The sequence below is a fragment of the Pseudomonas sp. RIT-PI-r genome, from assembly GCF_001297015.1.
GTDB lineage: Bacteria > Pseudomonadota > Gammaproteobacteria > Pseudomonadales > Pseudomonadaceae > Aquipseudomonas.
In genome coordinates this window covers 1-48,842 of sequence record NZ_LIGE01000014.1, presented here as the reverse complement: position 1 = coordinate 48,842, position 48,842 = coordinate 1, and the positions used below count along the sequence as shown (strand labels likewise).

Annotated in this window: 34 protein-coding genes and 2 pseudogenes; 15 read left to right on the top strand and 21 right to left on the bottom strand. The window is 61.6% G+C overall.

Annotation, left to right across the window (positions count from 1 at the left end; all coding sequences use genetic code 11):
* Positions 1–65: 65 nt before the first annotated feature.
* Positions 66–821, bottom strand: a complete 756-nt coding sequence (locus AK821_RS31300; protein WP_371920172.1) for a methyl-accepting chemotaxis protein — start codon at positions 819–821, stop codon at positions 66–68.
* 102 nt (positions 822–923) lie between these two features.
* Positions 924–1,070, bottom strand: a pseudogene (locus AK821_RS31295) (HAMP domain-containing protein); the annotation flags it as partial.
* A gap of 1,472 nt (positions 1,071–2,542) precedes the next feature.
* Here AK821_RS31295 and AK821_RS04065 point away from each other — a divergent pair.
* The 3 genes and pseudogenes from AK821_RS04065 (at position 2,543) to AK821_RS31285 (ending at position 5,738) form a co-directional block, all read left to right on the top strand.
* Positions 2,543–3,859: a Na+/H+ antiporter family protein gene (locus AK821_RS04065; RefSeq protein ID WP_064388296.1), complete on the top strand. Its 1,317-nt coding sequence runs from the start codon at positions 2,543–2,545 to the stop codon at positions 3,857–3,859.
* Positions 3,860–4,055: 196 nt separating this feature from the next.
* Positions 4,056–4,880, top strand: a pseudogene (locus tag AK821_RS31290) (cache domain-containing protein); the annotation flags it as partial.
* Positions 4,881–4,916: 36 nt separating this feature from the next.
* A complete protein-coding gene (locus AK821_RS31285) occupies positions 4,917–5,738 on the top strand; it encodes a methyl-accepting chemotaxis protein (protein WP_371924620.1) in 822 nt (273 codons plus the stop codon).
* Between the two features lie 207 nt (positions 5,739–5,945).
* Here the strand turns inward: AK821_RS31285 and AK821_RS04055 are convergent, their stop codons facing one another.
* Positions 5,946–6,881, bottom strand: coding sequence for a LysR family transcriptional regulator (locus tag AK821_RS04055; RefSeq protein ID WP_064388292.1), 936 nt, complete (start codon positions 6,879–6,881; stop codon positions 5,946–5,948).
* A 110-nt stretch (positions 6,882–6,991) separates the two neighbouring features.
* Between AK821_RS04055 and AK821_RS04050 the strand changes: the two genes are divergently transcribed.
* The 3 genes from AK821_RS04050 (at position 6,992) to AK821_RS29295 (ending at position 9,220) form a co-directional block, all read left to right on the top strand.
* Positions 6,992–7,477, top strand: a complete 486-nt coding sequence (locus AK821_RS04050; protein WP_064388290.1) for a DMT family transporter — start codon at positions 6,992–6,994, stop codon at positions 7,475–7,477.
* Positions 7,478–7,479: 2 nt separating this feature from the next.
* Positions 7,480–7,935, top strand: a complete 456-nt coding sequence (locus AK821_RS04045; RefSeq protein WP_064388299.1) for a DMT family transporter — start codon at positions 7,480–7,482, stop codon at positions 7,933–7,935.
* A gap of 1,117 nt (positions 7,936–9,052) precedes the next feature.
* Positions 9,053–9,220 carry a metallothionein gene (locus AK821_RS29295; RefSeq protein WP_082355407.1) on the top strand — a complete coding sequence of 56 codons (168 nt, stop codon included), beginning with the start codon at positions 9,053–9,055 and terminating at the stop codon, positions 9,218–9,220.
* A gap of 23 nt (positions 9,221–9,243) precedes the next feature.
* On the opposite strand, the gene AK821_RS04035 is transcribed toward AK821_RS29295, so the two are convergent.
* Both AK821_RS04035 and AK821_RS04030 read right to left on the bottom strand, forming a co-directional pair.
* A complete protein-coding gene (locus AK821_RS04035; RefSeq protein ID WP_064388286.1) occupies positions 9,244–9,516 on the bottom strand; it encodes a hypothetical protein in 273 nt (90 codons plus the stop codon).
* A gap of 38 nt (positions 9,517–9,554) precedes the next feature.
* Entirely contained in the window at positions 9,555–9,782 is a 228-nt protein-coding gene (locus AK821_RS04030; protein ID WP_064388284.1) for a DUF6555 family protein, read from the bottom strand.
* A 136-nt stretch (positions 9,783–9,918) separates the two neighbouring features.
* Between AK821_RS04030 and AK821_RS04025 the strand changes: the two genes are divergently transcribed.
* The 3 genes from AK821_RS04025 (at position 9,919) to AK821_RS04020 (ending at position 12,082) form a co-directional block, all read left to right on the top strand.
* Positions 9,919–10,701, top strand: a complete 783-nt coding sequence (locus tag AK821_RS04025) for an AraC family transcriptional regulator (RefSeq protein ID WP_064388283.1) — start codon at positions 9,919–9,921, stop codon at positions 10,699–10,701.
* 220 nt (positions 10,702–10,921) lie between these two features.
* Positions 10,922–11,095, top strand: coding sequence for a DUF1427 family protein (locus AK821_RS29290; protein ID WP_007969534.1), 174 nt, complete (start codon positions 10,922–10,924; stop codon positions 11,093–11,095).
* 30 nt (positions 11,096–11,125) lie between these two features.
* A complete protein-coding gene (locus tag AK821_RS04020; protein WP_064388281.1) occupies positions 11,126–12,082 on the top strand; it encodes a quinone oxidoreductase family protein in 957 nt (318 codons plus the stop codon).
* A gap of 122 nt (positions 12,083–12,204) precedes the next feature.
* Here AK821_RS04020 and AK821_RS04015 read toward each other — a convergent pair whose 3' ends face one another.
* Both AK821_RS04015 and AK821_RS04010 read right to left on the bottom strand, forming a co-directional pair.
* Positions 12,205–13,227, bottom strand: coding sequence for a purine-nucleoside phosphorylase (locus tag AK821_RS04015; protein ID WP_064388279.1), 1,023 nt, complete (start codon positions 13,225–13,227; stop codon positions 12,205–12,207).
* Between the two features lie 15 nt (positions 13,228–13,242).
* Positions 13,243–14,202 (bottom strand): nucleoside-specific channel-forming protein Tsx, encoded by a 960-nt coding sequence (locus tag AK821_RS04010; RefSeq protein ID WP_064388277.1) that lies wholly within the window; start codon positions 14,200–14,202, stop codon positions 13,243–13,245.
* Between the two features lie 511 nt (positions 14,203–14,713).
* Here AK821_RS04010 and AK821_RS04005 point away from each other — a divergent pair.
* The 3 genes from AK821_RS04005 (at position 14,714) to mnmH (ending at position 27,609) form a co-directional block, all read left to right on the top strand.
* On the top strand, positions 14,714–25,237 hold the full coding sequence (locus AK821_RS04005; protein ID WP_064388276.1) for an autotransporter-associated beta strand repeat-containing protein: 10,524 nt from the start codon (positions 14,714–14,716) through the stop codon (positions 25,235–25,237).
* A 231-nt stretch (positions 25,238–25,468) separates the two neighbouring features.
* A complete protein-coding gene (selD, locus tag AK821_RS04000; protein WP_064388273.1) occupies positions 25,469–26,503 on the top strand; it encodes a selenide, water dikinase SelD in 1,035 nt (344 codons plus the stop codon).
* Positions 26,503–27,609: a tRNA 2-selenouridine(34) synthase MnmH gene (gene mnmH / locus AK821_RS03995; protein WP_064388271.1), complete on the top strand. Its 1,107-nt coding sequence runs from the start codon at positions 26,503–26,505 to the stop codon at positions 27,607–27,609. The genes selD and mnmH overlap by 1 nt, the downstream gene beginning before the upstream one ends.
* A 60-nt stretch (positions 27,610–27,669) precedes the next feature.
* Here mnmH and AK821_RS03990 read toward each other — a convergent pair whose 3' ends face one another.
* Complete coding sequence (locus tag AK821_RS03990; RefSeq protein ID WP_064388270.1) at positions 27,670–28,344, bottom strand: hypothetical protein; 675 nt, start codon at positions 28,342–28,344, stop codon at positions 27,670–27,672.
* A 344-nt stretch (positions 28,345–28,688) separates the two neighbouring features.
* On the opposite strand from AK821_RS03990, the gene AK821_RS03985 reads away from it, so the two are divergent.
* Both AK821_RS03985 and hemB read left to right on the top strand, forming a co-directional pair.
* The gene (locus tag AK821_RS03985) at positions 28,689–29,387 is read left to right on the top strand and encodes a glutathione binding-like protein (protein ID WP_064388268.1); all 699 of its coding nucleotides are present in this window, start codon (positions 28,689–28,691) and stop codon (positions 29,385–29,387) included.
* 253 nt (positions 29,388–29,640) lie between these two features.
* Positions 29,641–30,615: a porphobilinogen synthase gene (gene hemB, locus AK821_RS03980; RefSeq protein WP_064388265.1), complete on the top strand. Its 975-nt coding sequence runs from the start codon at positions 29,641–29,643 to the stop codon at positions 30,613–30,615.
* Between the two features lie 128 nt (positions 30,616–30,743).
* Here hemB and AK821_RS03975 read toward each other — a convergent pair whose 3' ends face one another.
* Both AK821_RS03975 and AK821_RS03970 read right to left on the bottom strand, forming a co-directional pair.
* Positions 30,744–32,279, bottom strand: coding sequence for an FAD-dependent monooxygenase (locus AK821_RS03975; protein ID WP_064388261.1), 1,536 nt, complete (start codon positions 32,277–32,279; stop codon positions 30,744–30,746).
* Between the two features lie 549 nt (positions 32,280–32,828).
* Positions 32,829–35,033 (bottom strand): TonB-dependent receptor, encoded by a 2,205-nt coding sequence (locus AK821_RS03970; RefSeq protein ID WP_064388259.1) that lies wholly within the window; start codon positions 35,031–35,033, stop codon positions 32,829–32,831.
* 273 nt (positions 35,034–35,306) lie between these two features.
* Between AK821_RS03970 and AK821_RS03965 the strand changes: the two genes are divergently transcribed.
* Positions 35,307–36,398 (top strand): DUF1615 domain-containing protein, encoded by a 1,092-nt coding sequence (locus AK821_RS03965; protein ID WP_064388257.1) that lies wholly within the window; start codon positions 35,307–35,309, stop codon positions 36,396–36,398.
* A 7-nt stretch (positions 36,399–36,405) separates the two neighbouring features.
* Here the strand turns inward: AK821_RS03965 and AK821_RS03960 are convergent, their stop codons facing one another.
* The 11 genes from AK821_RS03960 to AK821_RS03910 all read right to left on the bottom strand — a co-directional run.
* On the bottom strand, positions 36,406–37,098 hold the full coding sequence (locus AK821_RS03960; RefSeq protein WP_064388255.1) for an anti-sigma factor: 693 nt from the start codon (positions 37,096–37,098) through the stop codon (positions 36,406–36,408).
* A complete protein-coding gene (locus AK821_RS03955; protein ID WP_064388253.1) occupies positions 37,095–37,628 on the bottom strand; it encodes a sigma-70 family RNA polymerase sigma factor in 534 nt (177 codons plus the stop codon). The genes AK821_RS03960 and AK821_RS03955 overlap by 4 nt, the downstream gene beginning before the upstream one ends.
* Before the next feature lie 166 nt (positions 37,629–37,794).
* Positions 37,795–38,316 (bottom strand): DUF3455 domain-containing protein, encoded by a 522-nt coding sequence (locus AK821_RS03950; RefSeq protein ID WP_064388252.1) that lies wholly within the window; start codon positions 38,314–38,316, stop codon positions 37,795–37,797.
* A gap of 170 nt (positions 38,317–38,486) precedes the next feature.
* Positions 38,487–40,121, bottom strand: coding sequence for an ABC transporter ATP-binding protein (locus AK821_RS03945; RefSeq protein WP_064388250.1), 1,635 nt, complete (start codon positions 40,119–40,121; stop codon positions 38,487–38,489).
* A 14-nt stretch (positions 40,122–40,135) separates the two neighbouring features.
* Positions 40,136–41,158 carry an ABC transporter permease gene (locus AK821_RS03940; protein WP_064388247.1) on the bottom strand — a complete coding sequence of 341 codons (1,023 nt, stop codon included), beginning with the start codon at positions 41,156–41,158 and terminating at the stop codon, positions 40,136–40,138.
* Complete coding sequence (locus AK821_RS03935) at positions 41,158–42,222, bottom strand: microcin C ABC transporter permease YejB (RefSeq protein ID WP_064388245.1); 1,065 nt, start codon at positions 42,220–42,222, stop codon at positions 41,158–41,160. The genes AK821_RS03940 and AK821_RS03935 overlap by 1 nt, the downstream gene beginning before the upstream one ends.
* 1 nt (position 42,223) lies before the next feature.
* Positions 42,224–44,089: an extracellular solute-binding protein gene (locus tag AK821_RS03930; protein WP_064388243.1), complete on the bottom strand. Its 1,866-nt coding sequence runs from the start codon at positions 44,087–44,089 to the stop codon at positions 42,224–42,226.
* 150 nt (positions 44,090–44,239) lie between these two features.
* Positions 44,240–46,951: a TonB-dependent receptor gene (locus tag AK821_RS03925; RefSeq protein ID WP_064388240.1), complete on the bottom strand. Its 2,712-nt coding sequence runs from the start codon at positions 46,949–46,951 to the stop codon at positions 44,240–44,242.
* A 208-nt stretch (positions 46,952–47,159) separates the two neighbouring features.
* On the bottom strand, positions 47,160–47,561 hold the full coding sequence (locus tag AK821_RS03920; RefSeq protein ID WP_007918272.1) for an ExbD/TolR family protein: 402 nt from the start codon (positions 47,559–47,561) through the stop codon (positions 47,160–47,162).
* Positions 47,561–48,247, bottom strand: coding sequence for a MotA/TolQ/ExbB proton channel family protein (locus tag AK821_RS03915; RefSeq protein ID WP_401164783.1), 687 nt, complete (start codon positions 48,245–48,247; stop codon positions 47,561–47,563). Before AK821_RS03915 ends, AK821_RS03920 begins: the two co-directional genes overlap by 1 nt.
* 66 nt (positions 48,248–48,313) lie before the next feature.
* The coding region (locus tag AK821_RS03910) for an energy transducer TonB (protein ID WP_152974140.1) at positions 48,314–48,842 on the bottom strand (529 nt) is incomplete at its 5' end.

Here is a 48,842-nt window from a genome sequence, read left to right as displayed (position 1 = left end):
ATCCCCCTTGGGGGGAGAGGGCTGGGGTGAGGGGGGAATCCAGCTGACACCCCGCAACCTTTGAATCAAACGCGAAACTGATCCATCAAACGCTGCTGCTGATTCGCCAGACTATTGAGCGACTGGCTCACCCGCGCCGATTCGTTCGCCTGGCCGGACAGCGACTCGGTCACGTCGCGAATCGTCGCCACGTTGTTATTGATCTCCTCGGCCACCGCACTCTGCTCTTCAGCGGCACTGGCAATCTGCAGGTTCATGTCGCTGATCACCGTCACCGCATCACCGATCTGGCGCAGCGCGGTCACCGCTTGGCCCACCTGTTCGACGCTGCCCTGGGCCTGACGATGGCTGTTGCCCATCGAACCGACCACATCCTGCGTGCCGCTCTGCAATTGTTCGATGACCTGGCGGGTTTCTTCCACCGATTCCTGGGTGCGGCGGGCGAGGTTGCGCACTTCGTCGGCGACCACGGCAAAACCACGTCCGGCTTCACCGGCACGGGCCGCTTCGATCGCCGCGTTGAGCGCCAGCAGGTTGGTCTGTTCGGCAATGGCACGGATGGTTTCCAGCACCGCGCCGATCTTCTCGCTGTTGGCGGCCAGACCTTCGACCTGCACCATCGCCGCGCTCATGTCGGCGGCGAGGGTGTCGATGCTCGCGGTGGTGCGGTCGATCACGGTCAGGCCCTGACGGGTGGCGCGATCGGCATCCTTGGCGGCTTCGGCGGCCTGTGCGGCACTGCGCGCGACGTCTTGCGCGGTGGCGCTCATTTCGTGGGACGCGGTGGCCACCTGATCGACCTGACGGTATTGCTGCTCCATGCCGGCGCTGGTCTGGGTGGCGATGGCCGAAGACTGGTCGGCGGTGTTGCGCGCATCCTGCACCGAACGTTTCACTTCGGCGATGATCGGCTGCAACTTGTCGAGGAAGCGGTTGAACCAACCGGCCAATTGCCCGAGTTCGTCCTGCTTGTCGTAGGCCAGCCGGCGGGTCAGATCGCCTTCGCCGCTGGCGATGTCTTCGAGCATGTGCGCCACGCCGAGAATCGGTTTGGTCACGCTGCGCGCCATCAGCCACACCAGCAACAGGCCGATCAACGCAGCCAGAACACCCAGGCTCAATTCGATCAACGTGCCGGAATTATTGCTCGCGTCCAGTTGTTGCTTGAGCGCTTCGGCGCGGCTGACCAGGACTTTCTCAGGCACATCCAGCAACACGCCCCACGCCGGGCCGCCCGGTATCGGCTGGAACGGCGAGAGCACTTTCAACTGGCCGTTGCTGTGCAGGCTGCTGACGCTGCTGCTGGAGGCGAGCTTGCTCAGCAACTCGGCACCGCTGACTTTGTCGACGGCATCCAGACGCTGGCTCAATTTGCTCGCGTCCGGGCTGTAACCGGCGAGCAGACCGGCGGGGCTGATGATGCTCACGGCGGTCTGGCCGTCATAGAGCTTTTTGCTCGCGCTCTGGCTGATCGCTTGCAGGCTGTTGAGGTTGATATCCACCGACAGCGAGGCGATGACTTTGCCGTTGACCATCAGCGGGAAAACGATGCTGGTCATCAGCACGTTGTGGCCGTCGATGACATAGAAGTACGGTTCGATCACACATGGCTTGAGCGTGGCGCGCGGGCAGGTGAACCAGGCATTGGCCGCCTGCCCGCTGGGGCCGGTGCTGGTGTCGGCCATGTCGCTTTCCGGCAACGCCATCGAGGTGACTTTGCCCGGGGTCGGCTGCGACCAGTACAGCGCGAAGCGGCCTTTGTCGTTGCTGCCCAGTTCCGCCTGGCCGGCAAACAGTTCGTCCTTGCCGTCCAGCGCGTTGGCTTCGAACACCAGCGACAGGCCGAGCAAGTCCGGGTTGGCTTGCAGCGCCGATTTGACCTGACGGGTCATGTCTTCGCGCAGGTCGAAGGCATCGAGGAAACGCTTCTCGGCCTGTTCGCGCAGGAACAGCACCTGCCGCGAGAAACCGTGGCCGTACTGATAGGCGTCCATGAACTGCTGGCGAATGCCGGCGGCTTGCACTTCACCCTGGGATTCGATGCGCGCCTGGGCGGATTCGGTGAGCATTTCCATGCTCGAAGCTTTTACCAGTTCGGAACTGTGCTCCATGCGATACAGCGATAGACCGACCAACAGGGTCACGATACCGGCCAGGCAGAGCCCGGCGAGCAAGGTGATTTTCCATTGGATGGAAAGTTGTCTGAGCGACATGGAGACGTCCTTATTCGATAAATATCTGAGACTTTGCACTGTAACGGCCGCAAATCGGCTTTCTTTATCCTTGAAACACAATTGCCACAGGTTGACCCTGTAGGAGCTGCCGAAGGCTGCGATCTTTTGATCTTGCCTTTAAAAACAACATCAAAAGATCGCAGCCTTCGGCAGCTCCTACAGGGGCGTGGCTTTGACAAGGGGAGTTCGCTGCGGCACAGTGCGCGCCCTTCTAATAAGACCCTCTTTGCAAATCCGCCGATTAAGATTGGCGGACTCATTCTGTCTGGCGGTCGGTTTTCCACCGCAGTGTTTTTCGAGGAAATGAAATGAATGCAGTCATAGCGGCAGTCGGCGTCATGCTGATTCTCAGCCTGTCCCGCGTGCACGTCGTGATCGCTTTGATCGTTGGCGCGCTGGTCGGCGGCCTGACCGGTGGTCTGGGTATCGACGCCACGCTCAAGGCCTTCAACAGCGGCTTGGGCGGCGGCGCCACCGTGGCGTTGTCCTACGCGTTGCTCGGCGCTTTCGCCGTGGCGATTGCCAAGTCTGGCCTGGCCCATGCGCTGGCCGACAAGGCGTTGGCCATGGTTGATCGCCAGCATGCGACCGGCGGCGGCAGTGTCAAATGGCTGCTGATCGGCCTGTTGTGGGTGGTGGCGATCGCTTCGCAGAACATCCTGCCGATCCACATTGCGTTCATTCCGCTGCTGGTGCCGCCGCTTTTATATGTACTGACCAAGCTGCAACTTGACCGCCGCTTGATCGCCTGTGTGATGACGTTCGGCCTGATCACGCCGTACATGTTTCTCCCGGTAGGCTTCGGTAACATCTTTCTCAACGAAATTCTGTTGGCGAATGTTGCGCGCAGCGGCGTCGACATCAGTGGTATCAATGTCACCCACGCCATGGGCATTCCGGCGTTCGGCATGTTGGTCGGGCTGGGCATTGCCTTTATCAGCTATCGCAAGAAGCGCGTGTATGACCTGGCGAAAATCGAGCAGGTCGAACAGGTCGCAGTGCAGTACAACCCGTTGAGCCTGGGGATTGCCGGGGTGGCGATTGCCGCCGCGTTCATTGTGCAGTTGCTGCTGGACTCGATGATTATCGGGGCGCTGGTCGGCTTTTTGATCTTTTCGGCCTCCGGTATCGTCAAGTGGCGCGAGACCGATGATCTGTTTACCGAAGGCATGAAGATGATGGCGATGATTGGTTTCATCATGATCGCCTCTTCCGGTTTCGGTGAAGTGATCAAAGCCACCGGGGAAGTGCAGACGCTGGTGCAAGCTTCGGCAGCGTGGATCAATCACAGCAAGGGCATCGGCGCGTTGATGATGTTGCTGGTGGGTTTGCTGGTGACCATGGGCATCGGCTCGTCCTTCTCGACAGTGCCGATTCTGGCGGTGATTTTCGTGCCGTTGTGCGTGCAGCTGGGCTTCAGCCCGATTGCGATCGTGTGCATCGTCGGTACTGCCGGTGCATTGGGTGACGCCGGTTCGCCGGCTTCGGACTCGACCCTCGGCCCGACCTCCGGCCTGAACATCGACGGCCAGCATCACCATATCTGGGACACCGTGGTGCCGACGTTCCTGCACTACAACCTGCCGCTGCTGGCATTCGGCTGGGTGGCCGCGATGGTTCTCTGAACCCCATGTATTCCTTGTAGGAGTGAGCCTGCTCGCGATAGCGGTGTATCTGTCAGTACATCTGCCAATTGATACACCGCTATCGCGAGCAGGCTCACTCCTACAGGGAGTGGGGTGACCACGGACTCAACTTTTGATCTGGCGTGCCGTTAAAGCCTTTAACCACGCCAATAAAATCAAAAGAGTGAGCCCCAAAATGCGCCTGAGCCTCAAGGCTAAAGTCCTGTCCCTCGCCGTTCTACCGGTGTTGCTCTTTGCGCTGGTCATCAGCCTGACCACGCTGTTCATCCTTCAGGAACAAGCGCACAAAGAGGTCGAACAGACCCGCGAGCGCCTGCTCGGCGATGCCAAAGCCACTCTGCAAAGTTACGTCGCCGTGGCCATGACCACGATCAAACCGCTGTACGACGCGGCCGCGCCGGGTGACAACGAGGCGCGGGCGCAGGCGATCAAGTTGCTTTCGGGTATTCGCTACGGCAAGGACGGCTACTTCTTCGGCTACGACTCCGAGACCGTGCGCCTGTTCAAGGCCAATGACCCCGAAGGCGTGGGCAAAAGCTTCAAGGACAACCGCGATCCGAACGGCGTTTACGTCAATCTCGGGCTGGTGAAAGTGGCGAAAGACGGCACGCACTATCTGCAGTACAGCTCGCCACTGCCTGGCAATGCCAAGGTACTGGTGCCGAAACTCGGTTACACCGAATACCTGGCGAAGTGGGACATGGCAGTCGGCACCTCGGTCAACCTCGACGGTATTGAAGCGCAAGTCGCACAGGTCGAAGCACAAGTGCAGGAACGCATGCAAGGCGTGGTGCTGAGCATCGTCGGCGTGGCGGTGGTGGTGCTGTTGGTGATCGCGGCGGCGGGGATGCTGCTGGCCAATACCATTTTGCGTCCGTTGACCCTGATGAAAGCCAACCTCGACGACATCGCCGCAGGCGAGGGCGATCTGACCCGCCGCTTGAACATCACCAGCCAAGATGAACTCGGCGAACTGGCCGGTTCGTTCAATCGCTTCGTCGACAAGATCCACGGCCTGGTGCGGCAGATCACCGAAATGACCACGCAACTCACCGGGCTGGTGACGCAGGTATCGGATCAGGCGCAGCGCTCGGATCAGGCGATGGAGCGTCAACGCCACGAAACCGATCAGGTCGCCACGGCGATCAATGAAATGTCCGCCGCCGCGCAGGAAGTCGCCAAGAGCGCACAGAACGCCGCCGTCGCCGCCCAGCAGACCGACGAAGAAGGCCAGAGCGCCAAACGCGTGGTGGCTGGCAGCATCAAGCAGATTCATGCCTTGGTCGATGACATTCGCAGCAGCGGTGTCTCGCTCGACAGCCTGCAGCAGGACGTGACGTCGATTGTCGGTGTGCTCGGGGTGATTCGTTCGATTGCCGAGCAAACCAACCTGCTGGCGCTGAACGCCGCGATTGAAGCAGCGCGCGCTGGTGAGGCCGGACGCGGCTTTGCCGTGGTCGCGGACGAGGTGCGGGCGTTGGCCAGTCGCACGCAGATCAGCACGCAGGAAATTCAGGGCATGATCGATCGCTTGCAGGCTGGCACCCAGCAAGCGGTCGAGGCGATGCGCCGTTCCAGCGAGGCCGGTGACGGCACTTCGCAACAAGCCAATCAGGCCGGCGCTTCGCTGGATGCGATGGCATCGTTGATTGCGACGATCAACTCGATGAACGCGCAGATTGCCAGTGCGGCTGAGGAGCAGACGGCGGTGGCCGAAGAGATCAACCGCAGCGTGCATCAGATTGCGGTGGCGGTGGATAACGTCGCCGATGAAACGCAGTTGGGTGCGCAGACTTCGCGGAGTTTGGCGGAGCTTGGTCAGCGCCTTGGCAAACTCGTGGGTCAGTTCCGTATTTGACCGCTTGAAAAGCCCCTCACCCTAACCCTCTCCCCGAGGGAGAGGGGACTGACCGGGGTGTCTTGCGTCATCCATCGACCTGAGGAATCGAGTCGATTATGGATTCACAGCAGGGCTCTCAGGTCGGGGCATGCCTGCAATATCCCCCAATCAGTTCCCTCTCCCTCCGGGAGAGGGCTAGGGTGAGGGGCTTTTGATTTTCAGCTTTTAGGGAAGATCCCAGTAGGGCACTTCACCAAAGCATTCGACAAAGAAATCAATCACCGTGCGCACCTTCACCGACAACCTCCGGCTCCCCGGCCACAGCACTGCAATCTGCTGCGGCTCCAGGCTGTTCGACACCTGATACTCCCCCAGCACCGGCACCAGCGTGCCTTCACGCACCGCTTCACCAATCAACCACGACGGAAACATCACCAGCCCCAAACCTTGCTCGGCGGCTTGGGTCAGGGTGTCGGCGTGGTTACCGGTGATCGGGCCTTTGACCGAGTAGGGCGTCCAGTCCTCGCCCTCGCGGCGGAAAAACCAGCGCTGCAGACCGGCCGCGCCTTTGTAGGCCAGGCACTGGTGCTGCGCCAGGTCGTCGGGGTGTTGCGGTGTGCCGTGGTGCTTGAGATAGGCCGGGCTGGCGGCGACCTGAAAACGGTGCGGCGCCAGAATCCGCGCCTGCATGCTCGAGTCGTGCAGCGCGCCGATGCGAAATAGCAAGTCCGCGCCTTCCTGCAACGGGTCGACATAATGGTCGGTCTGTTGGATATCCAGTTGCAGCTTTGGGTAGCGCGTGCACAACTGGCCGAGCCACGGGGTGAGGTGGCGCTGGCCGAACACCACCGGGGCGTTGATGCGCACCAGGCCTGTGGGTTCGCTTTGCTGTTCCTGCAAGGCCTGTTCGGCTTCCTCCAATTGCACCAGCACCAGCCGCGCATGATGGCCGAGCATGCGCCCGGCCTCGGTCGGTGTGACGGCGCGAGTGTGACGGTAGAGCAATTGCTGATTGAGCGCCTGCTCCATCAACTGGATCTGCCGCGAGATCGACGAGGGCGCCACGCCTTCGCGGCGTGCGACTTCGGAAAAGCTGCCGTGGTCGAGCACCGCGACAAACAGTCGTAGTGCCTTGAATCCGAGTTCGTTGAGCCCGTGCATGGTTTGCCCTGCTGTGCGTGTTACGCAAAGGTGTTGTCCGGATGCTCCCATTTATCGCACAGCGACACCAGCCGATAATCCGCGCCATCGTTAATCTGTGGAAGTTGGTTATGCAAACATTGGATGAAGTGGCTGTTGAAGCGCCGGTGGCGAGGTCGTGGTTGCGCTTGTTGCTGCTGCCGCTGGTGATCCTGGCGGGCATGGGCTTGTCGGTGGAGGCGGGATTGCTCGGGCCGTTGGGTGTGCAGGTCGGGCACCTGTGGGCGACGTTGAGCATCTTTGGTGTGGGCTCGGCGATTCTGTTTTTGCTGCTTCTATTCGCCGGCCCGCAGAAAGGCCCGGCGCTGAACACGTTGCCGCGCTGGCAGTTGATCGGCGGCTTTCTCGGGCCGATCTACGTGGTGGTCCTGACGCTGGCCACGCCGCACATCGGTATCGCCATGACGATGATCGCGATCCTCTCCGGGCAGGTCGGCAAGAGTGTGTTGATCGACCATTTCGGCTGGTTCGGCGCGGTGCGCAAGAAGGTCAATGCTGAGCGCTGGCTGGCGTTGGGGTTGATTGTGGCGGCACTTGTTCTGATTGCTCGGGGTTGATGATGAGTCTGATTATTTTGTTGGCCGTGGTAGTCGCGGCAGGCGCGGTGTTGAGTGTTCAAGCGGCAATCAATGGTCGTTTGGGTGAATCCGTTGGGGTGTTGCGCAGCAGTCTGCTGACGTTTGCCGTTGGGGCTGTGGTGACCGGGTTGCTGATTTTGTTTTTCGAGCCGGCGCATTCGGTGGGGTTGCTTGATGTGCCGAAGTGGCAGCTCAGCGGCGCGTTGTTTGGCGTGGTGTACATGATTGTCATGGTTGGCGCGGTGCCTCGGGTCGGCACGGCGGTGGCGACGGTGGCGGTGATTGTCGGGCAGTTGGGGATGGGGATGTTGATCGATAATTTCGGTTGGCTCGGCAACCCGGCGATTGAGCTTTCTGGCTCGCGGATTCTGGCGATGGTTTGTTTGGCGCTGGCTTTGGTGTTTATGTATCGGAGTAGTGTGCGTTCGGTTGATTGATTGATTGATTGATTGGGTTAGGGGGGCATATCCGTTGCTGCGGTAACGGCTGCTTGGGGTTCCGCCCTTACGGCGGGTCACTTTTGGCAAACGCCCCAAAAGTAACCAAAAAGGCTTGCTCCTACGTGCGGCCCGCTCGCTGGGGCTCGGGGTTCCTTCGCTGCGGGATCGATCCGGGCGCAGCGCCTACGGTTTGCTTCGCTGCACCTCCTCTCGCTGTGTTTGGCTGCGCCAAACGGTCGCTGCGCTCCCACCCCCGGATCAATCCCTCCACTCAGCCTTCCGACGTCGCCTTACAGATCAAGATCAAAAGCAGGCGAGCTGACACTCGGCCTATTGAGTGGTGAAGAGCGGGTGTTCGGCTTTTGATTTGTGGTGTGTTTGCCCCTCATCGGAACGCCGTCCGCCCAGCCCTCTCCCCGAGGAGAGGGAGCCGATTTGTGGGCTTTTCAAAGCCTGAGTTCACCGCGCTATCGCACGTCGGCGTATCTCTTCCAGTCTACCCGGCCAGTCCCCTCTCCCTACGGGAGAGGGCTAGGGTGAGGGGCTTTTGATCTGTTTCAGAATCTGAATTCGACTCGGTATTTCACGTCGGCGTAGCTCTCCCAAATACCGCGATCAGTCCCCTCTCCCTACGGGCGGTCCGACGTTTCGGGAGGGCTAGGGTGAGGGGCTCTTGATCTGGCTGGTGATCTTGATCTGGCTTTGGCTTCGGCTTTTGATTTTTTGCCCCATCGGCAGGCCGAGCGTAGGTGTTCATCAGGGGGTAGGCGCGCAGCGCCGTGCGGCGCAGCCGCATTCATCGAGAGGAGGTGCAGCGAAGCAAACCGTAGGCGATGCCCCCGGATGGACACCGTAGCGAGGGAACACTGAGCCTCAGCGAAGTGCCGTACGCCGGGGCAAGCCTTTTTGGTTACTTTTCGCTGGGCCGGCACTCCGGCGTCTGGAAAAAGTGACTCGCTGTAAGAGCGAAACCGCCAGAAGCAGCACCCGCAGCAACGGATATGCCCCCAAACCCAAACAAAATCAAAAGATCGCAGCCTGCGGCAGCTCCTACACTGGTTATCAAGGCTTGCCTATAAAGCCCCAGACAACCACCCAAAAAGGAGTCTGTCCCATGCCCGATAGAAAATGCGACTGCCCCGGCTGCAAATGCACCATCAAGGAAGGCGATCATGCCTACGCCGTCCACGGCAAACACTACTGCTGTGAAGCCTGCGCCCACCACCACAAAAGTGGCGAAGAATGCTCAAGCAAAGGCTGCCATTGCGCCCATCCGAAATAACCGCGCGCATAAAAAAGTGGAGCCTAATCAGGCTCCACTTCCAGTTTCAAGCTTGCATCATCCATGCGTTCGGTATGCCGCACCGTACCCTGTAACCGCCGGCCCTCAACCTGAACAACCACGGTTTTGGCCTGGTCGAGATCTTGCGGTAAAGGGGCGGGCACTTTCAGGGCAAAGCGATATGGATCATCTTCCACGGCTTCCAGGCCGACGCGACAGTCCACGCTCTTGGTGATTCGCCCGAACAGCGTATCGAGTCCGTAGTCCAGATGCGCCGGGCTGATGATGTTGCTCATGATGATTCCCCCGAATGATACCGATGGCCACGCTGAGCTTAGCTGGTCGGTCGCCACACGACGTTTTCCACGCCGAATTTTTCTGCCATCGGTTTGCTGGTCTTCTGCACCTTTTCCCGGCCAAATCGCGGGATCCGACCGACACCGGCATCGCAGCTAGCCCAGTGCCAAGCCTCGGCATTGTCCATTTTTTCCGAGCGGATAATGAACGACTTGGGCGCGCCGTGAAGGGTGTAGTCGATGACATAGAGTTTTGCGTTGTTCATAAAGCCCGTATTCCTCCCTGTGGTAATAGAGGGATCGCGGCGCTGCGGGAAAATTCACTCGGATTGTCCGACGGTATCTATCGTTGGCGACGTGTGGATGCACTGGTTACCATGGCGCCTCCGCCAACCTCAATGAATGCTCGTCATGGTTCTTGCCGCGCCCCCCGATCTCAGTGACACCGATGTGCCCGTGCAACGTGTGGCGCGTACCTATCCGCGCGGGTTGTTTATCGAGCCGCATGAGCATGTCTGGGGGCAGTTGCTGTATGCGGTGAGCGGGGTGATGTGGGTCGAGACGCCGCATGAGGCGTTGGTGGTGCCGCCGCAGCGTGCGGTGTGGTTGCCGCCCGGTGTGCCGCACGGGATTCGCGTGGTGTCGGATTTGCAGATGCGCAATATCTACCTGCGCCCGGCGCTGGCGGCGACGCTGGATCAGACGGTGCAGGTGATCGAGGTCGGTGGGTTGCTGCGCGAGTTGATCGTAGGGCTGGTGGAGCAGGGCGACAGTGGTGATCCGCAGTACTACGAGGCGCTGGTCGGGTTGGCGTTGCTGGAGCTGAAGCGCGCACGGCGTTCGCAGTTGAAGATTCCGCTGCCGGATGACTCTGATCGGCGTTTGATGAATTTGTGTCAGGCGGTGATGGCGGCACCGTCGCTGGCGATTCCCTTCGAACAGCACGCGGAAAATGCCGGCGCCAGCGTGCGCACGCTGGCGCGGTTGTTCAAGGACAGCCTCGGCATGGGCTTCGCCGAGTGGCGGCGGCAGGTGCAACTGGCGACGGCGGTGGCGGAATTGATTCAGGGCGTGGCGGTGAGTGTGATTGCCCGGGAGCTGGGGTATTCACCGAGCAGTTTCAGTGACATGTTCCGCCGTGAACTCGGCGTCGCCCCCTCACAATTCATGACTCACAGCGGTTGAGCAGACTGGCGTAATACCTGTAGGAGTGAGCCTGCTCGCGATAGCGGTGTGTCAGCTGGTGCATAGTTGAATGACACAACGCTATCGCGAGCAGGCTCACTCCTACAATGGATTGTGGTGGCTTCAAAGGTTTGTCCGAAATTCAGAAGTCCTTGGCCGATGCCATCCCCGCCGGTTCCCTAAACTTTGCCCATTCCTTTCAACGGGCGGAGTTACCCCCATGAACTACCTGATTTCGCTGGCCATCGGTCTCGGCGTCGGCCTGTTGTACGGCGCGCTGGATTTCCGTTCTCCGGCGCCACCGGCCATCGCGCTGGTCGGCTTGCTCGGCATGCTCGCCGGTGAACAGTTGTGGCCGATGGGCCGGCAATTGGTCGCGGGTTGGCTGTCCTGAGTTTCCTTTTCTCCTTCGGTGGATGTCCCCATGAAAGCACTGCAATTCGATAAAACCGGCGACCTGTCTTCTTTGCGCTGCGTCGAGGTGCCGACCCCCGTTCCTGGCGCGAACGAAGTACTCGTGCAGATCAAAGCGGCAGGCCTGAATCCCAGCGACGTGAAGAACGTGCTCGGGCGTTTTCCCTACACCACGCTGCCACGGATTCCTGGTCGGGATTTCGCCGGTGTCGTCGTCGAAGGCCCGCAGGCGTTGATCGGTCAGGAAGTCTGGGGCACCGGTCGTGAGCTGGGCTTTTTTGCCGACGGCTCCCACGCGCAATTCGTCAAACTGCCGGCCAATGGTGTGGCGCACAAACCCTCGCATCTGAGTTTCACCCAGGCGGCCAGCCTCGGCGTGCCTTACACCACCGCGTGGGATGCGCTGGAACGCAGTCTGGTAAAGGCCGAAACTCGTTTGCTGGTGATCGGCGGCGGGGCGGTGGCCACCGCTGCTTTGGCGCTGGCGAAAGTGCGTGGCGCGCAGTTGCTGGCGGCGGCGCGGCGCCCGGAGCAGGTGGCGGAGTTGCAGGCGCAGGGTTATCAGACGATTCAGCTGGATAAGCCGGAAGACCTCGGCGCGCAGGTCAACGCGGTGTATCGCGGCGGCGCCGATGTGATCTTCGACACCACCGGTTTCTGGTTGCCGGCGTCGGTGGCGGCATTGGCCACGTTCGGACGGGTCGCGATCATCGCCGCGCCGGTGGACGGCCACGTTCAATTGCCCGCGCTGGCGCTGTATCGCAAGGGCGGTTCAGTGGTCGGGATCAATTCGTTGCTATATGGCGTTGAAGCCTGTGCGGCGATGCTGGAGCAGTTCGGGCGGTTCTTCGATGAAGGCTTGTTGCCGTTGCCGCAAGGGTTGGTCGAAGCGCCGTTGGCCGAAGGCCTGGCGCGCTACGCCGACGTCAATCAAGGCTGTGGCGACAAGATCATCCTAATTCCCTGACCCACCGCAAAACCCCTGTAGGAGTGAGCCTGCTCGCGATAGCGGTGTGTCAGTTGATACATAGGTAACTGACACACCGCTATCGCGAGCAGGCTCACTCCTACAGTAGATCGGTGTAGGGCTCAGGAATGCGGGACGCCATTTTCCCATGCCGACCAGTTTTTCAGGATGTCCTGCACCAGTGGGTTGCCCGCGCGATAGAGGTTTTCCAGCGCCGGCACAAAACCGCCCTGATCGGCGTACTTGAGCAGGTTGTCCACTTCGCTGCCGCCCGGTTCAGGGCGGTCGAAGTCGGAGCCGGCGCGCACCACGGCCAGGCGTTGCACATCGACCAGACCTTCGCGACTGGCGCGCAACAGCGCTTCGTAGGTCGAGTTGTCTTCCTGCTGCGTCGTGCAGTATTCGCCCTTGTTGTCGGTCAGCAGTTTGGTCCAGACCTCGGCGCGCTCGCTCAGGCGCGTGCCGGAAAACCAGGTGTTGCCTGCCAGCGTGTCGCAGCGTGTGACGACGGGCGGCTGATTGGCCGGTGCCGACGGATATTTCAGGCGCCACGCCGCCGATTCCTTGCTCTCGCTCAATTCAACCTTGTGGCTGAGGGCGAAGGCTTTGTCCTGCAGCTTCGCATTCAGCTCGAACACTTCGGTCTTGTAATCCAACGGCGGTTTTTCGTTCGGCCCCTTGGTGTTGATGCCCAGATAACCGGTCGGCCAACCTGACGGCGCATCGCGCGAATCGATCTCCCATTGCGTGCCGAATTCCACCAGATAATGCGCCCACGCAGCAGTACCGATGGTCCCGTGCTTCGGGCTGATCCCGGCGATACCGGCGATCAGGAAGTAACTTTTGCGCAGGTCGAATTTCGGCGACAAGGCCAAGGCCAGGGTCGAGGCGGCCGCATTGGTCTGGCCCATGCCGGTGGTCAACAGACACACCTGCTGCGCGTTGCAGCGGATGGTCGGGTACTCGGCAGACAGGCCCGGGACGCGGATTTCCTGTTTCAGTTCCAGGCGATCAATCCAGTTTTGCGCCTCGGGGGCGAACATGGTGATCAACACCACTTTCGGTTGGATCGGCGCTTCGCCCGCCCAAACGGTGGAGGAGAGCAGGGCCACACCGGCCAGGGTCAAACGCATCATTGCTTGCATGGAAAACTCCTTGATTCAGAACTGATAACCGACGCCGGCGTAGTAACCCCAGCCGTTGGAGCGCGCACGGAAATTGCCGTCGCCAAAATTCAGCTCGCTGCCGTCCTCCCAGTTGCCACCGTTGTGGAAATAACGGCCGACCAGGGTGAAGCGCAAGTGGGTGAACGAGTAGAGCAGCACGTTGGTCGCCACCGTGGCGTTGGCGGTACGCGCGGGGTTGTCCTTGTGGATATCCGAGCCGAAATCGAAGTTGGTGAAACCGATGTAGGTCAGCGAAGCACCGTTGCTGAATTTGTCGATCGGCACGATGTACTTCAGTTGCGCGCGATAGCCGTCCCATGAGTATTCGTTGCTGGCACCGTAGTTTTCCCACTGATAGCGACCGTAGAGGTTGGCCGACAGGTTGACCCGCGAGTGCGTGTCGATGTCGGTGCCGAAACCGCTGTACAGCGTGTTGGCGCGGTTCTCTTTGCGGCTGCCGTGATCGTAGATCCAGTCGAACGCGACGTACCATTCCTTGAACGGACCGATGGCCAGGCTACGACCGGCGAGGTAGTCGATGGAGATACGCGGTTCGTGTTCCATGAACACCGGTGAGCCGTGATCCCACACGCCTTTGTCGTGGCTGTTGCCGATGTTGAAGATCTTCGGAATGTCGATGTAGCCGTACAGTTCGAACGGGCCTTTGCGGCCGAAATATTCGTACTCCAGATAGATATCGTCGGCCGGTTGCGGGCCGAAACTGATGTCTTTGCTGCCGATCAACATCAGGTCCTGGTTGTACCAGTCTGACAGGTACGCGCCTTTTTTCGGCGGGCTGGCTTCCGGGCTGAGCGCTTCGCCCTGGGCGGATTCCTCGGCAGGCGACGGTTGCGCCAGAACGCTTTGGCTGAGAAGTCCGGTAACGCCGGTCAGTAGCAAGGAAACGGCAAGCGTGCGCACAAACGGTGCGCGAACAGGAGATGCGGCGTGCATTGAAAGTCCTTTTTTGCGGATCGAGGCCCGTGTTCCGTGGGCTTGTACGGTTTTGTGGTGAAAACGCGGGGATTGACGTTACGCAAACGTTTGCACAAGGCGTACCAGTTTTTTCAATGCCATGAAAAATCGATGAATTCGTAAATTTAACTGACGGACTGATCAGGTATACCTGTTCACCGCAAAACCCTGTAGGAGTGAGCCTGCTCGCGATGGCGGTGTGTGAGAAAAGTATCTATTAACGGACACACCGCCATCGCGAGCAGGCTCACTCCTACAGGGAGTTGCGGCAGGCTAAAGGCCCGTGGATATGGGCTGAAACGCTTATTCCAGACCCCTCTAGTATTAAAGTATTAACACCATTTAATCCGTGCCCCATTGCCGGGCGTCTACTAGCTTTGTCCCCAATAACGCGGTTTTGTGATGACCGTCGCAGTCTTGATTCGCGCGTGGAATAAGCACGGCTCTGCGCGCCTTCAAGGAAGAAATTGGCCACGACAAGGAGTAGCCCGTGGAAGCAAGGTTTGGTGTCGCCCTCGTTTCGCGTTTTTCCCCACTTTCCCTTGCTGTGCATCTGAGCGTCGCCGGGCTGCTGTTCGGCGGGGTCAGCGCACCTGCGCTGGCCACGTGCTCCACGGCCGGTTCAATCGTGACGTGTACGGGGGTGCCGCCACTGCCACTGGTTCCCAACGACTTTGCCAGTGCCTCTAACAACCTGACGGTCAACGTCAACAGCGGCGCGCAGATGAACGCGACCCTTGGCGGGCATGTCATGGACCTGACGGGGGTCAACATCACCCTGAACAACTCCGGCATCATCGACCCGGCAGTCCTCGGTCTGGTGTCGGTTTTGAGTGGCGGGGCATTCATCGGCAGCGGCGCTACCAGCACGGTCAGCGTGCTCAACAACGCTGGCGCGATCATGCGGGGCACCGGGATGTTACTGGGGCTCAACCTGACGAGCATCGACGGCCTGGCCCTTTCGGTTAACAACGCGGCAACCGGCACCACCAGCATCACCAACAACGGCACCATCACCTCGACAGGACTCTCGATCGGCGGCATCACATTGGCGGATACCCCGGTGATCGGTGTCTACGGTGGTTCGCAGGTCAACATGACCAACAGCAACACCGGCGTCATCAACGGCCGAATCGCCTTCGAAACGTCGGCGGCGGGCAACACCTTCACTAACGCCGGTGCGATTACCGGCGGTGTGTCGATGGGCGCGGCGAGCACCAACACCTTCACTGCGGTGACCGGCTCCAGCGTCAACGTCGGTGACGGTGTACAGATCAGCGTTGGCCTTGGTGGTCTGGTCAATATCAACCTGACCTTTGCGCCAACCGGCACGGTCGATGGCGGTGCGGGCGGCACCAACAGCCTGGTCCTGCAAAACCCGGCTGGCGTCGGCGGCGGTATCACCGGGACTGGCACGGCATCGAGCGCCACCTACATCAACTTCAACAACCTGACCCTCAACAGCGGCACCTGGACGTTGCAGGGGCCATTGGTCAGTGGCGCGACCACGCTCAACGGCGGTATCGCCAATTTCAACAACAACGCCACCTTCGGCAGCGGTGTGCTCACCTCCAACGGCGGGGTTCTGCAGGCCAGCAATGCCGGGTTGAACATCAGCAACCTGATCTCCCTCGGCGCCGGCGGCGTCACGGTACAAGGCGGCAACGCCACCACCCTGAGCGGGGTGATTTCCGGTAGCGGCGGTTTCACCAAGGCTGGCACCGGCCAACTTAACCTCAGCGCCGCCAACACCTACCTGGGTAACACCACGCTCAATGGCGGCACGGTGCAGATCGGCAACAATCAGGCATTCAGCACCGGCACCCTCAACGTCACCGGCGCGACGACCCTGAGCGCACCGGGCACGATCAGCCTGGCCAACGCCATCAACCTCGGTGGCACCTTGACCGCCGGTGGCACCGGCGCGTTGACCCTCGGCGGCTTGATCAGCGGCAGCAGTGGCTTGACCAAAACCGGCAGCGGCAGCCTGACGGTCAGCGGCGTCAACACCGGGTTCACCGGCACCACCACCCTCAGCGCCGGCAGCCTGTTGGTGACCAATAACAACTCGCTGGGCAGCGGTGCGCTGAACACTGCCGCCGGTACCAGTCTGGACAGCACCACCAACGTCACCCTGGCCAATAACATCGGCATGACCGGCGCGCTCAATGTGCTCGGCAGCAATGCCCTGACCCTCGGCGGCGTGTTGAGCGGCACCGGCGGCATCACCAAATCCGGCACCGCCAGCCTGACGGTGACCGGCAACAACACCAACAGCGGCAACACGCCGCTCAACGCCGGCAGCCTGTTGGTGGGCAGCAACACCGCGCTGGGCACGGGTGCGCTGAATACCGCCGCCGGGACCACGCTGGATGCGACGGCGGCGGTGACCCTGGCCAACGCCGTCGCGGTGACCGGGGCGCTGACCCTTGGCGGCACGCAGGCACTGGGCCTGAGCGGTATCGTCAGCGGCACCGGCAACCTGATCAAGAACGGCACCGCCAACCTGAGTCTCAGCGGCAACAACACCTTCTCCGGCGGCACCGCGCTGAATGCCGGCACGCTGATTGTCGGCTCCAACACCGCGCTGGGAACTGGCGCGTTGACCACAGCGGCGGGCACTACGCTCGACGCCAGCACGGCAGTGGCGCTGACCAACGCGGTCTCGCTCGGCGGCAATCTGAACGTCGGCGGCAGCGCCAACCTGACCCTCGGCGGCATTGTCAGCGGCAGCGGCGGGCTGACCAAAAACGGCGCGGCCAATCTGATTCTCAATGGCGCCAACACCTTCCTTGGTGCTGTCGCGTTGAACGCGGGCACGATTACGGCGGGTGCCAACGCCGCGCTTGGTAGCGGCAATATCACCGTCGGCGGTGTGGCGACCCTCGACAGCAATGCGGCGGTGACCCTCAACAACGCGGTCATTCTCAACAACAGCCTGGGGATCGGTGGCAGCAACGCGTTGACCCTCGGCGGGGTGATCAGCGGCGCCAGCCAACTGGTGAAAAACGGCGCCGCCAATCTCACGCTCAATGGCACCAATACCTACAGCGGCGGCACCACGCTGAATGCCGGCAGTCTGACGGTCGGCAACGGCGCGGCACTGGGCACCGGCGCCTTGTCAGTGGAAGGCGCGGGCACCCTCAACGGCAGCTCCGCCGTGACCCTCAACAACAACGTGATTCTCAACGCCAACCTCACCGCTGGCGGCGCCAATGCGCTGACCCTCGGCGGGGTGATCAGTGGCGGCAACGGGCTGATCAAAACCGGCGCTTCGAGCCTGACCCTCAACGGCAACAACACCTACACCGGCACCACGGCGCTGAATGCCGGTTCACTGATTGTCGGTTCCAGCACCGCCCTTGGCACCGGCACACTCAACGCCTCGAACGGCACCACCCTCGATGCCAGTACCGCCGCGACGCTGGCCAACAACGTCAACCTCAGCGGCACCCTGACCTTGGGCGGCAGCAATGCGCTGACCTTGGGCGGCGTGGTCGCCGGTATCGGTGGGCTGACCAAGAACGGCGCTGCCGATCTGACCCTCAACGGCGCCAACACTTATTTTGGCAACACCGTGTTGAACACCGGCAAACTGACCGTCGGCAGTAACACCGCGCTGGGCTCCGGCACGTTGAACGCGGCGGCCAACACCACGCTGGACGCCAACACGGCGGTCAGCCTGAACAATGCGTTGGCACTGGCCGGTGCGCTGAACATCGGCGGTACGGCAAACATGACCCTGACCGGGCTGGTCAGCGGCGCCGGCAGTCTGGTGAAAAACGGCGCGGCCAATCTGATTCTCAACGCGGCCAACAATTACCTTGGCGGCACCACGCTGAACGCCGGCACCCTGACTGTCGGCAACAGTTCGGCACTCGGTTCCGGTGCTCTGACTGTCGCCGGTGCGGCGACGCTGGACAGCAACTCGCCGCTGGTCAGCCTCAACAACGCCGTGGCTCTGAATGCGGCACTGAGCGTGGGCGGCACGCAGAACCTGACCCTCGGCGGCGTCACCAGTGGCACCGGCCAACTGATCAAGAACGGCGCAGCCAACCTGACCCTCAACGGCAACAACAGCTTCAGCGGCGGCACCACGCTCAACGCCGGCACGCTGACTCTGGGCAATGCCAACGGTCTGGGCAGCGGCGCATTGGTCGTCGGTGGCGCGGCAACGCTGGATAACAGCGCCTCGTTTGGCATCGGCAACGCCATTACCCTGAATGCCGGACTGACCGTCGCCGGCAACAACGATTTGAGTTTGAACGGCATCATCGACGGCGCTGGCAGCCTGACCAAAAATGGTCTGTCGGATCTGACCCTCGCTGGCAGCAACACCTTTACCGGTGCGCTGAATATCGTGTCCGGCAGCGTCACTACCCTCAACAGCAATGCGCTGGGCAACACTTCCGGGGTCAACATCAGCGCCGGCGCCGGGCTGAATCTGGGCAGCGATGCCAGCCTCGGCGCGCTGACCGGCAGCGGCAGTGTGCAACTGACCGGCAGTAACACCCTGACCGTCGGCGCCGGCAACGTCACCAGCACGTTCGACGGTGACCTCAGCGGCAGCGGCGGCCTGGTCAAAGTCGGCCCCGGCCCCTTGAACCTCACCGGGATCAACGGCATTACCGGCAACACCGCGATCGATGGCGGTATCGTGAATCTCAGTGGTTCGCTGGGCAGTGCGCAAGTCAACGTCAATACCGGCGGCACCCTGACCGGTACCGGCTCGGCTCTCGGCGCGATCAACATCAACAACGGTGGGCATCTGGCGTTGTCGTCGGGCAACACCTTGTCGGCGAGTGCTCTGACTCTTGGCGCCGGCAGCAACGTTGATGTGGCCCTGGGCACACCGTCGACCGCGTCGCTGATGAACGTCGGCGGCAACCTCACCCTCGACGGCAATCTCAACGTCACCGATGCCGGCGGTTTTGGCGTTGGTGTATATCGCCTGTTCAACTACACCGGCGCCCTGACCAACCTCGGTCTGGACGTGGCCAGCGTGCCGGTCGGTTATGGTCTTGGCGATCTGCTGGTGCAGACCGGCGTGGCCAATCAGATCAACATTCAAGTCTCCGCGCCGAACAGCAACATCCGTTACTGGGACGGCAGCCAGACCATCGCCAACGGCGTGGTCGATGGCGGTAGCGGCACGTGGAATGCGGTCGGCACCAACTGGACCGACGCCAACGGTCTGGTCAACCAACCTTGGGCCGGCGACTTCGCGGTGTTCCAGGGCACTGCCGGCACGGTGACGGTGAACGGCACGCAAGCGTTCACCGGCATGCAATTCCTCACCGATGGCTACAACGTGGTCAACGGCGCGGCAGGGCAACTCACGGCGGGGGACGGCACCGGCGGCACCACCTCGGTGCGCGTCGGTCCGGGCGGGACCGCGACCATCAATGCCAATATCGATGGCAGCGGCATCCTCAATAAACTTGACGCCGGCACCTTGGTGCTCGGCGGGGCCAACACCTATACCGGCGGCACGCCACTCGACGGCGGCAAAATCATCGTCGGCAGCAACACCGCACTCGGCACCGGTACGTTGACGGCGAATGCCGGCACGCAGCTGGACAGCAACGCGGCGGTGACACTGGCCAACGCGGCGACGCTCAACGGCAACCTCACCGTGGTCGGCAGCAATGCACTGACCCTCAACGGCGTGATTGGCGGCACGGGTGGCCTGATCAAAACCGGCACGGCGAACCTGACTCTCGGCGGCAACAACGCCTTCCTCGGGCCGGTAGCACTGAATGCCGGCGGACTGATTCTGGCGTCGAACTCGGCGCTGGGTTCCGGCACGTTGAACGCGGCGGGCGGCACCTCGCTGGATGCCAGCACTGCGGTTTCAGTAAACAATGCGGTCAACCTCGCGGGCAATCTCGGCATTGGCGGCACGGCGGATCTGACCCTGGCCGGTACGGTCAACGGCGCCGGCAGTCTGAGCAAAAACGGCGCAGCCAACCTGACCCTCAGTGGCAACAACAACTTCCTCGGCGGCATCACCCTCAACGCCGGCACCCTGACCGCTGGCAGCAACTCGGCGCTGGGCCTGGGCAACCTGACCGTGGCGGGCGCCTCGGCGCTGGGCAGCAACAGGGCGCTGAGCCTGGGCAACAATGTGGTGCTCAACGCCAACCTGAGCAACACCGGCAGCAACAACCTGACCCTTGCAGGTGTGGTCAGCGGCGCGGGCGGGTTGATCAAGAACGGCGCGTCGAACCTGACGCTCAACGGCATCAATACCTACTCGGGCGGTACCACGCTGAATGCCGGCACGCTGACTCTCGGCACGGGTGGCTCTCTGGGCAGCGGCGCGCTGACCGTGGCCGGTGCCTCGACTCTCGACAACACCGCGCCACTGGTGCTGGCCAACAACCTCAACGTCAATGCCAATCTGGCTCTGGCCGGAAACAACAACCTGACCCTCGGCGGTGTGATTGCCGGCGCCGGTACGCTGAGCAAAAACGGTCTGGCCGACGTGACCCTGAGCGGCAGCAACACCTTCAGCGGCACCTTCGATGTAGCGTCCGGCAGCCTGACCACGCTGAGTGGCGCGGCGCTGGGCAACAACGCCACGGTCAATCTCGCGAGTGGCGCGGCGCTGAATCTCGGTGCATCGGGCAGCCTAGCCAGCCTCACTGGTAGCGGCACGGCGCTGATCGGTACGGGCAATACGTTGAGCCTCGGTGGCAACAACGTCAGCAGCACCTTCGCCGGCATCCTCAGCGGTGACGGCAGCCTGAGCAAACTCGGCAGCGGCACGCTGACCCTCAGCGGTATCAGCGACCTGACCGGCGACACCAACGTCAACGCCGGCACCCTACAGGTCAACGGCTCGCTGGCCAGCGGCAATGTGCTGGTCAACAGCGGCGGTACGCTCGGTGGCAGCGGCACCTTGACCGGTGCCCTGACGGTGGCCGATGGCGGTCATCTGGCGGGCGTCACCGGCAGTACGCTGAACGTGAGTTCGCTAGTGTTCAACGGCAATTCCAACTTCGACGTCGGCCTCGGCACACCGGTGTCCGGTGGCGGCAATGCGCTGGTCAATGTCGGCGGCAACCTGACCCTCGACGGCACCCTCAACGTCAGTGACATCGGTGGTTTCGGCAGCGGCGTCTATCGCTTGATCGACTACACCGGCGGCCTGACCGACAACGGCATGCTTTTCGGCACGTTGCCGGGTAGCGTCAGCCCGGGCGATCTGCAACTGCAAACCGCACTGGCCAATCAGATCAACCTGCTGGTCACCGCACCGGGCGTCACCGTGCAATTCTGGGACGGCAATCAATTGGTGGCCAATGGTTCGGTGGAGGGCGGCAGCGGCACCTGGGGCACCGGCACCACCAACTGGACCGACGTCAACGGCACCACCAACCAGGCCTGGACCAACAATTTCGCGGTGTTCCAGGGCGCGGCCGGCACGGTCACCGTCAATGGCGCGCAAACCATCACCGGCATGCAGTTCGTCACCGATGGCTACAGCCTGGTGAACGGCACGGCGGGCTCGCTGAATCTGGTCAACGGTTCGCTGGGCAATGCCACGGTGCGGGTTGACCCGAACGCCACGGCAACCCTCGGTGTGGCGATCAATGGCAGCGGCACGCTGGGCAAATACGACACCGGTACGCTGGTGCTCAACGCGGCCAACGGCTACACCGGCGGCACGGCGCTCAACGGCGGCAAGATTGTCGTCGGCAACAACGCCGCGCTCGGCACCGGCGTCCTGACCGCCGCCGATGGTACCGCGCTGGACAGCAACACCGCCGCGACCTTGGCCAATGATGTGCTGGTCAACGGTGGCTTGACCGTCGCCGGTTCCAATGTGCTGACCCTGGATGGCGATGTCAGCGGCAGCGGCAGCCTGATCAAGGCCGGCGCTTCGAGCCTGACCCTCAACGGCAATAACAGCTACAGCGGCGGCACGCAGCTCAACGCTGGCACGCTGATTCTCGGCAACAACAGCGCGATCAGCAGCGGTGCATTGAACGTGACCGGCAATGGCAGTCTCGACAGCACCTCGGCGCTGCAACTGGCCAACGCGATCAATCTGGGCGGGCAGTTGACCCTCGCCGGCAACCAGAACACTACGCTGATCGGCGCTGTCACTGGCGCGGGCAGTCTGGTGAAAAATGGCGCAGGCGATCTGACCCTCAGCGGCGCCAACACCTACAGCGGCGGCACCACGCTGAACGGCGGCAGCACATTCGGCGACACCAGCAGCCTGCAAGGCGCGATCGTCAACAACGCCACGCTGACCTTTGAGCAGAATGCCGATGGCAGCTACACCGGCAACCTCACCGGCGCCGGCACGCTGAACAAAACCGGCAGCGGCGATTTGCTCCTGACCGGCAATAATGGCTTCACCGGTAACACCTCGGTGCAAGCCGGCAGCCTGCTGGTCAATGGCACGCTCAACAGTGCCAACGTCAACGTTGCCAGCGGCGCAAGCGTCGGCGGCAGCGGCCAGTTCGGCGGCGCGGTGCAACTGGCCGACGGTGCGACGCTGGTCGGTGGCGCTACAGCAACGCCGTTGTCGGTCGGTTCGCTGGCACTGTCCTCGGGGACCAATCTGGATTTCAGCCTCGGCTCGGCGACCAGTTCGACCACCGTGGTCAATGTCGCCGGCAATCTGACCCTCGACGGTACGTTGAACATCAGCAACGCCGGCGGCTTCGGCACCGGGGTTTATCAACTGTTCAGCTACGGCGGCAGCCTGACCGACAACGGTCTGGTGTATGGCAGCCTGCCGGTGTCGGCGGCCAATCTGACCCTGCAAACTGCGATTGCCAATCAGATCAACCTGCTGGTGCAAGGCACCCCGGGTGAGGTGCAGTTCTGGAACGGTGGCACCACCAATCCGGACGGCAGCATCGGTGGCGGCAGCGGTGTGTGGGGGCCGGACACCAACTGGACCGACCCGAGTGGTACTCAGGCCCTGGCTGCAAATGGTCAGTTCGCGGTGTTCGGCGGTCAAGCGGGTACGGTTACCGTGCAGGGCAATCAGAACTTCACCGGTCTGCAATTCCTCGCCGGCGGCTACAGCCTGGTTCCGGGGGCTGGCGGTACGCTGACCCCGGTCAACGGCGCGGACGGCAGCCTCGCGCCAGTGCGGGTCAATGCCGGTGGGAGTGCGGAAATCTCCGCGCCGCTGGTGGGCACGGGGGGCATCGAGAAGCTTGATTCCGGCACGCTGGTATTGAGCGGCGCCAACACCTACAGCGGTGGCACCACGGTCAGCGGCGGTACGCTGGTCGGTAACACCACCAGCCTGCAAGGCAACATCCTCAACAATGCTTCGCTGTTCTTTGTGCAGAACTTCAATGGTCAGTTCAACGGATCGTTGCGCGGACTTGGCGCGATGCTCAAACGCGGTACCGGCACCTTGCTGTTGACCGGCGATAATCCGTTCAGCGGCACGGTCGCGGTCGATCAAGGCGTGCTGCAAGTCGGCAGCCGGTCGGCGCGGGCTTCGCTGGGCGGGCAAGTCACCGTGGCCAACGGCGCGGGGTTGAGTGGTAACGGCAGTGTCGGTTCGGTGGTCAACCATGGCGTTGTCGCCTCGGGCTCCGAAGCAGGCACCCTGAGCGTGGCCGGTAACCTGACCAACGCCAGCGATGGTGTGCTGGCCCTGACGGTCAGCTCGCCAACCGCGACGCCACTGGCAATCGGCGGCACCGCAACGCTGGGCGGCGCCTTGCAAGTGAACTCGCTGGCACCGTTCACCGGCAACACCACGTATTCGCTGATCACCGCGGGTGGTGGCGTAAATGGCACCTTCAGCGCCGCAGACCTGCCGCAATACGCGTTCCTCAACACTGCACTGGTATATGACACCAACGCAGTGAACCTGGTGGTCAGCCGCAATGGCAACTCGTTCGCCGATGTCGCCGCCACCGGCAACCAGTTCCGGACTGCTACTGCGCTGTCGAACAACGGCCCAGCGGGTGCGGCGTTGCAGAACGAAATCGTCAACCTCAGCGTCGCCGGTGCGCGTAATGCCTTCGACAGTCTGTCCGGTGAGATCCACGCCAGCACCGCCAGCGCCATCCTCGAGGATTCGCGCTATGTGCGTGACGCAGTCAACGATCGCATGCGCCAACCGTCATGCAGCGCGGCGGATGATCCACGCCGTGCCCTGGCGCCAAGTGGCAACCAACTGAGCAGCAACGGTTGCCACGGCGAAATGGTTGGCTGGGCCCGCGCTCTCGGCGCCTGGGGTGAGTCGGATGGCGACAGCAATAGCGCCAGCCTCGACCGTAACCTCAGCGGTTTCATGCTCGGCACCGACAAGCAACTCGATGACCAGTGGCGCGTGGGCATGGCCGCCGGTTATACCCGCAGCGACCTCGACGCACATGATCGTCGCTCGGATGCCACCGTCGAAAGCTACCACTTGGCGGCGTACCTCAACTCGCAGTTCGATGCACTGGCGGTGCGCCTCGGCGCGGCTTACAGCTGGCACGACATCGAAACCAAACGCGACGTCAGCGTCGGCAGCTACAACGACCGTCTGAAGGCCAATTACGACGCTCGTAGCGCGCAGGTGTTCGGTGAAGTCGGTTACACGATTGAAGCCGGCGGCATTGCCCTTGAGCCTTTCGCCGGGCTGGCCTACGTCAACTACGACAGCGACAAGGCCAAGGAGAAAGGCGGAGTAGGGCGCCTGGAGGCAGATGCCGATCAGGACATCACCTTCTCGACCCTCGGCGTGCGCGCCGGCAAAGTCATCACCCTGGCCAACGGCGGGCAATTCACCCCGCGCGCGGCCATCGGCTGGCGGCATGCCTTCGGCGACACCAAGCCTGACGCCGACCTGACCTTCATCGACGGCGGCGCCTCGTTCAGCACCCAAGGCGTGCCGATTGCCAAGGACAGCGCGATTGTCGAAGCCGGCGTGGACTTCCAGATCAGCCCGACCGGCAAACTCGGCGTCGGTTATTCGGGGCAACTGTCGAACGACAGCAACGATCATGCGATGACCATCAGCTTCAGCCTTGGCTTCTGATTTAGGGTCGAAGCACTTTTAGCCGCCCGTGAGGGCGGTTTTTTTTGCCTTGTCGCCAGATGATCGTTCCCACGCTCTGCGTGGGAACGCCTCCAGGGACGCTCCGCGTTCCGGCTCCGTGAAGGGACGCGGAGCGTCCCGGGCTGCATTCCCACGCGGAGCGTGGGAACGATCGGATAGACCCGGCGTGCTCTGCTAGAATCGGCCCCATTAACAGCCTGAGACTCCCCCATGAGCGAGCCGATTCGTCTGACCCAATACAGCCACGGCGCCGGTTGCGGCTGCAAGATTTCCCCGCAGGTGCTGGAAGTGATTCTGGCCGGCAGCGGTGCGCAGAACCTCGATCCGAAACTGTGGGTCGGCAACGCCTCGCGTGATGACGCGGCGGTCTACGAGATCGATGCCGAACGCGGCGTGGTCTCGACCACGGACTTCTTCATGCCGATCGTCGACGACCCGTTCGACTTCGGCCGCATTGCTGCGACCAACGCGATCAGCGACATCTACGCGATGGGCGGCGATCCGTTGATGGCCATCGCGATCCTCGGCTGGCCGGTCAATGTGCTGGCGCCGGAAGTCGCGCGCGAAGTGATTCGCGGCGGCCGCGCCGTTTGCGACGCGGCGGGCATTCCGTTGGCGGGCGGGCATTCGATCGACGCGCCGGAGCCGATTTTCGGCCTCGCCGTCACCGGTCTGGTGGAAAAACGCCACATGAAGCGCAACGACACCGCGACCGCCGGTTGCCTGTTGTACCTGACCAAACCGCTGGGCATCGGCATCCTCACCACGGCCGAGAAGAAGGGCAAATTGCGCGCCGCCGATGTTGGCGTGGCCCGCGACTGGATGTGCACCCTGAACAAACCCGGCAGTCGCTTCGGCAAACTCGCCGGCATCACGGCGATGACCGACGTCACCGGTTTCGGTCTGCTCGGGCATCTGGTGGAAATGGCGGACGGCAGTAAGCTGACGGCGCGCATCGCTTATGACCGCGTGCCGCGTCTGGACAGCGTCGAGTACTACCTCGATCAGGGCTGCGTCCCGGGCGGTACGTTGCGCAATTTCGACAGCTATGCGAGCAAGGTCGGCCGCGTGCAGGAACTGCACAAACGCGTGCTCTGCGACCCGCAAACCAGCGGTGGTCTGCTGATCGCCGTTACCCCTGAAGGCAATGACGAGTTCCTTGCCGTCGCCGCTGAGCTGGGTCTGAATCTGGCGTCAATCGGTGAGCTGGTTGAGCGACAGACGAACGCAGTCGAGGTGATCTGATGCTCCGCGACTGCACTGACTATCGAGACATTTTCCTCAACGACCGGCCGCTGATGGATGCCCGCGCGCCGGTCGAGTTTCACAAGGGCGCATTCCCCGGCGTGATCAATTTGCCGCTGATGAACGACATCGAGCGGCAGAAGATCGGCACCTGCTACAAGCAACACGGTCAGCAAGCGGCCATCGAGTTGGGCCATCAATTGGTGGCCGGCGCGGTGAAAGCCGAACGCATCCAGGCCTGGGCCGATTTCGCCCGGGTCCATCCTGATGGTTTTATCTATTGTTTTCGTGGCGGTCTGCGGTCGCAGATCACCCAGCAATGGCTGCGTGACGAGGCGGGCATCGACTATCCGCGCGTCGGTGGTGGTTACAAGGCCATGCGCAACTTCCTCATCGATACCACTGAACAGGCCATCGCGCAGTGTGATTTCGTCCTGCTGGGCGGCATGACCGGCACCGGCAAGACCGAAGTGCTGGTGCAGTTACGCAATGGCCTGGATCTGGAAGGCCACGCCAATCATCGCGGTTCCAGTTTCGGCAAGCGCGCCACCGGGCAGCCGTCGAACATCGATTTTGAAAACCGTCTGGCCATCGACATCCTCAAAAAGCGCGATGCCGGGATCGAGCAGTTTGTGCTCGAGGACGAAAGCCGGGTGGTCGGCAGCTGTGCCTTGCCGCTGCCGCTGTACCAGGGCATGCAGCAATACCCGATGGTGTGGCTGGAGGACAGTTTTGACGATCGCGTCGAGCGGATCCTGCGTGATTACGTGGTCGATCTGTCGGCGGAATTTGCCACGGTGCACGGGGAGGAGGGCTTTACGCTGTTCTCGGAGCGCCTGCTCGAGAGCCTGAATAACGTGCAGAAACGCCTCGGCGGCGAGCGGCATCAGCGCATGTTGCTGTTGATGGAAGAGGCATTGATTGAGCAGGCGCGCAGCGGCGCAGTGGATCTGCATCGTGGCTGGATCGAGGGCTTGCTGCGCGAGTATTACGACCCGATGTATGTGTTTCAGCGCGAGAAGAAGGGCGGGCGGATCGAGTTCGCCGGGGAGCGTGGGGCGGTGCTTGAGTATTTGCGCGAGCGGGTGAACCAGAAAGATTCATAGTGTTTTTGCCGGCCTCATCGCTGGCTTGCCAGCGATGGGGCCTGTAAGGCAACGAATGACTCAGGTCGGACAGGTTTCCTTGCCATGATCCAGCCCCTGCTTGTAGCTGTGGCTCTGCAGACTGGCCTTGCCGTTGTGCCAGGTCAGGGTCAGCACATACAGCGAGTCGAAATCATCGCCTGACCAGTCATCGGTAATGTTCTGTTTGCCGCCGACCGCTTTGCCCGCGACCTTGTTGATCAATTCCGGCAGATAGCCGTGCGACCACGCGGTATAAATCGTCGAGTTGTGATACTTGTCGTCGAGCAGTTCGCGGGCCAGGTCGCTGGTGTCATTGGCGGAGAACTCGATGTTCACGGGCAGGCCGAGCTTGATCGCCGCCGGGCTGATGGTCATCAGCGGACGAATGTAGCTGTAGGAGTTGTCCAGTTCGCCTTCCTCGACGTTGCGCGTCGGGTTCGCGGCGAATACGTAATCGGCCTTGCCGAATTTTGCCGGCAGCAGCGTCGACAGGTCGATCGCGCGGTTCAAGCCCTGGCAGTTGAGCTGGCCGAGACCGCCCTCCGGCTTTTCCGCGTGGCGCAGGAACACCAGGGTCTGGGTGCCGTCGACCGGTTGCGCGCGACTTTCGCTGGACTCCAGCGACAGGAACAATGCACTGACCGCCAGCAGCGAGGGCAAGACCACATAGGCGCGATGTTTGAAGCGTTTGGCGAATCTCAAAAGGTTCGTCATGTAATAAAGGATTCTTCAGCAAATTCGGTTAAGGCTGACAAACCTTTGCACCGCGGGCTCCCAGCACCGGGTGATTTCCCTGTCGTGAACGGCTTCCTCTGCGAGAAAGGCATAGCTCAGAGTCCCCTGAGGCCCATTTGGTTCGATCCGGGCGAATGCGCAGCACTTTAACGGCTCGTTCCAACGGCTTGGTTGCAGGTTAACGACAGGATGTTACGGTTCGTGTAGGAGCCGCCGCAGGCTGCGATCTTTTACGCTTGTTCAAAGGCTCAAAATCAAAAGATCGCAGCCTGCGGCAGCGCCTACATTATGATCGGGGTTCAATTTGTGACTGGATGCTTCCCATGCCCGATCTGTCCGCGTTCCCGATCACCCAAAAATGGCCGGCGCAGTTCCCTGACTGGATTCAGCTCTACTCGTTGCCGACCCCCAACGGCGTCAAAGTCTCGATCATGCTCGAAGAGATTGGCCTGCCGTATGAGCCGCACAAGGTCGCTTTCGACGCCAACGATCAGCATTCCCCCGAGTTCCTGTCGCTGAGCCCGAACAACAAGATCCCGGCGATCCTCGACCCTCACGGCCCGCAAGGCCAGCCACTGCCGTTGTTCGAGTCCGGCGCGATCCTGATTTATCTGGCCGACAAAAGCGGCCAATTGCTCGCTCAGGAAGGCGCGTTGCGCTACGAAACCATTCAGTGGCTGATGTTCCAGATGGGCGGTATCGGCCCGATGTTTGGCCAATTGGGGTTCTTCAACAAATTCGCCGGCAAGGATTACGAAGACAAGCGCCCGCGTGATCGTTATGTCGACGAAAGCAAACGCCTGCTCAAAGTCCTCGACGGTCGCCTGGAAGGACGCGACTGGATCATGGGCGAGCGCTACACCATCGCCGACATCGCCACGTTCCCGTGGGTGCGTAACTTGATCGGCTTTTATGAGGCGGGTGATCTGGTCGGCATCCAGAACTTCCCGAATGTCACCCGTGTGCTGGAGCGCTTCCTGGCCCGCCCAGCGGTCATTCGCGGCTTGACCATTCCCTCGTAATTTTCGGACTACACACATAACCCTGTGGGAGCTGGCTTGCCAGCGATGACGCCGGCACAGTCGACATCTATGTTGACTGAACCACCGCCATCGCTGGCAAGCCAGCTCCCACAGGGATTTACAGTGTTCTGAAAGATTGTTACACCCCCAGTAACGCTCTCTTGATTGATCCAGGTTTGTACCCCAACCCCCGCAAGGCATAAGCTTCGCCCCCTACGACTTTCGTCTCATCTGCCGATTTCAGGAAAGCCCCATGTCCAGCCAGTTCCCCGAAGCACGTCCCCGCCGTCTGCGCCGCAATGCGAGCCTGCGCAGCCTGTTCCAGGAAACCGAATTCAGCCTGAACGATCTGGTCCTGCCGATCTTCGTCGAAGAAGAAATCGACGATTTCGTGCCGATCAAGAGCATGCCCGGTGTGATGCGCATTCCCGAGCGCAAACTGGCCAGCGAAATCGAGCGCTATGCCCGTGCTGGCATCAAGTCGGTGATGACCTTCGGCGTGTCGCATCATCTGGATGGCAACGGCAGCGACACCTGGCGCGAAGACGGTCTGGTTTCGCGCATGTCGCGCATCGCTAAGGACGCCGTGCCGGAAATGATCGTGATGTCTGACACCTGCTTCTGCGAATACACCGATCACGGCCACTGCGGCGTGATGCATAACCATGAAGTCGACAACGACCAGACCCTGATCAACCTCGGCAAACAAGCGGTGGCAGCAGCCAGCGCTGGCGCTGATGTGATTGCGCCCTCGGCAGCGATGGACGGTCAGGTGCGGGCGATTCGCCAGGCGCTCGACGCCGCCGGGTTCACGCAGATTCCGATCATGGCGTATTCGACCAAGTTCGCTTCGGCGCTCTATGGCCCGTTCCGCGAGGCCGGTGGCAGCGCGCTGAAAGGCGACCGCAAAAGCTATCAGATGAACCCGATGAACCGCCGCGAAGCCCTGCGCGAGTCACTGCTTGACGAACAGGAAGGTGCCGATGCGCTGATGGTCAAACCGGCCGGCGCCTACCTCGACATCATCCGCGACATTCGCGAGGCCTCGAACCTGCCGCTGTCGGCGTACCAGGTCAGCGGCGAGTACGCGATGATCAAGTTCGGCGCACAGGCTGGTGCGATTGATGAAGATCGTGTGGTGCGCGAAAGCCTCGGCGCGATCAAGCGTGCGGGTGCTGATTTGATCTTCACTTACTTTGCGATGGATCTGGCCTTGGCCGGGATCTAAAGACCAACGCACAACCCTGTGAGAGCTGGCTTGCCAGCGATAGCGTCAGCACAGTCAAAATCAATCTTGACTGATCCACCGCTATCGCTGGCAAGCCAGCTCCCACAGGTTCTTGTGGTTTCCTTGGGTCAGAGGCAGGCAAAGAACGGGCGGATCCCGTGATCGCGTAGGTAACGTTCGATCACCTTCGGATCTGCACTGTTATCCGCAATCGCCACATAGGTATCCGGGCGCAGCAGGTAGAAACCGTTACGCCCCAACCCCGCCGTTTCAAACGCCGGGCGCCAATCGAACACGTGCAGCGGCAAATGATGTTCGTGGCACCAGGCGATCATTTCGTCGCTGGTGTCGCCGTACACATGCACCTGCCAGCACGGCTGGCGCAGCGGTTCGTAGTTATCCCCCTCACCATCATGCGCCCACGTCAAGCGGTCGCCGCCGTGCACGTGGCCGGCTGTGCCCTGGCTGAGCGGCATGCCGCGATAGTTGAGGGTAACTTGCGAGACCGTGCGAAAGAGAAATTCGCGGCTGGCTTCGAACGAGGCCATTTTCGGGATCAGAAATGGCGCCACGCGCATGCGCAGCAGATCAGCCATGCGTCCCTCGGCGGTGACGAAGCTGAAGACTTTATCGGTGGTCGAAACCAGTCGACGGGCGAAGGCAATGCGCTCGGTTTCATAGCTGTCGAGCAGGTTTGATTCTGCGCCGCCGCTGAGTACCGCGGCGAGTTTCCACGCCAGATTGATCGCATCGCCGATCCCCGTGTTCATCCCTTGTCCGCCGGCCGGGCTGTGCACATGGGCGGCATCGCCGAGCAGAAAGGTGCGACCACTGCGAAAGTGCTCGGCCACGCGATGATGCACGCGGTAGGTCGAAAACCAGTGCACGTCTTCGATGTGCACTTTCAGGTGTTCGATGGCGCGGCTGCTGACGTCGGAAAATTCCAGAGTTTCGGCGCGATCCGCGCGCTCGTCACGCACTGTGCCGATCAACCGCGCGCGGCCGTCGCCGGCCAGCGGAAACACGGCGAGAAAGTCCGCTTCATCCAGATCCAGATGCAACTCGCCGTTCATCGCCGGGCCGCTGGCCTTGACGTCGGCGACGTAGAAAATCTGCTGATAGGTGCCACCGGGAAACCCGGCGTCGAGGGTTTTGCGCACCACTGAGCGGGCGCCATCGCACCCTGCGAGGTAGCAGGCCTGACAGATTTCCTGCTCGCCATCGGCCAGGCGCAAATGCGCGGTGAGACCGTCGCCGCTTTCTTCGAAACTTTCCAGCGTGGTGTTGCGTTCAACCGTCACGCCATAGTCTTCGAGGCGCTCGATCAGCAGCCGTTCGTGCTGATCCTGCGGGAAAATTTCGACGAATGCGTAAGGCGTGAGGCCTTCGCCGATGCGGTTGAGCGGCAACTGCGCGACCGGTTTGCCATTGACCCAGAAATTCGCCGCTGCGACCCGATGGCCGTTGCGTACCACGGTGTCGGCCAGATCGAGTTGCCGATACAACTCAAGGGTGCGCGCCTGCACTGCCAGCGCCCGTGAGGTGGTGCCGGGCGCGGCGGTTTTATCGATGATGCGCGCGCGCACGCCGAGTTTGCTCAGCCACAGGGCCAACACCAGTCCGGTCGGGCCGGCGCCGATGATCAATACGTCGCTGCGGTGCATGGGCCTGTCCTCCGTTTGCTGTGCAGCAAGTATGGATCAGAAGGCGAGGGTGGCCAGTGGATCGGCCAGACGGAAAAAGGCCCCACAGCGGTGAGGCTGTGGGGCCTTTTTTCGGGTGTTCAGCAGGAGATTTTGGTGACAGTGAAATTTACCCCCTCACCCCAGCTCTCTCCCCCAGGGGGGCGAGGGGGAAAGGGAGCCGATTTGGGTGCCTTTCAAAAGCTGAGTACGACTCGATGGCACACGTCGGCGTAACTCGAAAGAACACCGCAATCAGTCCCCTCTCCTTTGAAAGGCGAGGGGGAAAGGGAGCCGATTTGTGTGCTTTTCAAAACCTGAGTTCGACTCGATGGTACACGTCGGCGTAACTCGAAAGAACACCGCAATCAGTCCCCTCTCCTTTGAAAGGTGAGGGGGAAAGGGAGCCGATTTGTGTGCTTTTCAAAACCTGAGTTCGACTCGATATTTCAAGTCGGTGTAACTTGCAAGAACACCTCGGTCAGTCCCCTCTCCCTTTGGGAGAGGGTTAGGGTGAGGGGCTTTTCAGCCTTAGAAATCAATAGTCCCGGACAACTTCGCAACCCGCGGCTCACCCTGAGTCAGATAACCGCCCTGAGCCGATTCCCAATACTTCTTGTTCGCCAGGTTTTCCACGCCCAGACGCACGGTCACGTCCTTCTCCGAGACCTTGAACGCATAACGCGCACCCGCATCGAAACGGTTCCAGGTCGGCAGGCTCAGGTTGTTCGCCGCATCGGCGTATTGGCCACCGGTGCGCAGCATCCGCGCATTCAGCGCTACGCCTTGCAGGCCCGGTACATCCCAATCGGCGCCGGCGTTGAACTGGAAGGTCGGCACGCCGATGGCGTGGTTGCCGTCGTTGGCGCCGTTGAGGGTATTCTTCAGTTCGGTGTCCATCAACGTCAGGCCGCTGATCAGGCGCAGGCCCTGGATCGGCTCGCCGAAGACGTTCATTTCCACGCCTTTGTTGACCTGCTCGCCTTCACGCACGTAGGTGCAGGTGGTGGCGCTGTCGATTTCGCAGTAACCATCGCTCGGCTGTTCGATGCGATAGACACCCAGGCTCGCGCCGTAAGTGCCCATGTCGACTTTCACCCCGGCCTCGGTTTGCTTGGAGCGGGCCGGTGCGTAAACCTCGTTGCCGTTGGTCACGCGGAAACCGCCGGAACTGGTCGGCGAGGTTGGGCCTTTCGCCAGACCCTCGATGTGGTTGGCGTAGAACGACACGTGTTCCCACGGTTTGAACACGATGCCGTAGACCGGCGTGGTGATCGATTCGTCATAGCTCGAAGAACGCGGGCCGCTGCCGTAGCTGGCGTAGCTGTAACCTTGCACGACCAGTTGCTGGCGACGCAGACCGGCGGTGATCAGCAGGCGATCATCGAAGAAACCGAGGGTGTCGGAAATCGCCACGCTGCGGTTGAAGGTCTTGCCGACGATGCCCGGATCGCTGTTGTCGCCACCGGCGAAGTTGCCGACCGGCGATGGTGTCTCCACCGGGTGGTAGATGTTGTTGGCGTATTTGGTCAGGTCAAAATCGTAGGCACTGCGCTGCTCAGCCCAGATGCCGGTCAGGCCGAAGTTCAGCTTGTGGCTGACCGGGCCGGTATTGAACTTGCCATTGAGGCCCGCCATGACGCTGGTGTTGTCCTCATCGTGAGGAATGAACGAGCCAGTGGTGAACGACGCGCCGTTGTTGCCGACCAGTGTGGTCGAGTTGTAGCGACCGACTTCACGGGTGTGCTTGGCGCCGCCAGCGGCGTAGGCAGTCCAGTTGTCGTTCAAATCGTACTCGGCGCGGAGCATGCCGAAGGTGTCTTCGATGTCGGTGTAGCCCCACTTCGGCGCATAGTTGGTATCAGCCGATGGCGCATCCGGAATGTGCGTGGCGGTGCCGAGGTTGACCGAGTTGCGGCCACCGTTGACGCGTTCTTTCTGATAGGCGAAGTCGCCGGAAACACGCAGAGCGTCACCGCGATAATCGAGGCCGATGGAGAACAGTTTCGAGCGCTGGTTCTCGTGATCGATGGCGGTATCGCCTTCGCGCTGGGACAGGTTGACCCGCGCACCGAAACGGTTGTCTTCGCCGAAACGCTGGCCGATGTCGAAGTGCTGACCGACGCGGCCTTCGCTGTTGATGTCGGTGGTGAAGCGGCGCAGCGGCTCGTCGCCAGCGCGTTTTGGCTGCAGGTTGACGCCGCCACCGATGCCCGAGCCGGTCGGGGTCACGCCGTTGATGAAGGCGTTCGGGCCTTTGAACACTTCCACGCGCTCCAGGGCGTCGGTGGAAATGATCTGCCGTGGCAGCACGCCGTAGAGGCCGTTATAGGAAATGTCATCGCCGGTCAGCGGCAGACCACGGATCATGAAGATCTGCGCCTGGTTGGAGAAACCGGACGCCTGACGCACCGACGAATCGTTGAGCAGCACGTCGGCGACGTCTTCGGCCTGCTGGTCCTGGATCAGTTGTTCGGTGTAGGACGCGGCGCTGAACGGCACGTCCATCATGTCCTGATTACCCAGCACGCCGAGCTGGCCGCCACGGGCGACCTGGCCACCCGAGTAAACCGGGGGCAGGGCGTTAGGCGTCGGGGCCTGGGCATTGACGTTGACGTCGTCCAGCACCAGCGCCTTGGTATCGCCGTCGGCGGCGTGGGCGGTGACAGTCAGGGAGCACAGCAGGGCGATAAGCGTCGGGCGAAACGGGACGGCGAGTCGAGCTGAAGCGGGCATTTGGGGACCTGGAGGCGCGCGGCCGGTTGGAAAAAGTAAGGGCGGCGCGGAACTCCTTGCGCAAATGCGACTCCAGTTGCAAATGATAGATTTTCTCAGTAACGTTTTGCAATCAGTTTGTCATCACTCTCTCAAAACACACATCACCTGTAGGAGCTGCCGCAGGCTGCGATCTTTTGATCTTGCTTTCTAAAATCAAAAGATCGCCGCCTGCGGCAGCTCCTACACGGATTGTGTATGGTGGTTTGGGCTTAACGGACTGGATAAAGCTTCATGCACAACTTTCAATTACCGATCACCATCGCCGCACTGCTGGTGCTCGCCGGTTGCGCGGGCCAGCGCAGCAATGAACCGGTACCGCGTCCGCCTGCCGAAGTGAAGGCAGAAATCATCCGGTTGATGCCGGCGAAAACCGCCGACCGCCAAGGCTGGGCCACCGATATCTACGCCGCATTTGCCGCGCAGGACATCAGCCCGACCACGCAAAACCTCTGCTCGGTACTGGCTGTCGCCGAACAGGAATCCACCTTCCAGGCCGACCCCACCGTGCCCGGCCTGGGCAAAATCGCCCGCGACGAAATCGACCGTCGCGCCGCCAAAGTGCACATCCCCAGCCTGTTGGTCAGTGGTGCCTTGCAAGTGCGCTCCACCACCGGCAAGACCTACAGCGAACGCCTGAATGCCGCGCGCAGCGAGAAAGAGTTGAGCGCGATCTTCGATGATTTTATCGGCAGGGTGCCGATGGGTCGCACCTTGTTCGGCGGCTTCAACCCGGTGCACACAGGCGGGCCGATGCAGGTCAGCATCGAGTTTGCCGAACAGCACGCCAAGGATTATCCGTACCCGGTGGACGGCACGATCCGCCGCGAAGTGTTCAGTCGGCGTGGTGGCATGTATTTCGGTATCGCGCACTTGCTTGGCTATCCGGTGAGTTATCGCGAGCCGCTGTATCGCTTCGCCGACTTCAACGCCGGTTGGTACGCCAGCCGCAATGCGGCGTTCCAGAATGCCGTCAGCCGCGCCTCGGGCATCCCGCTAGCGCTTGATGGCGACCTGATCCGCTACGACTCGATCATGCCCGGCGGCACCGAACTGGCAGTGCGTACCCTCGGCAAGTCGCTGGGCATGCGCAACCCGACGATTCGCGATCAACTGGAGAAGGGCAAAACCCTGGAATTCGAGGAGACCAAGCTCTATCAACGAGTGTTTGAATTGGCGGAGAAAGCCGAGGGCAAAACCCTGCCGCGTGCGGTGTTGCCGGGGATCGTTTTGCAGAGCCCGAAGATCACTCGCAAGCTCACCACCGCATGGTTCGCCAAGCGTGTGGACGAGCGCTACAAACGCTGCATGGCCAAGGCCGGTTGACGCTTGCTCACAGCACTTTGACCGCGCGGCCGATCGCCTGAATCGGCCCGGTCGGTTTGCCGCTCGGCGAGCCGTTGGCACCCTCTAGCGTCAGTTCGAACAACTGGTTCGGTTGCAGCGGCGGCAGTTTATCCAACGGCACCGACAGCGCCTGCCCAGGCTTGACCAGACCCAGCGACACCGGGCCTTGCCAGCCGTCAGCCTTGGTCCAGAACTCCAGCGCCTTGTCTGCCGGCACCTCGACCACGCCCAGCGGAATCAACTGAATCTCCCGCGAATTGCTGGCCTGGATCACCCAGCCCGGCGCCTTGTCCTGCGGCGCGACCAGCACCACCAGATAACTCGGCTTCGGCGTGGTCTGGGTCAGCAGGATCGAGCCCAGTATCAAGGTCGCGGCCAACCCGGCAGCACTCAGCCCGCGCCAGAGTGGCAGCAGGTTCCACCATGAGGTCGACACCGTTTCAGGTGTGAGTCGTTCGACGCTGCGTTCGATGCGTGGCCACAGCAGCGCCGATGGCTGTTGCGCGGGCGCCAGATCGCTCAGCTCGAGCAGACGCCGCTCCCAGGCATCCACCGCTGCGCGCAGTTCTGGATCATTGGGTAAGCGCCGTTGCACCTCGATTCGCTGCTCGGCAGGCAGTGTGCCGAGCACGTATTCGCCGGCCAGTTCATCGCGTTCCTGCGCCGATTCAGTGGTCATCCCATGCACTCCCGCAAGGCGTTGAGGCTGCGTTTGATCCACGCTTTGACGGTGCCCAGCGGCGTGTCGAGGCGTGCGGCAATCTGCGCGTGGCTGTAGCCGTCGACGTAGGCGTGGAGGATGCAGTGGCGGCGTTGCGGCTCCAGTTGTTCGAGGCAACGATGAATGCGCGCCGAATGCGCGTGGGCGTCGAGCTCGTCAGTGTCGCCGGCCGTTTCGTGTTCATCGCCGAGCGACGTCTCACGACTCTGATCACGCAGCAGATTCAGCGCCAGATGCCGCGTCACCGTGAACATCCAGCCGCGCGCCGAACCCCGCGCCGGATCGAAACCCGCCGCGCCGTTCCAGATCTTGATAAACGCCTCATGAACAATGTCCTCCGCCAGTGCCGTATCGCGCACCAGCCGCTTGGCCACGCCGAGCAGACGCGGGCCTTCCTGCACATACAAATCGCGCAGGGCCGAGCGCTCGCCACGGGCACAGGCGGCGAGGCGGGCTTCGTAATCGAAATCGGATTCGGGTAAGGACATGTCCTGCAATCTAGCTCACATTCCCCAAACATCCACACTACCCAATTCCCGTTGTAGGAGTGAGCCTGCTCGCGATAGCGGTGTGTCAGTCAAGAAATATGCCGGCTGACACTCCGCTATCGCGAGCAGGCTCACTCCTACAGGGGGTTAGGATAAGTCTTAGGGATCAGTTCGCTGCCCAGAAAATGTAATCGGCCTGGTACTTCACCACTTCCTGCTTGCCCTTGTTCGCGGCGGTGCATTCACTGCCCGGCGCGACGCCGCCCTTGAGCGCGACGCGCTGGATGTAGCTGACGCCCGTCATCGCGCCTTTGCCCTCGGCGGGATTGGCCTTGACCAGTTGATAGGGCAGGTTGCCCGGCGTCGACGGTGCCACCGCCAGTTGCGTACCGGTGACTTTCGAACCGTCCTTGGCCTGCCAGGTGGCCGGCGGGCCGAAGTAGGTGCCGACCTGTTTGCCGCTGCGGTCATTGAGCACCGCTTTCGGGCCGACGAAGGTCCACTCGGTCTGCCCCGGCGTATTGGCTTTGTCGCGGCATTCGTAAGTGATCTCGCCGACGCCGGTGGTTTCCATCGCGATCTTGTGGCCATCCGGGACTTTGATCGCGTCGGGATAGTTGCTTTGGGCGAAGGTTGTCGACGACAGGGCGAGCAAACCGGTGAAGCCAATCAGCTGGGTGATGTTCATCAGTATGTTTCTCCAAAAAGGGTAAACCGCTGACAGCCGAAGAGGGCTGTTACAAGGACTACCCGTGGTGGAGGCGTTTGGATGCAGTGCCTGAAAAATAAATTTCAATGACCCACCCCAATCCCTTGTAGGAGTGAGCCTGCTCGCGATGGCGGTGGGTCAGTCAAAACTTATGTCACCGGGATACCGCTATCGCGAGCAGGCTCACTCCTACAGGGGGGGGCGTTGGGCTTTAGGCCGGAGGCGTTCAGGAGTTCCTGGGTGTAGGGGTGTTTGGGCGCGGCAAAAATCTCCCGCGACGAACCCTGCTCCACCACCTTGCCATCCTTGATCACCATCAAGTCATGCGCCAACGCATGCACCACCGCCAGATCATGGCTGATGAACAGATACGTCAGCCCATGCTTGATCTGCAATTGCCGCAACAACTCCACCACCTGTTTCTGCACCGTGCGATCCAGCGCCGAGGTCGGTTCATCGAGCAAAATCAGCGCCGGTTCCAGCACCAGTGCGCGAGCGATGGAAATGCGCTGGCGCTGGCCACCGGAAAACTCGTGGGGATAACGATGGCGGCTCTGCGGGTCGAGGCCGACTTCCTCCAGCACGCGAATCACCGCCGCCTCCCGTTCGGCCTCGGTGCCGATGCCATGGGTCAGCAAGCCTTCGGCAATGATCTGCTGCACCGACATCCGTGGGCTGAGGCTGCCGAACGGGTCCTGGAACACCACCTGAATCTGCCGGCGCAACGGCCGCATCAAGCGCTGATTGAGCAGGCTCAACTGCTTGTTGCCGAAACGGATATTGCCCTCGGACTCGACCAGCCGCAGGATCGCCTGGCCCAACGTCGACTTGCCCGAGCCGGACTCACCGACAATCCCCAAGGTCTTGCCGCGTTGCAGGGTGAAACTGACGCCGTCCACGGCTTTGATGTAATCCTGCTGGCGGCTGAACAGCGCTTTCGGTAAGGGAAACCACACCTTCAAATCATCGACTTCGAGCAGGTTGTGCTCGTACTCACTGGGCACTGGCGCACCGCTCGGTTCGGCCTCGATCAGCAGGCGGCTGTAAGGATGCTGCGGCGCCCGAAACAGCGCTTCGCATTCCGCCTGTTCGACGATTTCGCCGTGGCGCATCACGCACACCCGTTGCGCGATACGCCGCACCAGGTTGAGGTCGTGGCTGATCAACAATAGCGACATGCCGAGGCGCTGCTGCAACTCGATCAGCAACTCGAGAATCTTCTGCTGCACCGTCACATCCAGCGCCGTGGTCGGCTCGTCGGCGATCAACAGTTCCGGCTCGTTGGCCAGCGCCATGGCGATCATCACCCGCTGCCGTTGACCGCCGGAGAGCTGATGCGGATAGGCTTTCAAGCGCTGCAAAGGTTGGCGAATGCCGACCAGCTCCAGCAGCTCCAACGTCCGCTCGCGGGCGGCGCGGCCCTTGAGACCCTTGTGAATCTCCAGCACTTCACTGACCTGCTTTTCCACCGTGTGCAAAGGGTTCAGCGAAGTCATCGGCTCCTGAAAAATCATCGCAATGCGGTTGCCACGCAAACCGCGCATCTGCTGCTCGCTGGCGTGCAATAGATCCACGCCGTTGTAGCGGATCGAGCCACTGCTGCTGATGCTTTTGCCCGGCAGCAAACGCAGTATCGAATGCGCCGTGACCGACTTGCCCGAGCCGGACTCACCGACCAGCGCCAGGCATTCGCCACGACCAATATCGAGGTTCAAACCGTGCACCACTTCCTGCCCGGCGAAGGCCACGCGCAGATCGCGAATTTCAATCAGGTTGTCGTTCATCTCAGCTCCTTGGCTCAAGATCGTGGATCGAATGCATCACGGCAGGCTTCACCGATGAAAACCAACAACGACAGAATCAGCGCCAAGGCAAAAAAAGCCGTCAGCCCCAGCCACGGCGCTTGCAGATTGCGCTTGGCCTGACCGATCAATTCGCCCAGCGACGCGGTGCCCGCCGGCATGCCGAAACCGAGAAAATCCAGCGCAGTCAGGGTGGCGATGGCGCCGGTCAGAATGAACGGCAGGTAGGTGAGGGTGGAAGTCATCGCATTGGGCAGGATGTGCCGGCACATCAGCTCGTTGTCGGTCAGGCCCAGTGCCCGCGCGGCTTTGACGTATTCCAGATTGCGCCCACGCAGGAACTCGGCACGCACCACATCGACCAGTGCCAGCCAGGAAAACAGCGCCATGATCCCCAACAGCCACCAGAAACTCGGCGAGACAAACCCGGACAAAATGATCAGCAGGTACAGCACCGGCAACCCCGACCAGATCTCCAGCACGCGCTGCCCGAGCAAGTCGACCCAACCGCCGTAATAACCCTGCAATGCCCCGGCAACGATGCCGATAAACGCACTGATGCCGGTAAGGATCAGCGCAAACAGAATCGAAATCCGCGTGCCGAAAATCACCCGCGCCAACACGTCGCGCGCCTGATCATCGGTGCCCAGCCAATTGCTTGAGGACGGTGGGCTCGGCGCTGGTTCGCTGAGGTCGTAATTGACCGTGTCGTAGCTGAACGGAATCGGCGGAAACAGCATCCAGCCGCCCTGATCCTCGATCAGCTTGTGCACGTAGCCGCTGGCGTAATCCGGTTGAAACGGCAGCTCACCACCGAAGTCGGTTTCCAGGTAATCACTGAGGATCGGGAAGTAGAAAGCGTCGTGATAACGGACCACCAGCGGCTTGTCGTTGGCGATCAACTCGCCGCCAAGGCAAATCAGGCACAGACCGAAAAACAGCCACAACGACCAGCGCCCGCGCCGATTGGCTTTGAATTGCGCAACGCGGCGCTGACCGAGAGGAGACAGAGTGAACATCAGGCAGTCCTCGCCGAGAAGTCGATGCGCGGGTCGAGCAGGGTGTAGCAGAGGTCGCCGATAAGCTTGATCAACAGCCCGAACAGGGTGAACAGGAACAGCGCGCCGAACACCACCGGATAGTCGCGCGACACTGCCGCCTCGTAACTCATGCGCCCGAGGCCGTCGAGGTTGAAGATGGTTTCGATCAGTAAGGAGCCGGCGAAAAACACCTCGATCAGTGCCGACGGCACACCCGCCACCACCAACAACATGGCGTTGCGAAACACATGGCCGTAGAGCACGCGGCGCTCGGTCAGGCCCTTGGCCCGCGCGGTGATCACGTACTGGCGGCTGATCTCGTTGAGGAAGCTGTTTTTCGTCAGGATCGTCAGCGTGGCGAAGCCGCCGATCACCAGCGCCGTCACTGGCAACACCAAATGCCAGAGATAGTCGCCGACCTTGCCCAAGGTGCTGAGGCTGTCGAAGTTGTCCGAGACCAGCCCCTGCACCGGAAACCAGTTGACGTAGCTGCCGCCGGCAAACACCACGATCAACAGAATCGCGAAGAGGAACGCTGGCATCGCGTAACCGATGATGATCGCCGTGCTGCTCCAGACATCAAACGCGCTGCCGTTCTTGATCGCTTTGCGAATGCCCAGCGGAATGGAAATCAGGTAAGTGATCAGCGTCGCCCACAAGCCCAGCGACAGCGACACCGGCAACTTCTGCACGATCAGGTCGGTGACCTTGGCGCCGCGAAAGAAACTGCTGCCCAGATCCAGCTGCGCATAGTTTTTCAGCATCAGCCACAGGCGTTCATGCAGCGGTTTGTCGAAGCCGTAGTGGTGTTTGATTTCCTCGATCAGCGCCGGGTCGAGACCCCGGCTGCTGCGCCCGGCACCGCCAATTGCGGCGACCTCGCCACCGCCGCCCATGCTGTGTCCGCTGAAGCCTTGCAGACGGGCGATAGCTTGCTCGACCGGACCACCCGGCGCGGCCTGCACGATGAGAAAATTCACCACCAGAATGCACAGCAGCGTGGGGATGATCAGCAGCAAGCGTCGACTCAGATAACGCAACATGTCACTGGCCCCCCGCAAGCTGGCTGTGCATCTGCTGGCTGGTCAGCGCCTTGGCCGATACCTCCCACCAAGTGCTGAGGCCTTCGTCGTACGCCGGTTGCACGGGGGGTATGCCGAAGCGGTTCTGGTACACCGTCGGCGTGCCTTTGGAGTAATAGTTGGGAATCATGTAGTAACCCCATTGCAGCACCCGGTCGAGGGCGCGGGCGTAATGCACCATGGCTTCGCGGGTGTTGGCCTGAACCAGCCCGTCGATCAATTGATCGACCGCCGGATTGGCCAGCGCCATCGAATTGGAACTGCCGACTTGCGTGGCACTTTGCGAGGCATACAGGCTGTACAGCTCGCGGCCGGGGGAGACGATCGGGTCGCCGCTGCGCGGGAAAGTGGCGACGATCATGTCGTAGTCACGGGCGTTGAGGCGGTTGATGTATTGCGCCGAGTCGATCCGCCGCAGGTTGAGGATGATGCCGATCTGCGCGAGGGTGCGTTTGAACGGCAACAGCATGCGGTCGAAGCCGCCTTGGCCGTCGAGAAAAGTGAACTCCAGCGGCTCACCGGCAGCGTTGACCAGACGATTGTGGTGCGGCGTCCAGCCAGCCTCGGCGAGCAGCTTCAGCGCTTGCAGTTGCTTGTCGCGGATGTAGCCGCTGCCATCGGTTTTCGGCGCCTCATACACCTTGGTGAAAACTTCGTCGGGGATCTGCCCACGCAGCGGTTCGAGGATCTTCAATTCCTCGGCATCAGGCAGCGCGGTGGCGGCCATTTCGCTCTTTGGCCAGAAGCTGTTCTGACGCACGTAGAAGCCGCGCATCATCTGCTTGTTGGTCCACTCGAAATCCCACAAGAGGCTGATCGCCTGGCGCACGCGGCGATCCTGAAAGATCGGGTTCTGCAGGTTGAAGACGAAACCTTGGGCGGTGGTGGGTTTTTCCGGCGCCAGAATCGATTGCTGCAAACGTCCATCACGCAGTGCCGGGCTGTCGTAGCCGACCACGTAACCGGACGAAGAAAACTCGCGGTTGTAGTCGAACGCACCGGCCTGCAGCAGTTGACGGGCGACGTCGGTGTCACCGTAGAAATTCACCGTGAGCGTGTCGAAGTTGTACATCCCGCGGCTCACCGGCAGGTCCTTGCCCCACCATTCCGGATCGCGTTGAAAACTGATGCTGCGCCCGGCGTCGACCTTGCTCACCCGGTACGGGCCGCTGCCCAGCGGTGGCTCGAAACCGCCGCCATTGGCGAAGTCGCGGGTTTGCCACCAGTGCTCGGGGACGATGCGCATCGTCGCCAGATCCAGCGCCAGGGTGCGGTTGAGGTTGTTCTTGAAGGTGAAACGCACCTGCCGTGGGCCTTCGATTTGCACGTCCTGGACGTCGGCGTATTGCTGGCGATAACTCAGACTGCCCTTGGTCATCAGCAGGTTGAAGGTGTAGCGCACGTCTTCGGCGGTGATCGGCGTGCCGTCGGCGAAGCGTGCTTTCGGATTGAGGGTGAAACGCACCCACAAGCCTTGCGGGTCGCGCTCGATCTGCTGCGCGACCAGCGCGTAAACGGTGTACGGCTCGTCAAGCGAGCGGAACGCCAGCGGCGAGTACACCCAGTCATTGACCTGCACCACGGAGATGCCCTGATCGGCATACGGGCTGATGTAGTTGTACTGGCCGATTTCCATCGACGCGCGACTCAGCGAACCGCCCTTGGGCGCTTTGGGATCAACGAAATCAAAGTGCTGAAAGTTCGCCGGATACTTCGGCGCCTCGCCGTACACCGTCAGCGCATAACTGCCGCCGGCCAACGCCGAGGTGCCGGTGCACAGCAGCGCACTGCCCAGAAGCAGGCCCGCCATGTTGCGCAAAAAACTCATGAAATCACTCCCAAAAATCCCTGAATGGTCACGGAACCCTTGTGGGAGCTGGCTTGCCAGCGATAGCGTCGTGTCAGTCGATATCTACTTCACTGACACACCGCCATCGCTGGCAAGCCAGCTCCCACAGGGTTTTGCGGTGCTCGTTCTTTAGAAGTGGTACGTCATGCGCGCAAACAAAGTACGGCCCAGCGGGTCGGTGTAACGCGGGTCATAGCCGCTCTGGAAGTTGTAGGCCTGGTTGGAGAACGGTGGGTTGCGGTCGAACATGTTTTTCATCCCGGCATCGACATCCAGCACCTTGTTGAAGGTGTAGCCGGCCGACAGGTCCCACACCGAATACGACGCCACGCGCGCGTGGGTATCGCGGTCGTAGTCGTTGTAGCCGGTGGTGAAGCGGGTGGTCAGCGCCGCCCGCGCCGCGCCGAAGGTCCAGCTGCCGGTGAGGTTGTGTTTCCAGCGCGCGATCACGCCGTCACCCTGGAAGTCGCCGACCTTGTCGGTGAACGGGCCTTTGATGGTGCTCTGGAAGTCGTATTCGTCGACGTAAGTGCCTTGCAGCCCCAGACCGAACTGACCGTACGGTGTGTTCGGGAAGCGATAGTCGAGCGATACGTCGACACCGTTGGTTTCGACGATGCCGAGGTTGGCGTTGCCGGTGACGATGTAGTTGAGCGTGCCGTCGGCGTTGCGCACGAAGCGGTCCGGGTAGGAACCGGACTGATCAAACACGGTGGATTCCGGGAACGGCTGGATCTGGTTGGAGATGTGAATCCACCAGAAATCCAGACCCACCGAGAGGTTGTTGATCGGCTGATAGACGAAGCCCAGCGTTACGTTTCGTGCCTTCTCCGGGGCCAGATCTTCGTTGCCGCCAATCTGATTGAGGAACTGCTGACCGCAATCGCGGCCACCGTTGCCGCCCGGTTGCACCACGCCGCCGGTACACAGCACCGGGTCGTTGTAGTAGCCCTGGGTGAAGGTGATGCTGCGCGGCGAATACAACTCATACAGCGACGGCGCACGGAAACCTTCGCTGTACGCACCACGCACCACCAGCTCTTTCAATGGCTGATAACGGAACGAGTATTTCGGGTTGGTGGTGCTGCCGAAGTCGCTGTATTTGTCGTGGCGCACGGCGGCGGACAGTTCGAGGCTGTCGAGTACCGGTACGTTGATTTCCGCGTAGGCGGCTTTCACGCTGCGGTCGCCCTCGACGCTGCCGGCCGGGTCGATACCGAGGCTCTGGATGTCACCGGCGAACGACTCGAAATCCTGGTGGAATTTCTCTTTGCGGTATTCACCGCCCAAGGCCAGGCCGGACGGGCCTGCACCGAACCAGTCGCCAATTTCACGGCTGATGCGCCCGTCAAAACCGGCGACCCGGCCGACGGCGGTGGTGTAGGCACCGTGGTACGCCGCGTTGTCGATATACTGCTGACCGGCAGCGGACTGCGGACCGAACGGGTTGAGCAAACCGCTGGCCAGACCATTGATCATCGCTTGATCGCTGACATAACCGCTGGTAACGCTGGAGACGATTTTGTTCTGGTTGTACGAAGCGCCGACGTTGTAGTCCCAGCCGCCAACCAGACCATCGAAACTCAGCAGAAAGCGCTGGCTGGTGTTTTGGTCTTTCGATTCGCGCGGGCCGGCGGCGGTTTCGCGCCAGTTCACATCGACCGGTTGGGTCGGGTCGAGGGTGAAATCGGTCGGCGCTGGAGTGATGCCGTTGCCAGGGTAGTAGGGCGACGAGCCGTCGAGAGTCAGACCGGTCAACGGCGCCGGGCCGACAGCGGTGGCGTTGTTGTTGCGCGACCAGAAGTATTCGAGATTGACGTTGTGGTCGTCGGCGAGTTTGCCGGTGGTCTTGCCGAAGAACGAAGTCTTCTCGGTTTGCGGAATCAGGTCGATGTATTCGCGGGTGCTGAAGCGGCACAAGCCGTCGCGCGCGACCAGGTTCGGCCCGTTGCAATTGCTGTTGGCCAGCGGGTTGGTGGCGTTGCCGTTCTGGCTGTAGTTGCCGGGGAATGCAGTGCCGGAGGTCTGATCGAGGCCGCGACCGGGATCGTAGTCACGGGCGAAGGAGCGGTCGTTGGCGTCGAGGTTTTGCTGCTTGTTGTAGTTGAACACGCCGAGGACGTTGAAGCGGTCTTCTTGCAGATCGCCGTAGCCCCAACTGGCGCTCATGTCTTTGGTTGCACCGCCACCGCTGTGGGTCGGGGTTTCGCCGCCGAGGGTCAGTTGGCCGTCGGTCATGGATTTCTTGGTGATGAAGTTGATCACGCCGCCGATGGCGTCGGTGCCGTACAAGGCCGAGGCGCCGTCGCGCAGGACTTCCACCCGTTCGATGGCGGCAAACGGGATCATGTTCAGATCCACCGCACCGCCGGCCGAGTTGGTGCCCGACAAGGCGTTGTTGGCCAAGCGTCGACCGTTGAGCAAGACCAGCGTCTTGTTCGCGCCGATGCCGCGCATGTCGGCGAACGAGGCGCCGCCCGTCGCCGCGCCGACCGAGCCGGCACTGTTGTTGATCGACTGGCTGCCGGTGATGCGCTGGACCAGTTCGGCGGTGGTGGTCACGCCCTGTTTGCGCAGCTCGTCAGCCTTGAGAATGGTGATCGGCACCGCTGTTTCCGCGTCGACCCGGCGAATCGCCGAACCCGTCACTTCGACCCGTTGCAGTTGTGTGGTCGGCGCAACCACTGCCGCCGCAGCGGGCACGGCCGCGCTGTCTTCTTCGGCGGCTTGCACGGTCCCGGCGCCCATCCCCATGGCCACCAGATACAACGGAACAAAACGGTGACGAGAAATCGTTGCCACCAAGGGTTTGAGCGTGAAGCGTGGAGTGTTCATCAGCATGGTTGTTTCCGACTTTATCAGACGTTATCGAATTGGCCTTGTGAGCCCCTCATTGCTCCGCTTTCGGTGATACCGCGTGCGGAAAACCACTTTCTTCAAGCAAGCCGATCCCCTCCGAAGACGCGTGGCGTTTTTTCGGTCGGCTGGTTGCGACAGGATTCAGCGGGCGGTGGCGGGCGCGTCTTTCACTGCGCGCCCGGCACCGCACTCAGTGGGTGGTCATCACCGAAATCTTGGTGATGCCCGAGCGTTCGATCGACGCCATGGCTTTCGCCACCTGGCCGTAATTGACGGCGGAATCGGCCTGCAACTGCACGCGCACTTCGGCGTCCTTGGCCTTGACCTCCTTGAGGCTGGCTTCGAGGGATTCCGGGGCCAGTTCGGTTTTCGCCAGATAGAACTTGCCGTCCTGATCGACGCTGACCACCACCGGGTCTTTTTTCTCGGCGGGGGCGACGGCGTCGGTTTTCGGCAGGTTGACTTTGATCGCGTTGGTCATCAGCGGCGCGGTGACGATGAACACCACCAGCAGCACGAGCATCACGTCGACCAATGGCGTGACGTTCATTTCGCTGAGCACTTCATCACTGTCCTGAGTAGAAAAAGACATCAGCTGGCCTCCCGCACGGCGGTGGTGGTTTTGCTGGCGATGGCCTGACGGCTGATGGAAAACGCACTGCGCGAGGCGAGGGCGTCGAAGTCGTGGGCGAAGTCATCCATGTCGGCCGAAGCAAGTTTCAAACGACGCAGGAAAAAGTTGTAAATCAGCACCGCCGGCACCGCGACAGCGATACCGACGCCAGTGGCGATCAGTGCGTGACCGATCGGCCCGGCGACCGCTTCAAGGCTGGCAGAACCGGTTTCGCCGATGCTTTTCAGCGCTTCCATGATTCCCCACACGGTGCCGAACAGACCAATGAACGGTGCGGTGCTGCCGATACTGGCGAGGATCGCCTGACCGTTTTCCAGCGAACGGCGTTCCTTCTGGATCTGCTGGCGCAGGTTGCGCTCCAGGCGATCCGAACGGTTGATGGTGTGCGCCAGTTGTTGCGTGGTGCGCGGCGAATCTTCCACCAGCAGCGCCTCGAAACCACTGCTGGCGATGCGCGCCAGTGCGCCCGGATACTGGCTGGCGTGTTCGGCGGCGGTGAGCAGATCCGGCGCGCCCCAGAAGGCTTTGCTGAACTGTTTGTTCTGCGCTTTCTGGCGCAGGTACTGCGCCGACTTGACCAGCAGGATCGCCCAGCTGACCACGGAAAACAGCACCAGACCCCAGAGCACGCCGGGGACAATCATCGAAGACAAATCGTTCATGGTGATACCTCGCTTGCGTTATTCGGTTGTGCGTTGATTGAGCGTTCGTTATTGCGGCAATTTGAAATCGATGGTCTGCGTGGCGAAGCCGTCGATCGGCGTGTCACCGCGTTTGGCCGGAATAAACTTCCAGTTCTTCACGGCGGCGACGGCGGCGTCATCCAGTTGCGGCTTGCCGCTGGATTTGGTCACCGTCACCGAACCTGCGCGACCGTTGGCCAGCACCTGAATGCGCAACACCACGCTGCCTTCCCAGTTGCGCCGCAGGGCCAGCGACGGGTATTCCGGCGGCGGGTTGCCGAGGCTGGCGAGGCCGGAAACGGCGGCCGATTCCTTGACCGGGCCCGGCGCGGCTGCAGGCGCTGGCGGCGCGCTCGGAGTGGCCGGTGCAGCGGGTGCAGCCGGTTGCGCCGGCGCGGGTGGGGCTTTCGGCGGCTCGACCTTTTTCAGCGGTTTCGGCTTTTCGACTGGTTTCGGTTTTTCGATCGGCTTGGGTTTCTCCACCGGTTTCGGTGGTGGCTTGACCGCGTCTTCGTCTTCCACCGGTTGCTCCGGTTGGGGGGGCGGGGGTGGGGGT

Bases quoted from the DNA above. Each gene is read 5' to 3' on its own strand.
- AK821_RS03955 (WP_064388253.1), bottom strand. From the start codon at position 37,628: ATGTCCTTACCCGAATCCGATTTCGATTACGAAGCCCGCCTCGCCGCC.
- AK821_RS03915 (WP_401164783.1), bottom strand. From the start codon at position 48,247: ATGATTGTCCCCGGCGTGCTCTGGGGTCTGGTGCTGTTTTCCGTGGTC.
- AK821_RS04035 (WP_064388286.1), bottom strand. From the start codon at position 9,516: ATGAGCAACATCATCAGCCCGGCGCATCTGGACTACGGACTCGATACG.
- AK821_RS04020 (WP_064388281.1), top strand. From the start codon at position 11,126: ATGAAAGCACTGCAATTCGATAAAACCGGCGACCTGTCTTCTTTGCGC.
- AK821_RS04055 (WP_064388292.1), bottom strand. From the start codon at position 6,881: ATGCACGGGCTCAACGAACTCGGATTCAAGGCACTACGACTGTTTGTC.
- AK821_RS03935 (WP_064388245.1), bottom strand. From the start codon at position 42,222: ATGTTGCGTTATCTGAGTCGACGCTTGCTGCTGATCATCCCCACGCTG.
- AK821_RS29295 (WP_082355407.1), top strand. From the start codon at position 9,053: ATGCCCGATAGAAAATGCGACTGCCCCGGCTGCAAATGCACCATCAAG.
- AK821_RS03925 (WP_064388240.1), bottom strand. From the start codon at position 46,951: ATGCTGATGAACACTCCACGCTTCACGCTCAAACCCTTGGTGGCAACG.
- AK821_RS04065 (WP_064388296.1), top strand. From the start codon at position 2,543: ATGAATGCAGTCATAGCGGCAGTCGGCGTCATGCTGATTCTCAGCCTG.
- selD (WP_064388273.1), top strand. From the start codon at position 25,469: ATGAGCGAGCCGATTCGTCTGACCCAATACAGCCACGGCGCCGGTTGC.
- AK821_RS03950 (WP_064388252.1), bottom strand. From the start codon at position 38,316: ATGAACATCACCCAGCTGATTGGCTTCACCGGTTTGCTCGCCCTGTCG.
- AK821_RS03975 (WP_064388261.1), bottom strand. From the start codon at position 32,279: ATGCACCGCAGCGACGTATTGATCATCGGCGCCGGCCCGACCGGACTG.
- AK821_RS03985 (WP_064388268.1), top strand. From the start codon at position 28,689: ATGCCCGATCTGTCCGCGTTCCCGATCACCCAAAAATGGCCGGCGCAG.
- AK821_RS03970 (WP_064388259.1), bottom strand. From the start codon at position 35,033: ATGCCCGCTTCAGCTCGACTCGCCGTCCCGTTTCGCCCGACGCTTATC.
- AK821_RS31300 (WP_371920172.1), bottom strand. From the start codon at position 821: ATGGAGCAGCAATACCGTCAGGTCGATCAGGTGGCCACCGCGTCCCAC.
- mnmH (WP_064388271.1), top strand. From the start codon at position 26,503: ATGCTCCGCGACTGCACTGACTATCGAGACATTTTCCTCAACGACCGG.
- AK821_RS04010 (WP_064388277.1), bottom strand. From the start codon at position 14,202: ATGCACGCCGCATCTCCTGTTCGCGCACCGTTTGTGCGCACGCTTGCC.
- AK821_RS04045 (WP_064388299.1), top strand. From the start codon at position 7,480: ATGAGTCTGATTATTTTGTTGGCCGTGGTAGTCGCGGCAGGCGCGGTG.
- AK821_RS04025 (WP_064388283.1), top strand. From the start codon at position 9,919: ATGCTCGTCATGGTTCTTGCCGCGCCCCCCGATCTCAGTGACACCGAT.
- AK821_RS03930 (WP_064388243.1), bottom strand. From the start codon at position 44,089: ATGAGTTTTTTGCGCAACATGGCGGGCCTGCTTCTGGGCAGTGCGCTG.
- AK821_RS29290 (WP_007969534.1), top strand. From the start codon at position 10,922: ATGAACTACCTGATTTCGCTGGCCATCGGTCTCGGCGTCGGCCTGTTG.
- AK821_RS03990 (WP_064388270.1), bottom strand. From the start codon at position 28,344: ATGACGAACCTTTTGAGATTCGCCAAACGCTTCAAACATCGCGCCTAT.
- AK821_RS03920 (WP_007918272.1), bottom strand. From the start codon at position 47,561: ATGTCTTTTTCTACTCAGGACAGTGATGAAGTGCTCAGCGAAATGAAC.
- AK821_RS03945 (WP_064388250.1), bottom strand. From the start codon at position 40,121: ATGAACGACAACCTGATTGAAATTCGCGATCTGCGCGTGGCCTTCGCC.
- AK821_RS04050 (WP_064388290.1), top strand. From the start codon at position 6,992: ATGCAAACATTGGATGAAGTGGCTGTTGAAGCGCCGGTGGCGAGGTCG.
- AK821_RS04030 (WP_064388284.1), bottom strand. From the start codon at position 9,782: ATGAACAACGCAAAACTCTATGTCATCGACTACACCCTTCACGGCGCG.
- AK821_RS03940 (WP_064388247.1), bottom strand. From the start codon at position 41,158: ATGTTCACTCTGTCTCCTCTCGGTCAGCGCCGCGTTGCGCAATTCAAA.
- hemB (WP_064388265.1), top strand. From the start codon at position 29,641: ATGTCCAGCCAGTTCCCCGAAGCACGTCCCCGCCGTCTGCGCCGCAAT.
- AK821_RS03965 (WP_064388257.1), top strand. From the start codon at position 35,307: ATGCACAACTTTCAATTACCGATCACCATCGCCGCACTGCTGGTGCTC.
- AK821_RS03960 (WP_064388255.1), bottom strand. From the start codon at position 37,098: ATGACCACTGAATCGGCGCAGGAACGCGATGAACTGGCCGGCGAATAC.
- AK821_RS04015 (WP_064388279.1), bottom strand. From the start codon at position 13,227: ATGCAAGCAATGATGCGTTTGACCCTGGCCGGTGTGGCCCTGCTCTCC.
- AK821_RS31285 (WP_371924620.1), top strand. From the start codon at position 4,917: ATGACCACGCAACTCACCGGGCTGGTGACGCAGGTATCGGATCAGGCG.